At 73.2% G+C, this 55,126-nt stretch carries 50 protein-coding genes and 3 pseudogenes; 26 read left to right on the top strand and 27 right to left on the bottom strand.

Features of this window, described 5'->3' with window-relative positions:
• The first annotated feature begins 223 nt into the window (after positions 1–223).
• A complete protein-coding gene (locus ACZ4FV_RS37525; RefSeq protein ID WP_402231238.1) occupies positions 224–826 on the top strand; it encodes a TIGR03086 family metal-binding protein in 603 nt (200 codons plus the stop codon).
• 196 nt (positions 827–1,022) lie between these two features.
• Here the strand turns inward: ACZ4FV_RS37525 and ACZ4FV_RS37520 are convergent.
• Together ACZ4FV_RS37520 and ACZ4FV_RS37515 are read right to left on the bottom strand one after the other, a co-directional pair.
• Positions 1,023–1,163 (bottom strand): annotated as a pseudogene (locus ACZ4FV_RS37520) (SIP domain-containing protein); the annotation flags it as partial.
• Between the two features lie 100 nt (positions 1,164–1,263).
• Positions 1,264–1,386 (bottom strand): annotated as a pseudogene (locus tag ACZ4FV_RS37515) (SIP domain-containing protein); the annotation flags it as partial.
• A 149-nt stretch (positions 1,387–1,535) separates the two neighbouring features.
• Between ACZ4FV_RS37515 and ACZ4FV_RS37510 the strand changes: the two are divergent.
• From ACZ4FV_RS37510 to ACZ4FV_RS37500, 3 genes are all read left to right on the top strand, one after another.
• Positions 1,536–2,615, top strand: a complete 1,080-nt coding sequence (locus ACZ4FV_RS37510; protein WP_402231240.1) for an enoyl-CoA hydratase/isomerase family protein — start codon at positions 1,536–1,538, stop codon at positions 2,613–2,615.
• A 242-nt stretch (positions 2,616–2,857) separates the two neighbouring features.
• Positions 2,858–3,064 carry a hypothetical protein gene (locus ACZ4FV_RS37505; protein ID WP_465325044.1) on the top strand — a complete coding sequence of 69 codons (207 nt, stop codon included), beginning with the start codon at positions 2,858–2,860 and terminating at the stop codon, positions 3,062–3,064.
• A gap of 239 nt (positions 3,065–3,303) precedes the next feature.
• Positions 3,304–4,452, top strand: a complete 1,149-nt coding sequence (locus ACZ4FV_RS37500) for an aminoglycoside N(3)-acetyltransferase (RefSeq protein ID WP_395858860.1) — start codon at positions 3,304–3,306, stop codon at positions 4,450–4,452.
• Positions 4,453–4,486: 34 nt separating this feature from the next.
• Here the strand turns inward: ACZ4FV_RS37500 and ACZ4FV_RS37495 are convergent, their stop codons facing one another.
• The 5 genes from ACZ4FV_RS37495 to ACZ4FV_RS37475 all read right to left on the bottom strand — a co-directional run bounded on the left by ACZ4FV_RS37495 (position 4,487) and on the right by ACZ4FV_RS37475 (position 7,884).
• On the bottom strand, positions 4,487–5,269 hold the full coding sequence (locus tag ACZ4FV_RS37495) for an AAA family ATPase (RefSeq protein ID WP_395858861.1): 783 nt from the start codon (positions 5,267–5,269) through the stop codon (positions 4,487–4,489).
• A 201-nt stretch (positions 5,270–5,470) separates the two neighbouring features.
• Positions 5,471–5,803 carry a hypothetical protein gene (locus tag ACZ4FV_RS37490; protein WP_465325042.1) on the bottom strand — a complete coding sequence of 111 codons (333 nt, stop codon included), beginning with the start codon at positions 5,801–5,803 and terminating at the stop codon, positions 5,471–5,473.
• Between the two features lie 372 nt (positions 5,804–6,175).
• Positions 6,176–6,835 (bottom strand): pentapeptide repeat-containing protein, encoded by a 660-nt coding sequence (locus ACZ4FV_RS37485; protein WP_402231248.1) that lies wholly within the window; start codon positions 6,833–6,835, stop codon positions 6,176–6,178.
• Between the two features lie 423 nt (positions 6,836–7,258).
• On the bottom strand, positions 7,259–7,474 hold the full coding sequence (locus ACZ4FV_RS37480; RefSeq protein WP_402231249.1) for a hypothetical protein: 216 nt from the start codon (positions 7,472–7,474) through the stop codon (positions 7,259–7,261).
• On the bottom strand, positions 7,471–7,884 hold the full coding sequence (locus tag ACZ4FV_RS37475) for a hypothetical protein (protein ID WP_465325039.1): 414 nt from the start codon (positions 7,882–7,884) through the stop codon (positions 7,471–7,473). The genes ACZ4FV_RS37480 and ACZ4FV_RS37475 overlap by 4 nt, the downstream gene beginning before the upstream one ends.
• Positions 7,885–8,332: 448 nt before the next feature.
• Here ACZ4FV_RS37475 and ACZ4FV_RS37470 point away from each other — a divergent pair, with 448 nt between their 5' ends.
• The 3 genes from ACZ4FV_RS37470 (at position 8,333) to ACZ4FV_RS37460 (ending at position 9,541) form a co-directional block, all read left to right on the top strand.
• Positions 8,333–8,863: an MOSC domain-containing protein gene (locus tag ACZ4FV_RS37470; RefSeq protein WP_465325047.1), complete on the top strand. Its 531-nt coding sequence runs from the start codon at positions 8,333–8,335 to the stop codon at positions 8,861–8,863.
• A 95-nt stretch (positions 8,864–8,958) separates the two neighbouring features.
• Positions 8,959–9,162: a hypothetical protein gene (locus ACZ4FV_RS37465; protein WP_395858866.1), complete on the top strand. Its 204-nt coding sequence runs from the start codon at positions 8,959–8,961 to the stop codon at positions 9,160–9,162.
• Between the two features lies 1 nt (position 9,163).
• Complete coding sequence (locus tag ACZ4FV_RS37460) at positions 9,164–9,541, top strand: ABC transporter permease (protein ID WP_395858867.1); 378 nt, start codon at positions 9,164–9,166, stop codon at positions 9,539–9,541.
• Positions 9,542–9,761: 220 nt separating this feature from the next.
• Here the strand turns inward: ACZ4FV_RS37460 and ACZ4FV_RS37455 are convergent, their stop codons facing one another.
• The 8 genes from ACZ4FV_RS37455 to ACZ4FV_RS37420 all read right to left on the bottom strand — a co-directional run bounded on the left by ACZ4FV_RS37455 (position 9,762) and on the right by ACZ4FV_RS37420 (position 21,908).
• Positions 9,762–13,997 (bottom strand): molybdopterin-dependent oxidoreductase, encoded by a 4,236-nt coding sequence (locus tag ACZ4FV_RS37455; RefSeq protein WP_465325037.1) that lies wholly within the window; start codon positions 13,995–13,997, stop codon positions 9,762–9,764.
• Between the two features lie 977 nt (positions 13,998–14,974).
• A complete protein-coding gene (locus ACZ4FV_RS37450; protein WP_395858869.1) occupies positions 14,975–15,718 on the bottom strand; it encodes a Clp protease N-terminal domain-containing protein in 744 nt (247 codons plus the stop codon).
• Positions 15,719–15,785: 67 nt separating this feature from the next.
• The gene (locus ACZ4FV_RS37445; protein ID WP_402231257.1) at positions 15,786–17,858 is read right to left on the bottom strand and encodes an FUSC family protein; all 2,073 of its coding nucleotides are present in this window, start codon (positions 17,856–17,858) and stop codon (positions 15,786–15,788) included.
• 146 nt (positions 17,859–18,004) lie between these two features.
• The gene (locus tag ACZ4FV_RS37440; RefSeq protein ID WP_395858871.1) at positions 18,005–18,676 is read right to left on the bottom strand and encodes a class I SAM-dependent DNA methyltransferase; all 672 of its coding nucleotides are present in this window, start codon (positions 18,674–18,676) and stop codon (positions 18,005–18,007) included.
• Between the two features lie 136 nt (positions 18,677–18,812).
• Entirely contained in the window at positions 18,813–19,322 is a 510-nt protein-coding gene (locus ACZ4FV_RS37435) for a mycothiol transferase (protein WP_395858872.1), read from the bottom strand.
• Between the two features lie 131 nt (positions 19,323–19,453).
• Positions 19,454–19,789: a winged helix-turn-helix transcriptional regulator gene (locus ACZ4FV_RS37430; protein WP_395859313.1), complete on the bottom strand. Its 336-nt coding sequence runs from the start codon at positions 19,787–19,789 to the stop codon at positions 19,454–19,456.
• Between the two features lie 128 nt (positions 19,790–19,917).
• A complete protein-coding gene (locus tag ACZ4FV_RS37425; protein WP_395858873.1) occupies positions 19,918–20,895 on the bottom strand; it encodes a GlxA family transcriptional regulator in 978 nt (325 codons plus the stop codon).
• Between the two features lie 173 nt (positions 20,896–21,068).
• The gene (locus ACZ4FV_RS37420; protein ID WP_395858874.1) at positions 21,069–21,908 is read right to left on the bottom strand and encodes a S1 family peptidase; all 840 of its coding nucleotides are present in this window, start codon (positions 21,906–21,908) and stop codon (positions 21,069–21,071) included.
• Between the two features lie 141 nt (positions 21,909–22,049).
• Here ACZ4FV_RS37420 and ACZ4FV_RS37415 point away from each other — a divergent pair, with 141 nt between their 5' ends.
• Positions 22,050–23,048, top strand: coding sequence for a GlxA family transcriptional regulator (locus ACZ4FV_RS37415; protein WP_465325033.1), 999 nt, complete (start codon positions 22,050–22,052; stop codon positions 23,046–23,048).
• On the opposite strand, the gene ACZ4FV_RS37410 is transcribed toward ACZ4FV_RS37415, so the two are convergent.
• On the bottom strand, positions 23,049–23,936 hold the full coding sequence (locus ACZ4FV_RS37410; RefSeq protein WP_465325031.1) for a TIGR03620 family F420-dependent LLM class oxidoreductase: 888 nt from the start codon (positions 23,934–23,936) through the stop codon (positions 23,049–23,051).
• A 571-nt stretch (positions 23,937–24,507) separates the two neighbouring features.
• Complete coding sequence (locus tag ACZ4FV_RS37405; RefSeq protein ID WP_465325029.1) at positions 24,508–26,202, bottom strand: bifunctional 3'-5' exonuclease/DNA polymerase; 1,695 nt, start codon at positions 26,200–26,202, stop codon at positions 24,508–24,510.
• Between the two features lie 427 nt (positions 26,203–26,629).
• Here ACZ4FV_RS37405 and ACZ4FV_RS37400 point away from each other — a divergent pair, with 427 nt between their 5' ends.
• Positions 26,630–26,932 carry a hypothetical protein gene (locus ACZ4FV_RS37400; RefSeq protein ID WP_402231261.1) on the top strand — a complete coding sequence of 101 codons (303 nt, stop codon included), beginning with the start codon at positions 26,630–26,632 and terminating at the stop codon, positions 26,930–26,932.
• 111 nt (positions 26,933–27,043) lie between these two features.
• On the opposite strand, the gene ACZ4FV_RS37395 is transcribed toward ACZ4FV_RS37400, so the two are convergent.
• Together ACZ4FV_RS37395 and ACZ4FV_RS37390 are read right to left on the bottom strand one after the other, a co-directional pair.
• The gene (locus ACZ4FV_RS37395) at positions 27,044–27,637 is read right to left on the bottom strand and encodes a sigma-70 family RNA polymerase sigma factor (RefSeq protein WP_402231263.1); all 594 of its coding nucleotides are present in this window, start codon (positions 27,635–27,637) and stop codon (positions 27,044–27,046) included.
• Positions 27,638–28,312: 675 nt separating this feature from the next.
• Positions 28,313–29,110 (bottom strand): hypothetical protein, encoded by a 798-nt coding sequence (locus ACZ4FV_RS37390; RefSeq protein WP_395858881.1) that lies wholly within the window; start codon positions 29,108–29,110, stop codon positions 28,313–28,315.
• A 356-nt stretch (positions 29,111–29,466) separates the two neighbouring features.
• Between ACZ4FV_RS37390 and ACZ4FV_RS37385 the strand changes: the two genes are divergently transcribed.
• The 6 genes from ACZ4FV_RS37385 (at position 29,467) to ACZ4FV_RS37360 (ending at position 36,987) form a co-directional block, all read left to right on the top strand.
• A complete protein-coding gene (locus ACZ4FV_RS37385) occupies positions 29,467–29,811 on the top strand; it encodes a hypothetical protein (RefSeq protein WP_402231265.1) in 345 nt (114 codons plus the stop codon).
• 44 nt (positions 29,812–29,855) lie between these two features.
• Positions 29,856–32,093 (top strand): heavy metal translocating P-type ATPase, encoded by a 2,238-nt coding sequence (locus ACZ4FV_RS37380; RefSeq protein ID WP_402231554.1) that lies wholly within the window; start codon positions 29,856–29,858, stop codon positions 32,091–32,093.
• The gene (locus ACZ4FV_RS37375) at positions 32,090–32,581 is read left to right on the top strand and encodes a copper chaperone PCu(A)C (protein ID WP_395858883.1); all 492 of its coding nucleotides are present in this window, start codon (positions 32,090–32,092) and stop codon (positions 32,579–32,581) included. The genes ACZ4FV_RS37380 and ACZ4FV_RS37375 overlap by 4 nt, the downstream gene beginning before the upstream one ends.
• Before the next feature lie 211 nt (positions 32,582–32,792).
• Positions 32,793–33,518, top strand: coding sequence for a LysR substrate-binding domain-containing protein (locus ACZ4FV_RS37370; RefSeq protein WP_465325026.1), 726 nt, complete (start codon positions 32,793–32,795; stop codon positions 33,516–33,518).
• A 197-nt stretch (positions 33,519–33,715) separates the two neighbouring features.
• Positions 33,716–35,932, top strand: coding sequence for a UvrD-helicase domain-containing protein (locus tag ACZ4FV_RS37365; RefSeq protein ID WP_465325024.1), 2,217 nt, complete (start codon positions 33,716–33,718; stop codon positions 35,930–35,932).
• Positions 35,933–36,123: 191 nt separating this feature from the next.
• Positions 36,124–36,987 (top strand): pentapeptide repeat-containing protein, encoded by an 864-nt coding sequence (locus tag ACZ4FV_RS37360; RefSeq protein WP_465325022.1) that lies wholly within the window; start codon positions 36,124–36,126, stop codon positions 36,985–36,987.
• A 165-nt stretch (positions 36,988–37,152) separates the two neighbouring features.
• On the opposite strand, the gene ACZ4FV_RS37355 is transcribed toward ACZ4FV_RS37360, so the two are convergent.
• Both ACZ4FV_RS37355 and ACZ4FV_RS37350 read right to left on the bottom strand, forming a co-directional pair.
• Positions 37,153–37,950, bottom strand: a complete 798-nt coding sequence (locus ACZ4FV_RS37355) for a hypothetical protein (protein WP_465325020.1) — start codon at positions 37,948–37,950, stop codon at positions 37,153–37,155.
• A 1,034-nt stretch (positions 37,951–38,984) separates the two neighbouring features.
• On the bottom strand, positions 38,985–40,379 hold the full coding sequence (locus ACZ4FV_RS37350; RefSeq protein WP_402231274.1) for an oxygenase MpaB family protein: 1,395 nt from the start codon (positions 40,377–40,379) through the stop codon (positions 38,985–38,987).
• Between the two features lie 298 nt (positions 40,380–40,677).
• Here ACZ4FV_RS37350 and ACZ4FV_RS37345 point away from each other — a divergent pair, with 298 nt between their 5' ends.
• Complete coding sequence (locus ACZ4FV_RS37345) at positions 40,678–41,280, top strand: dihydrofolate reductase family protein (protein ID WP_395858889.1); 603 nt, start codon at positions 40,678–40,680, stop codon at positions 41,278–41,280.
• 49 nt (positions 41,281–41,329) lie between these two features.
• Here ACZ4FV_RS37345 and pdxR read toward each other — a convergent pair whose 3' ends face one another.
• The gene (gene pdxR / locus ACZ4FV_RS37340; protein ID WP_465325018.1) at positions 41,330–42,748 is read right to left on the bottom strand and encodes a MocR-like pyridoxine biosynthesis transcription factor PdxR; all 1,419 of its coding nucleotides are present in this window, start codon (positions 42,746–42,748) and stop codon (positions 41,330–41,332) included.
• 102 nt (positions 42,749–42,850) lie between these two features.
• Here pdxR and ACZ4FV_RS37335 point away from each other — a divergent pair, with 102 nt between their 5' ends.
• From ACZ4FV_RS37335 to ACZ4FV_RS37320, 4 genes are all read left to right on the top strand, one after another.
• Positions 42,851–43,606, top strand: coding sequence for a metallophosphoesterase (locus ACZ4FV_RS37335; RefSeq protein ID WP_465325016.1), 756 nt, complete (start codon positions 42,851–42,853; stop codon positions 43,604–43,606).
• A gap of 51 nt (positions 43,607–43,657) precedes the next feature.
• Entirely contained in the window at positions 43,658–44,527 is an 870-nt protein-coding gene (locus ACZ4FV_RS37330; protein WP_465325014.1) for a PP2C family protein-serine/threonine phosphatase, read from the top strand.
• 169 nt (positions 44,528–44,696) lie between these two features.
• A complete protein-coding gene (locus ACZ4FV_RS37325; RefSeq protein WP_395858894.1) occupies positions 44,697–45,317 on the top strand; it encodes a cyclodeaminase/cyclohydrolase family protein in 621 nt (206 codons plus the stop codon).
• Positions 45,314–46,159: a bifunctional 5,10-methylenetetrahydrofolate dehydrogenase/5,10-methenyltetrahydrofolate cyclohydrolase gene (locus tag ACZ4FV_RS37320; RefSeq protein ID WP_395858895.1), complete on the top strand. Its 846-nt coding sequence runs from the start codon at positions 45,314–45,316 to the stop codon at positions 46,157–46,159. The genes ACZ4FV_RS37325 and ACZ4FV_RS37320 overlap by 4 nt, the downstream gene beginning before the upstream one ends.
• A 123-nt stretch (positions 46,160–46,282) precedes the next feature.
• Here ACZ4FV_RS37320 and ACZ4FV_RS37315 read toward each other — a convergent pair whose 3' ends face one another.
• Positions 46,283–46,657 (bottom strand): hypothetical protein, encoded by a 375-nt coding sequence (locus ACZ4FV_RS37315; RefSeq protein ID WP_395858896.1) that lies wholly within the window; start codon positions 46,655–46,657, stop codon positions 46,283–46,285.
• A 179-nt stretch (positions 46,658–46,836) separates the two neighbouring features.
• On the opposite strand from ACZ4FV_RS37315, the pseudogene ACZ4FV_RS37310 reads away from it, so the two are divergent.
• The 4 genes and pseudogenes from ACZ4FV_RS37310 to ACZ4FV_RS37295 form a co-directional block, all read left to right on the top strand.
• Positions 46,837–47,094 (top strand): annotated as a pseudogene (locus ACZ4FV_RS37310) (DUF3099 domain-containing protein); the annotation flags it as partial.
• Positions 47,095–47,271: 177 nt separating this feature from the next.
• Positions 47,272–47,544 (top strand): hypothetical protein, encoded by a 273-nt coding sequence (locus tag ACZ4FV_RS37305; RefSeq protein ID WP_465325011.1) that lies wholly within the window; start codon positions 47,272–47,274, stop codon positions 47,542–47,544.
• A gap of 151 nt (positions 47,545–47,695) precedes the next feature.
• Complete coding sequence (locus tag ACZ4FV_RS37300) at positions 47,696–48,565, top strand: NAD(P)H-binding protein (protein ID WP_402231280.1); 870 nt, start codon at positions 47,696–47,698, stop codon at positions 48,563–48,565.
• A 277-nt stretch (positions 48,566–48,842) separates the two neighbouring features.
• A complete protein-coding gene (locus ACZ4FV_RS37295) occupies positions 48,843–49,040 on the top strand; it encodes a hypothetical protein (RefSeq protein ID WP_395858899.1) in 198 nt (65 codons plus the stop codon).
• A 95-nt stretch (positions 49,041–49,135) separates the two neighbouring features.
• On the opposite strand, the gene ACZ4FV_RS37290 is transcribed toward ACZ4FV_RS37295, so the two are convergent.
• A complete protein-coding gene (locus tag ACZ4FV_RS37290; RefSeq protein ID WP_402231281.1) occupies positions 49,136–49,324 on the bottom strand; it encodes a hypothetical protein in 189 nt (62 codons plus the stop codon).
• A gap of 128 nt (positions 49,325–49,452) precedes the next feature.
• Here ACZ4FV_RS37290 and ACZ4FV_RS37285 point away from each other — a divergent pair, with 128 nt between their 5' ends.
• Positions 49,453–50,298, top strand: coding sequence for a hypothetical protein (locus ACZ4FV_RS37285; RefSeq protein WP_395858901.1), 846 nt, complete (start codon positions 49,453–49,455; stop codon positions 50,296–50,298).
• A 214-nt stretch (positions 50,299–50,512) separates the two neighbouring features.
• A complete protein-coding gene (locus ACZ4FV_RS37280) occupies positions 50,513–50,638 on the top strand; it encodes a hypothetical protein (protein ID WP_402231282.1) in 126 nt (41 codons plus the stop codon).
• Between the two features lie 55 nt (positions 50,639–50,693).
• Here ACZ4FV_RS37280 and ACZ4FV_RS37275 read toward each other — a convergent pair whose 3' ends face one another.
• The 3 genes from ACZ4FV_RS37275 to ACZ4FV_RS37265 form a co-directional block, all read right to left on the bottom strand.
• Entirely contained in the window at positions 50,694–52,547 is a 1,854-nt protein-coding gene (locus ACZ4FV_RS37275; RefSeq protein WP_465325006.1) for a SpoIIE family protein phosphatase, read from the bottom strand.
• A gap of 56 nt (positions 52,548–52,603) precedes the next feature.
• Positions 52,604–53,959 (bottom strand): pyridoxal phosphate-dependent decarboxylase family protein, encoded by a 1,356-nt coding sequence (locus ACZ4FV_RS37270; RefSeq protein WP_465325004.1) that lies wholly within the window; start codon positions 53,957–53,959, stop codon positions 52,604–52,606.
• Between the two features lie 197 nt (positions 53,960–54,156).
• Positions 54,157–54,624 (bottom strand): Lrp/AsnC family transcriptional regulator, encoded by a 468-nt coding sequence (locus ACZ4FV_RS37265; RefSeq protein WP_331770984.1) that lies wholly within the window; start codon positions 54,622–54,624, stop codon positions 54,157–54,159.
• Positions 54,625–55,126 lie beyond the last annotated feature (502 nt).

Genomic DNA, 55,126 nt, shown 5'->3' with positions numbered 1-55,126 from the left:
GGCCGGTACGGGAGTCCGGCCGGCGCGCCCGTCCCGGGCAACAGCGGCATGCGCGTCGTCGCGGTCGGGTAATCGCGATGAGTTTTCCCGACCGATCGCGATGAGTTCTTCCGACCATTCGAGTCCACCCCTCGAGGACCCGCTGGACTCGTAGTGGACCCGCGGTGGATTTCGGACCGGAATCGAACGACGACGCGCGGCACCGCCGCAGAGGAGTCACCCCATGACACTGGACCTGCAATCGCCGGCCGCGACCATCGCCCGGCTCGCGGACGGGATCGAGGACGAACGACTCGACGATCCGACGCCGTGTACGCACTACAGGATCCGGGATCTGCTTTCCCACCTGGTCGGGCTGACCGCCGCGTTCCGCGACGCGGCGCGCAAGGAGTTCGGCCCGTCGACGCAGACCGCACCCGGTGGCACGATGCCCGCCCTGGATCCGCGGTGGCGCGATCTGCTGTCTCGGCAGTTGCCCGAGATGGTGGACGCCTGGCGCAAGCCGGACGCGTGGGAGGGCGAGACCCAGGCCGGTGGCGTGACGTTGCCCGCCGAGATCATGGGCCTGGTCGCACACAACGAACTCGTCCTGCACGGCTGGGACCTGGCCCGCGCGCTGGGCCGGGACTACACGGTGGACACCGCGAACCTGGAGGCGTCCCTGGCCTTCCTCACCCCGCCGCCGGACGCCGACCACTCCGTCGACGCCCCCGTGGACGCCCAGGGCCTGTTCGCCCGCGCGGTGCCGCTGCCTGCCGACGCTCCGCTGCTCGACCGCGTGGTGGCCATGGCCGGACGAGCCCCGAACTGGCCTGCGGCGGAGTAGGCGCGGGCCGCGACGGGCGGGCGGATCGTACCGGCCGGATCGCTGCGGAGTCGCCCGCCCGCGCCGCGTCCGCCGAACGCTCGTGCGCCTCGGCCAGGTCCTCCTCCGTCGGCGCGTCGTCCTGGGTCAGCCGCGGTCGCCAGTAGCCCGCGAACTCGATCCGCCCCTTGGCCAGGCCGCGTTCGTCCACCAGGTGTCGGCGCGGCGCCCGCACCACACCGGCCTCGCCCGCGATCCAGGCCCGCACCGAGCCGCCGGGCAGCTCCGCACCGCGCACCACGCCCAACAGCACGTCGCGGTCCCCGGGCGGGACTTCGCCGCGATGCAGCCAGTGCACGGTGAGTTCGGCTCGGCTCGGCTCGGCTCGGCTCGGCTCGCGAAGTGTTGATTCTCGGCCGTGTCGGCACCTCGGCGTACACGATCGCGCGAGCGCCCGCCGGCAGCGATGCCAGAATCGAGCCGATCGCGGGCAGCGCGGTCTCGTCGCCGACGAGGAGGTACGTATCGGCGGCGCCGAGCGCGCGGGCGTAGCTCGCCGACGGGCCGCAGCGGCCCAGCATGTCGCCGGGCCGGGCCGTCCGGGCCCGAGAATCCAAGGGTTCGAGAGAGACCGAGAGCCCGCTACGAACCGCCGGGGCGGCGGCCGGGTAGCGTGCGAGGCGTACCGGATCTTCCGGGAGCACGGACCGCGAAGGGAACGAGCCGCACGATGACGCCGCAAGCGCAGAGCCCGCACGAGGACACGGTGCTGGTCGATCGGGTCGGCCCGGCGGGTCGACTCGGACGGATCACGCTGAACCGCCCGCGCGCGATCAACGCGCTCGACCACCCGATGGTGCGCCGGATGCACGCCGCGCTCGCGGAATGGGCGGGCTACGACGAGGTCGCCGCGGTGTTGGTGACCGGAGCCGGCGAGCGCGGGCTCTGCGCGGGTGGCGACATCCGGGCGATCCGTGCCGACGCACTCGTGGGCGGGCACGCGGCGCGCGAGTTCTGGCGGGACGAATACCTGCTCAACGCGCGGATCGCGGCCTACCCGAAGCCCTACGTGGCGATCATGGACGGCGTGGTGATGGGCGGCGGCGTCGGCGTCTCCGCACACGGCGACGTCCGGATCGTCACCGAACGCTCGACGGTTGCCATGCCGGAGACCGGGATCGGCTTCGTGCCCGACGTCGGCGGCACCTACCTGCTCTCCCGCGCGCCCGGCGAACTGGGCACGCATCTGGCGCTGACCGCCGGGCCGATCGGCGCCGCCGACGCGATCCTGTGCGGGCTCGCCGACCACTTCGTACCGGTCGACCGGTTGCCGGCGCTGCTCGACGCGCTCGCCGCCGAGGACCCGGCCGATGCCGCCGCACGCCACGCCGAGATCGCGCCGGCGGGCGAACTGGCCGAGCGGCGCGAGTGGATCGACGCGTGCTACGCGGCGGACAGCGTCGAGGAGATCATGGACCGGCTGCTCGGCAGCGGCGAGCCGGCCGCGAAGGAGGCCGCCGAATCGATCGCCGGGAAGTCGCCGACGTCGCTCAAGGTCACCCTGGCCGCGCTGCGCCGGGCCCGGGAGTTGGATTCGCTGGCTCTCGTGTTGGACCAGGAGTATCGGGTCTCGTGCGCGTCGCTGGCCACGGCGGACCTGGTCGAGGGCATCCGCGCGCAGGTGGTGGACAAGGACCGTGATCCGCGCTGGTCGCCCGCGACGTTGGCGCAGGTCGGTCCGGCCGAGGTCGCGGCGTTCTTCGCGCCGCTGGGTGAACGGGAGTTGGGGTTGGCGGCGACGACCCGCTGAGCGCTGCGTCGCCGGTCGGTTCGTCCGTCGCCGACCCGACGGGCCCATCCGGCCGCGGGCCGCGGTGCCACGTGGCCCCGGCGGGCGAGACCTGTCCCAGGGATGCCTGAGCCACCTTAGGCACCCGCCGGGCGGGAGTGGCCCGGCGGATGCGGCATCCGCCCGATGTCGGCGACCCGACTGGCCCGCGAGGCTGTGACCACGAGCCGGACGCACCGGGTCGGAGGGAACGGGAGCGGGTCATGGTCGAGTACGACATGTTCAAGGCACGTGAGCGCGAGATCCTCGCCGGCGCGGAGCAGTCACGAGTGCGGCAGGCGGCGTGGCGGGCGCGCCGGGCCGAGGCGAAGGCGCGCCGGGCCGAGCGTGTGGGGGCGGCGGCGCTGGCCACCCTCGCGGTGATCGAGGTAGGCGACGTGCACCGGCAGTTGCACCTCTTGGCTCGGTGAGCACCGGGAGCACCGGGAGCACCGGGAGCACCGGGAGCACCGGGAGCACCGGGAGCACCGGGAGCACCGGGAGCACGCCCAACGGCGCTTCGTGGCAGGTCTGTTCCCGTCGCGCGGCGGGTGTCCTCGGGCGCCGCCGAGCATGGCCCGTGGTCGGCTCTTCCCGCGCGACGACTCCCGTGGGAGAGTGATCGCCGCACGCGCCGAACCCCGGATGGGCACGATAGAGGTGTGGAACTGTGTCGGTCCTCGATCTCACTCCAGAGCGCATCGCCGAGGATACGCGGTACCTGCTTCGTGACATCCCGCCCGACCGCACGATTTTGCTGCATTCATCGCTCAGAGCCTTTCTGGAGCCCCTGTCGGCCCGGGAAGCGACCCGCGGTCGTGACGGTGCGGGTCCCGGTGTCGTACGGTCGGGCCCCGAGGCCGATATGGCGAAGGTCGTCGTGGACGGGGTCGTCGACGGCCTGGGACGCGACGCCACCCTTGCCGTACCGACCTTCACCTCCTGGAACTCGCTGACCTCGCACGCCTATCGGGCCGCGGTCGAGGGGAAGACCCCCGAGGAGCGCGCCCGCATCGAAGCCGCCCTGCCCGCTTTCGATCCCGCAACCACCCCGTCGGAGGAGGTCGGCTTCCTGACCGAGGTGATCCGGCGGCGCGGATTTCGCAGCAGACATCCACAGACGTCGTTTGCCGCCATCGGGAAACGTGGTCGCGAAATTGTCGACGGGCACGACCCGCGCAGTCACTTGGGCGAGGCTTCCCCGCTCGGCGCCCTGTACCGAACGCCGAACACCCACATTCTCATGGCGGGCACCGACTGGGACACGTGCACGGCCTTCCACCTGGCGGAGTACAAGCGGGAGAATCCACAGGAGCGGCACTACCAGACTCGGGTGTACAGCCCGCTCAACGGTCGCGGTGAATTCACCCAGTACCGCGACGTGGTCCTTGACGACAGTGACTTCATGGGCATCGGCAAAGCCTTCATGGAACACGGTGCCGGCCTCACGAAGGGTGGCTTCATCGGAGGCGCGAAATGCCTTTTGGTGCCCTTCAAACCGGCCGTCGACTTTGCGGTTCGGTACATGGAAGAGAATCGTGTACCGCTCGCGCCGGAGGACCTGAGGAAATTCACGATGCAGCGGGACCTGGTCGACGGGTATACCCAGACCAAAGAGTTCTCGCAGGAGCGGCAGAGCTTTCTGCTCCGCCCGGTGGGGGCGCGTATTTCGTCGAAGCAGCTCGGGTTGACCATGACGCCCGCGTCCGAGGCGCTGCGAACGCCCCGGAAGGACCTCAGTCACCGCGATCGGGTGACCGACCAGAGCCCGGCCTACCGAGCCGCGGTGTCGCGCCCCCGGGAAATCTCCTCGGAGTGAGTCCGGCCGCCCGGGTCCGCCGTGGGCTTCGCTTTCACGGCGTCGGTTCGGGTGTGCGCGGGCCCCGCCGGGTGATCACGCGGGTGGTTGTGGTGGTGGGCAGAATCGGGGGTGGTTCGGTGGGCTCCGGCACCGGCCCCGGCAGCGGGCGAGGGGTACGCCCCGGGCCGAACTCGAGCGCGATCACGTGTTCGCGCAGGGTGCGGTCGAGCAGGACGACGGAGGCCGCCTCGGGTACGACCGCGCCGCCCTGTACGGACAGCGCCAGCAACAACTGCGCCAGACCGCGCCGGTGTTTGTCGAAGACCCGCCCGGGGACCCAGCGCCCGCGCCGCTCTTGGCCGGCCAGCGCGTCGGCCGCGTCCACCGCGAGCAGTACCAGGTGAAGTTCGCGCCGCTGTCGGCCGGCGGATCGGGCCAGCCAGCGGCGCATCCAGGGTCTGCTGCCGCAGTCGTGCACCAGCACCGGTCCGCCGCCGCGCACCTGCGTGCGCAGCCGCCGCACGTGTTGCAGTCGCACCCACGGCCGATAGACCGCGTACGGCAGCCAGCCGGGCATCCGGGTCTGATATTCGACGTGCACCGTGCGCGGGTCGATCACCGTCGCCGATCGGGACCAGCGGTGCAGCAACGTGCTCTTGCCACTGCCGGGCAGCCCGGAGACCACCACCACCGAGTCGCTCGGGTAGCCCAATACGGCGGGCCCGCGCTCGCGTCCGCGCAGGTCCACCATCCCGCGCGGGCGCAGCGGCAGGCCGGGATCGGCCGGCGGTTTTTCCCGCGCGTCCGTCCGGTCCGGCCTGTGCGGCTCGCCCACTGTCGCCTCCCCCACAAGCGGACATCCTCACAGGTCGCGCCGCCTGCGGGGCAGCCGGGGCCGCCAACGATAATCATCGTCGACGGCCGCCGCCGCGTGGGAGTGGACGCGCCCGGCCACCGCCCGGTCACCCGGTCGGTGGCCGGCCCGGACTTCCGCACGTGCCCGCCGACCGGACCGGCGAGCGGGGCCCCAGGATGTTCAGCCCGTCTTCGCCTCCCGCGGCTCGTGCCGGTCCCCGTCCCGGATCAGCCACGTGCACAACACCGCCGCCACGAACGCCAGGACGGACATCAGCAGGCACACCTGTGCCAGGCCCGCCGTGAACGCCTCGCGGGCGCTGTCCAGCGCGGCCGGATGCTCGGACAGCGGCTCGAACCGCCCGGAGACCACGCCGTCCCGAGCCTGGTCGACGGCGCCTTCGGGCACCCCGCCGCGCGCCGGCACGTCGCCGCCCAGTTCGTCCCCCACCCGTGCGGTCAGCAGCGCGCCGCCGGCGGCGACCCCGATCGAAGTGCCCAGCGGGAAGAACATGTCGGTCGCACCGGAGGCCCGGGCGGCCGCGGCCGGGGACGCGGCCTGAACGTGGCTGCGGGGCGGAGTCGGGCGCGACGCGGAGCGGAAAGCGGGGCCGGGCGCGGAACCGGGTGGGCCGCCTCCGACGGATGGCGAGGCGGTGGCGCTGAGGGCGCGGCGCGCTTATGGCCGAGTCGGAGTGCGTGGCCGGGCCGTTCGTGGGCGCGGCTCATGCGGCGAAGCAGCACGGTCCACACGACGGCGGGCCGGTGCGCGGCGGCGTCGGGCATCGGCGCGGACCGGACCCGGTCTCAAGCGCAGTGCGGTGCGTGAGGGCGGGCGACTGCGGCGGTGGTGCCGGGGGCGGCGTGGTGGGTGGGAGTGGGGCCGTCAGTGGTCCTTGACGGTCAGGCCCAGGAGATGCGCGAAGGCGGGCGCCAGGGTGAGGAGTTGGGCGGTGTTGATGGTGGCGCCGCGTAGCGCTTCGAGGCCGGACGCGATGTCGAGGGCGCCGGCCTCGCGCAGGTCGACCCGGGTCATTCGGGCGCCGTCCAGGCGGGCCCGCTCCAGGGTCGAGCCGGGGAAGCCCACGTCGGTCAGGGTCGCGCCGGCGAAGTCGACGTCGCGGAGCAGGCAGTCCACGAAGGTGACCTCGCGCAGCTTGGTCTGCCGCAGGTTGACCGAGTCGAACTTGCACTGATGAAAGACCACGCGCCGCATCGTGGCGCCGAAGACCTCGGTCCCGGCCAGTACGCACGCGGTGAACTCGGCGTCCATCCACGCGGTCTCCGCGAAGTCGACCCCCACGACGCGCGCGCCGTGCAGCCACACGTCGTCGAACCGGGCCCGCCGGTACCGGCCGCCGGTGAACGTGACCGCCGAGAACGCCGACGACGTGAACGCGGAGCCGCCGCCCTCCACCTCCACGAAGGCATTGCCGTCGAAGTGCGCGAGTTCGTGGTCGCCGTCCCGGTCGAGTTCGCCCTCGAACGCCACGAGGCGGTGTGCGTAGGGCAGTTGCGCGAGTTCACGCGGGGTGCGGGCACGCATCGGAATCCTCCATGGACGCATCGTCGGGACCGGGTCCCACTGGCGACTCCCACCCGCGACAGTGCATCGTTCGGCCGGGGCGGGAGTGCCCCATGCCTATCGTGCGACGCGCCGTTTCACCGAATCGTCGAGGCGCGCACGAGGGTCGATCGGATAGCGCCGTACCGATGCGAAGGCAGTCGTAAATCACCCCATTTCAGCGCCGAAGGGCACCTGTAATTCTTGTCACTCCCCGCCATCGGCTGCCCGGCCGGCCGCCCTCCGAGCCCTCGCCACAACCCGACCGAGCGTCCCACCAGGGCTGTTGCCGCACGGTCGAGCGCACGGCGGCCGCGAACGTGCCCTCCGCGCCGAGTTCGCTGAAAACGATTCTGCGGCCGAGGTGCCGTTGCCGGTCCGGCTCGCTTCACGGTCATCCGTGTGTCAGGAGGGGAACGGGGCCAGTGGTGGTTCTGCGCCGGCGGCCAGGGCCTCGATGCGCGCGGCGATGCCGTCCAGGGATCGATCGGGGGTCTGGGTGTAGATGTGCAGGGCGTACGCCTCGCGTTCGTCGGGGCCCTGGCGCAGGTGGGCCGGCGTCGCGGCGAAGGCCCGCAGACCCTGGCCGCCGGCGGCCGGTTGCTCGCAGAGTTCGCTCATGTCCACCGCGGACACACCCCCGCCGCGGAACGGTCGTCCTCGATCGCGATCGGCGACATCGCCCCAGCGAACAGCACGTGGCAAGCCGCCATCGCCTCGACGCCCAGGCCGCTGCGGGCCGGCAGCGCGACACCGTGGTCGATGATCGGCAGCGCGGCCGGCACGTTCGGCCCACGCAGCGCGAGCCGCCGCGCGACCCCGGGATAGGCGCGCAGGATCGGCCGGGCGGCCAACAACAACTCGCGGAACCATTCCCGCCACGGCAGATCGGGATCGAGCACCGGGAAGCGGGCCACGACCTCCTCGCCCACCGCGTGTGCCACCGCGTCCCGATCACCCACGTGGTGCTGGAGCACCTGCGGCCACGAGTCGAGCGCGGTGGCCCGACTCCGGATCGTCCAGCCCTCCACCCCACCTCGGCGGTCAACGCGGTGGCCACACGCACGACCCGATCCCGCGTCACCGGCTGGTTCGAGCGCACCGGCGTAAGCCTGGCCTTGGGCACGACAACCACACCCTGACCACTCGGATCGACACCCACGACCCACCCAAACCACGGGACGCCCACACCCACCCCGGGCGGCCGGGCCGACACCCACGATGGAGCGTCACGGATCCCGCGCCGCCCCCACCGGCCACTTCCCGCTCGCGCCCACGCGAACCGGACCCACGCCGACCCACGACCCACACGTCTCCGAACCACGCCGACGCGGCCACGCCCACCGACACCCGACGGCCCGCACCCTACGCACCGACGTACCGCCCCGACGCCCTCTCGTGTCCCGTGGGCGCCCGGGCCCTAGGGTCGTGGGTATCGAATCGAGACTCGGGAGAGTGGGTGTGGGCGTGGGCGCGCGTGTGGTGGCGGTGAGCCGGGAAGCGGAGCATCGGTTCACGAAGGCGAATGTGGAGAGCATTCGGCTGTTGGCCGGACTCGGAGTCGAGGGCGATGCCCATCTCGGGGTCACCGTGCAACATCGTTCCCGGGTCGCGGCCGACCCCACGCAGCCCAATCTGCGTCAGGTCCACCTGATCCACGCCGAGTTGTTCGAGGAACTGGCCGAGGCCGGCTTCACCGTCGCGGCGGGCGAGTTGGGCGAGAACGTCACCACCCGCGGGGTCGACCTGCTCGGTCTGCCCACCGGGACGCTGCTGCGCCTGGGCGCCGAAGCCGTGGTCGAGGTGACCGGGCTGCGCAACCCGTGTCCGCAGATCAACGCCTTCCAGGACGGCCTGCTCAAGGCCGTCGTCGGCCGCGACGAGGCGGGCGGCATCGTCCGCAAGGCGGGCATCATGGCCATCGTGCGCACCGGTGGCGACATCCGGCCCGGCGACGCGATCGCCGTCGAGTTGCCCGCGCCACCCCACCGCGCACTCGAACGCGTCTGAGCGACCCACTCGCCCGGCACCGAGTTCCGGAACGCCGCCAGGGCGATCAAGGTCGCGGCCATCCACCCCACGGCCCACCCCACCGGCCCGCGCCGGTGGTGGTGTTCTCCACGCTGCTCGGCGCCGCCGTCGGTGTCGCCGCCGGATGGCGCGGCGGCCTGCTCGACTCGCTGCTCTCGCGCGGGTCGGAACTCACCCTCGCCTTTCCCGGGTTGCTCCTGGCGATCCTGATCGTGTCGGTGAACGGCGAGGGATTGATGGCACCGGTCGTCGCGCTGGCGATCGCGTACTTCCCGTAACGTGAGTCGGCTGACCCGCTCGCTCGTGCTCGCCGAACGCGAACGCCCCTACATCGCCGCGTACAAGGTGCAGGGCCACTCCGGGGCGCAGATCTGCCTGCGGCACGTGATCCCCAACATCGCGCCGGTGGTGCCGGCGCAGTCCACCGTCAACTTCGGGTACGCCTTGATCGACCTGGCCGGCCTGTCCTTCCTCGGCCTCGGCGTGCCCGCCCTCACCCCCGACTGGGGACGCATGGTCTTCGACGGCAAATCCGCCATCCAGAGCGGTTGTCCGCTCTCGGCAATCGTCCCGTGTGTGGTGATCGTCCTGACCGTTGTCGCCTTCAACGTCGTCGGCGAGCGCTGGGCCGACCGAGTAGCCGGGAGGCGGCGGTGAGCACACTCGACATCCGCGGGCTGCGGCTGCGGCTCCCGCACACCGCCCGCCCGGTCCTGGACGGCGTCGACCTGAGCGTCGGGGCGTCCGACACGGTCGCGCTGGTTTGGTGCCGCGTCCCGGCTGGGACCCTCGGGCGATCGGCGTGGCCCGGCGCGCACTGGCGGCGCAGGACGCCCGACCCGACGAGGCCGCCTGACCGCGGCAGGTGGAGGTCGCCTCAGTACACGTCTCGGACGTACCTTCGTTCGCCCGCGAGTTGCCGCACGTACGCCTCGGCGTCGTCCTCGGACAGGCCACCGTGCGCCGTGGCGATCTCGCGCAGCGCGCGGTCGACGTCCTTGGCCATCCGGCCCGCGTCGCCGCAGACGTAGAAGTGCGCTCCGCGTTGGAGCCAGTCCCACAGTCTGGGTCCGTGCTCGCGCATCCGGTCCTGGACGTAGATCTTGGCCCGTTGGTCGCGGGAGAACGCCAGGTCGAGGCGTTCCAGTCGGCCGGTGCGCCGGAACTCGGCGAGCTCGTCGCGGTAGTAGAAGTCGGTCGCCCGGCGCTGCTCGCCGAAGAACAGCCAGTTCGGGCCCGGGTGGCCGCGTGCCTCGCGGTCGGCCAGGAAGCCGAGGAATGGCGCCACCCCGGTGCCCGGGCCGACCATGATGGCCGGTGCCAGCGGGTCGGCCGGCGGCCGGAAGTGCGGCGCGCGTCGGACGAAGATCGACACCGGACCGCCGGCCGCGGCGGCCTCGGCCAGATAGGTCGAGCACACCCCCTTGCGCACGGCGCCGGCCTCGTTGCGGTAGCGCACCACCGACACCGTGATCCGAATCTCGTGGGGGTGGGCCAGTGGGCTGGACGAGATCGAGTACATCCGCGGCTCCAACCGGCGAAGCACACCGGCCCATTCGTCCGCCGCGGCACGGATCGGGAAGGCTTCCAGGACATCGACCGCCTGTCGACCCCAGCTCCACTTGGCCAGTTCGCCCCGGTTGTCCGCGCGGAGCAACCGCGCCAGGTCCCGGTCGCGGGTGCGATCGGCGACGAACCGCAACAGTTCCGGGGTGATCCGGGTGATCTCCAACCGCGTCCGCAACGCCTCGCCGAGCGGTAGTTCGCCCAGGTCGGGCAGGGTGATCGGCGCCGTCGGGTCCAGACCGGTCGCGGCCAGCCACTCGGCCACGGTCTCGGGGTGGTTGACCGGCCATATCCCGAGCGCGTCCCCCGGCGCGTATTCCAGGGCGGCCTGCTCGCCGCCTCCGCGCGCGTCGAAGACGAACTCCCGCACCTCCTTGGCGGATCCGGGCAGCCCGAGCAGCCGATCGCCGATCAGTGGAGCGGGAAAGGGCGTCGCCTTCGAGTAGCCGAGGCCGGCGGGCGGCGCGGTGGGAGGTGCACTCGCTGGCGCGGGCGGCACGGCGGTGGTCGAGAGTGGGCCGGCCGCGTCCGCGGCCGGCGAGCCCGGTGCGCCATCGCCGGTCAGGGCCGCGACCACTCGCTCCAGCCACTGCGCGGCGGTCCGCTCGTAGTCGGGTTCGCAATCGGCGCGCGGGGTGATCCGGGTGCCGCCGAGTTCGGCGAACCGCTCGTCGAGCCGCCGCCCGTGCGCACAGAAGTCGCTGTAGCCGGAGTCGCCGAGGGCGAGCACGCCGTAGCGCAACCCGTCCAGCCGGGGCCGCCCGTCCACGGCGAGCGCGGCCCAGAACCCGGCCCCGCCGTCCGGTGCCTCACCGTCGCCGAAGGTGCTGGTGATCATCAGTACGGGCACGCCGATCGGCAGCGAATCGGGGGTGCGGTCGGCCATCTCCACCACGCTCGGCCGCAGGCCCGCCTCGGTCAGCCGGCGCGCGGTCGCGCCGGCGACGTCCTCGGCGTTGCCGGTCTGCGAGGCCCACAACACCAGCACGTCGTGGTCGTCATCCGCCGCCGGCCTCGCCGGCCCGGGTTCGGTCGCCGGCTCCGGTCGGTGGGCGGGCTCGGGTCGGAGCGCCGGCTCGGCGTCCGCTCCGGAGAACATCCCGGCCAGATACCCGTTGACCCAGGTCACCCGCTCCGGCGCGATCGGGGAGCGCGCCGGCAGCACCGGGACGCGGGCGGCTCCGACCGTCGCCAGGGAGCGCGTCGCGCCGGCCATGAACCCGGCCAGGTAACGTCGTTCCTCGTCGGTGAACACGGGCGGCGCGAGGTCCACGAAATCGCCGAACCCGGCCGGTTCGCCGCCGCCGGGCGACGCCGCGGGCTGTTGCTCCGGTACCGGGTGCGCCTTTCCGGACTCGGTTCGGGACGGCCCGGCCACCTTGGTCAACGCCACCGCGCAGGCCTTGAATTCGGGCTGGAAGGAGATCGGGTCGACCGCGTCGTTGGTGACCGCGTTGATGCCGAGGTACTCGCCGAACCGGTCGTTCCAGTGGAACGGCGCGAAACAATCGCCGGGCCGGACGCGGTCGCTCACCTGAGCGGGCAGTACCGCGCGCCCGCGCCGGGAGGCCACCTCGACCCGATCGCCCGCCGCGACGCCCAGCGCGCGTGCGTCCTCCGGGTGGATCTCGACGAACGGACCGGGGTTGAGCCGATTGAGGGTGGCGATCGTGCCGGTCTTGGTCATGGTGTGCCACTGGTGCGGTAGTCGTCCGGTATTGAGCACCATCGGGTAGTCGTCGTCCGGCAGTTCGGCCGGCGGCAGGTGCGGCCGGGCGAAGAACGCCGCCCGACCGCCGGGCCTCGGAAAGCGCAACCGCGGCCGGCCGCCCGCCGTCGGTGTGTCGTCTTGGACCAGGTAGCGGATCGGGTTCCGGTCCGGGCCGTCGGGAGCCGAACTCGGCCACTGCACGGGCGTATCGCGCAGTCGCCGGTAACCGACCCCGCGCAGGTCGTAGCCGGTGGTCGGGTTCCACGCCCGCTTCAGCTCCTCGAACACCTCCTCGGCGCTGTCGTAGTCGAAGGCGTCGGCGAACCCCATCTCGCTCGCCACCCGGGCGATGATCCGCCAGTCCGGCAGCGCCTCGCCGACCGGATCGGCGGCCTGCCGGGAAAGGGTGAGGTTGCGCTCGGAGTTGACCATGACACCCTCGGTCTCCGCCCACATCGCGGCCGGCAACACCACGTCGGCGTAGGCGTTGGTCTCGGTGTCCGCGAACACGTCCTGGACGACCACGAATTCGGCCGCCTCCAGACCCGCGATCACGGTCGCGCGGTTCGCCACCGAGGCGACCGGGTTGGTGCAGATGATCCAGCACGCCTTGATCTCGCCGGCGGCCATCCGGGTGAACATGTCCACCGTGCCCAGACCCGGTTCCGGCCGCAGCGTGCCCGGCGGCACACCCCACAGGTCCTCGACGAACTCCCGCTCCTCGGCCACCATGACCGAGCGCTGGCCGGGCAGTCCCGGCCCCATGTAGCCCATCTCCCGCCCGCCCATCGCGTTCGGCTGACCGGTCAGCGAGAGCGGGCCGCTGCCCGGTCGGCAGATCGCGCCGGTGGCAAGGTGCAGGTTGCACAGCGCGTTGGTGTTCCAGGTGCCGTGCGTGCTCTGGTTGAGCCCCATCGTCCAACAGCTCGTCCACTCCCCCGCCGCGCCGATCCAGCGCGCGGCCTGCCGGATGTCCGCCTCCGGGATGCCGGTGATCTCGGCGACCCGGGCGGGCGGATAGTCCCGCAGGAAGTCGGGCATCACCTCCCAGCCCTCGGTGAACTCGGCGATGAACGCGGGATCGGTGTCGCCGTTTTCCACCAGCAGGTGCAACAGACCGTTCAACAGCGCGAGGTCGGTGCCGGGCTTGATCCGCAGGAACAGATCGGCCTTGTCGGCGGTGGCGGTGCGGCGCGGGTCCACCACGATCAGCTTGGCGCCGGCCCGGACCCGATCCATCATCCGCAGGAACAGGATCGGGTGGCAGTCGGCCATGTTCGCGCCGATCACGAAGAACACGTCGGCGTGCTCGAAGTCCTGGTACGAGCCGGGCGGTCCGTCGGCGCCGAGGGAGAGCTTGTAGCCGCTGCCCGCGCTGGCCATGCACAGCCGGGAGTTCGACTCGATCAGGTTGGTCCCGACGAAGCCCTTGGCCAGCTTGTTGGCCAAGTATTGGGCCTCCAGGGTGAGTTGGCCGGAGACGTAGAAGGACAGCGCGTCCGGCCCGTGTGCGTCCAGGATCTCCCGCAGTCGCCGTGCGGTCGCGCCGATCGCGGCGTCCACGCCGGTCGGCACGGGCGGCGCGCCGCGGTCGTCCCGGACCAGGGCAGTGCCCAGTCGGCCCGGCGCGGCGAGCAGATCGGCGCTGGTGGCACCCTTCGTACACAACCGACCGCGGTTGGTCGGATGCTTGCTGTCACCACGGGCCTTGACCACGGTGCGGCGTCCGGTCGCGGTGTCGATGGTGACGTCGAGCAGCATGCCGCAGCCCACGCCGCAGTAGGAGCAGACGGTCCGCACGGTGGTGTCGGCTGCCCGGGGAACCGTTGCCGACACGGGCGTTCCTCCTCGTCGTTCGGGTTGTTCGGGTCGTTCGGGCCGTTCGGGCTGTTCGGGCCGTTCGGGCTGTTCAGGCTGTTCAGGCTGTTCGGGCCGTTCGGGCCGTTCGGGCCGTTCGGGCGGTTCACGCGGTTCGGGCCTCAGAGGCTCGATATGCCGTTACGCGGAGCGCGCACGTGGTCTCGGCCCATGGCGGGGTGAAGCCCACGTTCCGGACGCTAGAGAGCGGTGGTTTCGGCGGCGTGACACACCTCGGCGTCGGGGGTTACGTCGATCGCACGGGCGCGATGGCCGGACGGTGAGGCGCGCCGCGTACCCGGTGTGGCGATCCGCCGCGCGGGGGCGCTCCGTAACGCGTCGAGGACTCTCGGTCGATTCACGAGTTGTCGTGACGATACGGCGCATCGCCCGCGCCGGGAGCATGGCGCCGCAAACGCCGGCCCGGTTCGGTCGGCGGTGGGGACGGTGGGATGGGCTCGAAGGACGGGGCGCGGGATCCGGATCCGTCCGCGGCGGGCGCCGTACGGATCGGCCGCGGACGATACCGCTTCCCGTCCTCCGCCGCGATTGCCCGCGCGAGACGCCGGCGGACCGGACGAGGAATCGGCCCACGAGGACCCGCCGGACGGCGAGTACGCCGGCGCGCCGCGCCCTCCTCGCCGGCGGGTCGGCACGGTGTCCTCGACGCGGCGCCGGCGTTCGTCGACGGGTGCGACCGCGAGCGCGCCGGCCCGGCAGCCCCGCCACGTCCGGGCGCACGAGCGCCTTCGCGAACCGCGATTCGTGGGTGATCGGCCACGGCGCCGGCCATTGCCGATCCGTCTCGGCCGCGTACGCACCGGCGAACTCGGCCCTTGTTCGCGCGTGTTCGATCCGGATGGACGCCCCGCTCCCCGGGCCGCGCCGGGGAGTTGGGGGCGATGCCTCGGCGGATCAACTCCGCGCGGGTCGAGACGCCGAGCTTGCGGCGAGCGTCAGGACTCCTGCCCCTGCTGCCCGGCGAGCAGCGCGGCGAGCGCCGCGACGATGTGCGCGTCGGTGGTGGCCTTGTCCACGCCCAGGCCGGCGAGCACGCCCGTGCCGTCCTCGAACTCCAGCAGGGCGAGCAGGAGGTGCTCGGTGCCGACGTAGTTGTGCCCGAGCCGCAGCGCCTCGCGGAAGGTCAACTCCAGTACCTTGCGGGCCGACGCGTCGTACGGAATCAGGTCCGGTACCCGCTCGGCGGTCGGCGGCAGCACGGCGACGACCGCCTCCCGAAGGGCCTCCGGGGTCACGCCCTGGGCGACCAGGGCCCGCCCGGCCAGGCCCGCCGGCTCGGCGAGCAGTCCCAGCACCAGGTGTGCCGGACCGATCTCGGAGTTGCCCGCCGCCCGGGCCTCGTTCTGCGCCGCCACCACCACGTTGCGGGCCCGGTCGGTGAACCGGCCGAAGCCCTGGCTCGGATCGAGGTCGGCCTCGCCGGACGCCTTCGCGACGAAGCGCTTCTGTGCCGCCTGCTTGGTGACGCCCATGCTCGTACCGATGTCCTTCCAGGACGCGCCCGATCGACGCGCCTGGTCCACGAAGTGCCCGATCAGATGGTCGGCCAACTCCCCGAGGTGGTCCGAGACGAGTACCGCGTCGGACAACTGCCGGAGGGCGTCGGGATGGGTCTGCTTGATGCTCTCGATGAGGTCGTCGAGCCGCACCGGATTCGTCATGCGCACAGGATTCTCCATGCGTCAACCATAGGTTGACGATCATGGTTCGTCAACCAACAGTTGACGGCTGATCCCATCCGCTCTCCTACCCGCTCTCCTCCCCCGATTCCGCCCCGCCCTTCCGCTCGCCCGCGCCCGTCCCGCCTCCCGCGTCCTTCCCGTCCCCCGCGCCTGCCGGCCCGTCCAGCATCGAGCGTGCCGAGCGGACCTCCCGGCGCACGTCGGTGAGCGCGTCGCGCGGGTCCTCGGCGGCCGGCCGCGCCGCCCGATCGGGCGCGTCACCGCTGCGCATCGAGGCGGCCAGCGCGCGCAGTTCGGCGGCCATGTGCGCGGCCGCCTCGGGCGAGGGCGGCGGCGCGCCGTGCGCGGTGTGTACCGCCGCCGCCGTGCCGGTGTCGATCACCCGCTCGACCGCGACGATCAGCGGCCACCACGCCGCGGCCCGCGCGCCGGCCGGCGGCGGCTCGCCCAGCGCACGCTGGAACTCGGTACGCACGTCGGACAGATCGCGGTAGATCCGCCGCCGGGTCCGCGCCCGCGCGGCCTGATCGGTCTTCTCGTCGAACGCGCACTCGATGTACCGCGCGGTATCCTCGACCGCCGTGGCCAGTCGGGCGCCGACCCGGGTGTGCCAGCTCTCCGGCCACAACGCGTAGCCCGCCACCAACACGATCGCGCAGCCGATCAGACTGTCCACCAGGCGCGGCGCGAGCAGCCCGACGCCCTGATGCCCGAGCAGGTCGGACAGGATCAGGATCAGCGGGGTGATCACCGCGGTCTGATAGCCGTAGCCGCGTCGGGAGAGGATCGGCAACGCCGCCGCGAGCACGACCACGACCGGCACCTCCCACCAGCCACGCGGCACGAACTCCAGGATCACGCCCGCCACCACCAGCCCCGCCGCCGTGCCCAGCGCGCGCAGCAGGGCGCGGGAGAAGACCGAACCGAAATCCGGCTTGAGCACGAAGGTGACGGTCAGCGGCACCCAGTACGAGCGCGGTACGTCCACCACGGACACCAGCACCTGGGCCACCCCGATGCACAGGGTCAGCCGCAGGCCGTAGCGCCAGGACTCCGCCGACACCAGCAGGTTCCGCGCGCCGGCGGCCACCCGTTCGGGCAGAGTTCCGGGCCGGCCGACCCGGTCGGGGGTGCGGTACGCGCCGGACAACGTCTCGTGCGCGTGCTCGATGGCGGCGGCGACCGCACGGTCCGCGGGGTCGGTCGCGGCGCTGCGCGGAGCCGCGCCGGTGGGCACCGTGCCGCCGCGGACCGCCGCCGCGATCTCCCGTACCGTGTCCACGTCCGCCTCGCCCACCCGCCGGTCGTCGGCGTGTACCGCAGTGGCCGCCTCGACCAGCAGGCCGACCGAGTTCAGCAGCGCGACCAGGCGCGACATGCCGCGGCTGCGGCCGGGCGCCACCGCGCGGCGGCCGAGCAGCAGGTCGTACGCGTGGTTGAGGGTCGCCGTCACCTCGGCCCGGGCCGTCTCCCACTCGGCGGTACCCGCCGCGGCGAGCAGATTCGCGGTCGCGTCGTACGCGTCGGCGACGGCGGCCCGTTCGGGAACGCGCGAGCGCGCGGGCCAGGCGAGCAGCGCCATCACCAGGACCAGCCCGGCCCCGACCAGCGTCAACATCGGCGCCCGCCACCACGGCGAGGGCATCGGCAGGCCCGCCCCGATCACCGCCATCAACAGCAGGTTCAGCCCGGACGCGGAGGCCACCGCGCCGATCGTGCTGATCATCCCGGCGACCAGGGCGAGCACGGTCAGCATCGCGACGGCCGACCAGCCGTGGCCGAACTGCGCGCTGCCGAGCGCGAGTCCGATCGCGCCCACGATCTGCGGCACCGCGATGTTGAGGACGCGCAGCCGGTAGGCGTCCGCGGTGTCCCCGAACACCGCGCCGAGCGCGCCGATGGACACCAACGCGCCGGACGCGCTGTCGCCGACGGCCACCCCGACCGCGAGCGGCGCCGCGATGCCGATCGCGGCCCGTACCGCGGCGGCCTTGGGCATCGGACCGGGGGTGGCGCGCAGTGTCAGGGTGAGCCACTCGGGCGGCGCGAGCCGACCCGGGCGGGCCGCGCCGTCGGCGCTCTCCGTACCCTCGGCGCGCCGGTCACCGCTCGGATCCTCACGTTCGGTCATGGTCATCACAGGATCCCGAACGAGACGAGGCAAACGGACAAGGCGCGCGGCGCCGGACGAGTGCGGCATTCCGCTACGCGGACCACGGTACCGATCGCCTGCCGCGCGCCGACGACCGCCCCGCCCCGCCCGCGCGTCGCCCGGCCAAGCGCTCAGCCCGACGCGGACTTGCGCGCGTGAACGAAGAGTTGTTCCTCGGGCCCGGCCTCGGGGTGGTTCGGCCGGAAGACGGTGACCGCGTGGTGGACGATCTCCAGGCCGGTCGCGCGCAGCCGTACGAGCAGTTCGTCGGTGCCGTGGCTGGTCACCCGCGCCCGGTGACCCAGCCACAGGATCTCCACGCCGTCCGCCTCGGCCGGTACCGTCGCGAACGCGAGCAGCCCGCCGGGGGCCAGCCGCGCGCCGAGGCGGTCCAGTTGGGCGTCCAGATCGGCCCTGGGGAGTTGAAGGAACGGGAAGAACGCGCACACCGCGTCCCACGCGCCGTCGTCGTCGACCAGATCGCGCGCGTCCAGTTGCTCGAACGTCGCGCTCTCGACCTGGGTCCGGGCCAGGTCGACCATCGTCGCCGAGACATCGATCCCGGTCACCCGATGACCGGCCGCGGCCAGCCGTTCGGCGGTCGGCCGCCCGGTTCCGGAACCGATGTCGAGCACCTTCGAGCCGGGCGGGAGTTCGGCGATCAGCCAGTCCAGCGCGGCCAGTTGCTCGGGCAACCCGGCGAAGGCGGTCTCGTACGCGGCCCCGACGGCGTCGAACAGGGCGGCGGCCGGGGACTCGGCGCCGTGGGCCAGCGGCGAGTGCGAAGCAGGTTCGGGGCTCATGGGAGAGGGCGTCCTAATCCTTGAGTAAGTGGTCCCGATCTTCTCGCGCGAAACACGAGTCGATGATGCGGATACCGGGTCGGCGAGCGTCCGACCGCGCCGGCGCGGCTCCCGGGTCCGGCCGCGGGAGCACGGGCTATCGGCGCAGCAGGATGCCCCGGATGAACGCCGCCTGCCCCGCGTGCTGAAGGTCGTCGGCGATCACGCTGACCAGCCGCACGCCCAGGGTGACCGCCGGGGTCCACGCCTCGTCGACCACACGATCCAGGTCCGCGGCCGACAGACCGCGCACGAACCCGATGGTCTGCTCGTGCACCGCGTCGTAGTAGCCGGTGAGCAGTTCCGCCGAGTCGACCCGGACCGCGGCCACCGCCTCGGTGTCGTGGCCGTAGCCGATCGCCCGGACCGGGAAGGGCAGTTCGAATCGACCGTGCCAGTCCTTCGCCGTCCACACCTGTTCCAGGCCCGCGACGTCCGAGACGTGGTCGTCCTGGACCCGGGCCAGATGCCAGATCAGCCACGCGATCGAGTTGGCGTCGGCGTCCAGCCGCTCGGTCAACTGCTTCGCGGTCAGCCCGTCGACCGCCTCGTGCACCACCTCGCGCACCCGACCGAACCCGTCGACCAGTAGCTCCGCGCTGTTCATCGAACTCCTCGCTCCGTCCGTCCCACCCGATCCACCCGACCCGATCGATCCGATCCGACCCGGTCCGACCCGATCGGCCCATCGAGCCCCGCCGCCGCGCTCCGGCGCGGTGCTCGACCCCGTCGACCCTGCTACTCCTGCCCAGCCTGCTCCCGGTCGTACACCTGCCGGGCCGCCTCGATGCTCGGCCCGTGCCGATCGGCCCAACGCACCAGGCCGCTGAGCGACACGGTCAGCTCGCGCGCCACGTCGGTGAGCGTGTACTCGACCCTCGGCGGCACGGTCGGATACACGGTGCGGATCAGCAGTCCGTCGCGCTCCAGCCGGCGCAGATTCAAGGTGAGGACCCGTCTGCTGATGCCCTCCAGCATGCGCTCGAGCTCGGTGAAGCGGATCGGGCCCTCGGCGACGGACACGAGAATGCCGATACTCCACTTGCCCGCGACGTGGTCGAGCGTGCCCACCACCCGACACGCGTTCGCCCAGGTGACCCGATCCGGGTCGGTGTCCGGGAGATCCCGGTCCTCCCGTCCCGGGCTTCGGGCCGCGGGACACTCGGTGACCTGGACGGGTTCGTCGATGTTGCTCCGGGACGTCAAAGTACCTCCTCGCACGAACCGCCATGGTCACACTCGCGGTGGGCCCGGCGGTAATCGCGGGGGGCGGTGCCGGTGAGGGCGCGGAAGTGTCGACGCAGGGCGGCGGGCGAGCCGAATCCGGTTCGGGCCGCGATGCGCTCGACGGGGACGTCCGTTTCGGTCAGCAGTCGCCGAGCCTCGTTCAGGCGGGCGCGGAGCAGGTATCGGAGCGGACTGAGACCGGTGTGGGCGTGAAAGCGGCGGGTGAGGCTGCTGACGCTGGTGCGCGCGTGGGCGGCGAGGTCGGGGACGGTCAGCGGGCGGTGCAGGTTGGCTTCCATCCAGCGCAGGGTGGGTTCCAGACCGACGCTTTCGGTGACCTCGCGGTCGATGGTGTCCCGGACGTCGTCGGCGTAGGTGTGCAGCGGTGTGATGAGTTCGCGGCTCGTCTCGACCGCCACCCGCCGGCCGTGGTCCCGGCGCAGTACGGACAGGCAGACGTCCAGGCCCCCGAAGATGCCCGCCGTCGTCAGGAACGGCCCGTCCTCGACCACGGTGCCCAGTGGGTCGACCTCGATCCGCGGATGCAGATCCGCCAGTTCCTCGGTGTGTCGCCACGCGGTCGTGGCGCGGCGGCCGTCGAGGAGGCCGGTCGCGGCGAGGGTGAACGTGCCGGTGCCGACGGCGGCGATCCGGCTGCCGCGCGCCGCCGCCGCGCGGAGCGCGGCCGTGACGCGGGCGGGTGGCTCGTCGCGATGGCCGTCGTGTCCGAGGACCAGTACGACGTCCGCGTCGGCGAGGCCGTCGAGGCCGAACGGCGTGTCGATCCGGAGCGAGCCCGGGGCGCCGGTGGTGCGCAGTCCGGGGGCCGCACAGAGCCGGACCTCGTACGCCACACCGGGATGTTCACGGCAGGCGGTCCCGAACACCAGTCCGGGAGTGGTGAGTTGAGACCCCGGAACCCCCTCCGAGGCCAGGACGGCGATCACTGACATACCTGGAATCTAGTCCGCGACCGGACGATTTCTCCTGTTCTCGGCCTCGACATCGGTCCCATCCGCATCCGCGCCGTTCGCGGGGACGGCGCGGATGCGGACGGGACCGGGTCGGCCCGCGCCGATGGCCCGGAACGGGGGCCACCGGCGCGGGCCGGGTCACGTCTTCGGGATCAGTGGTTGTGCCGGATCGTCTTGTTGATCCAGTCCTTGTAGACGGTCACGTTGGTGTACAGACCCGGGCCGGTCGCGCAGCCCTCCTTGCCGTCACCGTCGCCCGATGTGGTCCCGATCAGCTCCCAGCGGCCACCCTTGCCGCGCTGGATCTGCGGGCCGCCGGAGTCCCCGAAGCACGCCATGGCCCCGGGCTTTTGGCTGACCGTGCACAACCGGGTCGCATCGGCGCGGCCGAAGCACTCCGCCTCGGAGCCGCGGCGGGTGTCCAACTGCTGGAGCCGGTCGGGGAACACCGCGTGCTCGATGTCCTTGTCGACGGTGGTGCCGAAGCCGAGGATCCGGGTGGGCGTACCGACCGGTCCCGCCTTCTTGGCGATCTTGATCGGCTGCTGGGAGACCGGGCGGTCCAGCCGGATCAGCGCGAGGTCGTCCTTGTTGGGGTCGTCCAGTTTGTAGCCCGGGTGGGTCACGATCTTGTCGATGTTGCGGACCGTGCCTCCGGTGGCGCGGTCCGGGCTGCCGATTCGCACCTTCCCCTCCAGCACGATCGGCAGTTCGGGATCGACACAGTGCGCCGCGGTGAGGACCCACTGCCGGTCGATCAACGTCGCCCCGCACTGGGCGTCGATGCCTGCCGCGACCTCCGGGACCATCGCCATGAACGGGTAGCGCTGCGTCGAGTCCTGCCCGTTGACGATGGCGCCCGCGCTGCCGGCCATCGCCGTCGCGCCGAGCACGACCGCGGCGCCGACCGCCGCCATCGATTTCGCGAACAGGCCGCGCCGCCGGCGCTCGGGGCGGGCGTCGAGCGTGGGCCGAGAGTTCGAAGAGGGCATGTGGTGACCTTTCGAGAGGATGGTGGTGCTGCCGTACACGAGTCGGACGTCCCCCGCGTCCGTCCTCGTCCCACTCATCCTCCGTGGCGCGTCCCCGACGCAAACAGCCGTCTCGATGTCATCCTCGGCTAGATTCCGGACATGCCAGTGATCGCCGTCCTCGCTCTCGACGGGGTCCCCGGGCACCAGCTCACCGCGCCCGGACTCGCGTTCGGCACCGCCGCCCGGCATCACCCTCGGATCGGCTACGACCTGCGGATCTGCACCGCTCCGGGCTTCACGGCGACGGGCGGCCCCGCATCCTTCCACATCGAGACCCCCTGGGGTCTGGACACGTTGGCCGGGCTCGACGACGGCGACACCGTGCTGCTGCCGGGCCACGCGGGCTTTCGTGCCGCGCCCCCGGACGACGTCGTCGACGCCCTTCGTGCCGTCGCCGCGCGCGGCTGCCGCATCGGCGCGGTCGGCACCGGTACGTTCACGCTCGCGGCGACCGGTCTGCTCGACGGCCGGCGCGCCGCGACCAGCCGCCGTGACACCGCTGAACTCGCCCGCCGGTACCCGCTGGTCGAGGTCGACCCGGAGGGCTCGGTGGTCGCGGACGGCCCCTTCCACAGTGCCGCCGGGGTGCTGGGAGGCATCGACCTGTGCCTGGATCTGATCACCCTGGACCACGGTGTGCCGGTGGCCATCGAGACGGAGCGGCAGGTCTTCCTGCACCTCCACGACCCGGCCGACGACCTCGCCCGCGGCGCCGCCGACGCGGGGTACAGCGCCTACACACCACCCGGCAGCACCGTCGCGGCGACCACCCGCTGGATGGAGGCCAACCTCCGGCTCCCGCTCACCCTCGACGACATCGCCGCGCACGCGGGGCTGGGCGTGCGCAACCTGACCCGTCGTTTCCGCGCCGAGACCGGGCTCACCCCGCTCCAGTACCTGCTGCGCACCCGGATCCAGCGGGCCCAATGGTTGCTCGAACGCACCGAGGACCCGGTGGAGCGGATCGCGACGCAGACCGGCCTGGGTACCCCGGCCAATCTGCGCCGCCACTTCCAACGCCTGACGGGCACCACCCCGAGCACCTACCGCACGGTCTTTCGCACCTTCGTCGCCGACCTCACCGGGTCGGGTGGGTGATCAGAGCTCGCGCAGCGCCGGGGCCAGCCGGGCCCACTCCGCGCGCGGCAGACCGGTGTGGCCGGGCTCGGTGGTGAGCACCTGAATGCCCACGTGGTCCGCGCCCGCGGCGAGGTGCTCGCCGACCCGGGCGGCGATGGTCTCCTCGTCGCCCCACACCACCAGGGTGTCGATCAGCCGGTCGCTGCCACCGTCGGCCAGGTCGGCTTCGGTGAAGCCGAGCCGGAGGAAGCTGCGCCGGTAGTTGTCCAGGCCGAGGTACAGCGCCGAGGCATCCCGGATCACCGCCCGCGCGACCGTCGGGTCGGTGCTCAGCACCACCTTCTGCTCCGGCGCCAGGAACACCCCCTCGCCCAACGTCTCGCGCGCCTCGCGGGTGTGCGCGGGCGTGGTGAAGTACGGGTGCGCGCCCTGCGCACGATCGCGGGACAGACGCAACATGCGCGGGCCGAGCGCGGCCAGCACGCGCGGGACCTCCGGGCCGTCGGCGTCCAGGGCGTCCAGGTACGCGTTCATCGCGGCCAGCGGCGGGGTGTACTCGATGCCGAGATGGTCGGTCAACTCGACGTGACTCACCCCCAGTCCGAGCAGGAACCGGCCGGGATGGGCCTTCTCGACCGCGGACACCTCGGCGATCGTGTCCGGGTGGGGGAAGGTTCGGATGTTGAGGATCCCGGACGCGACGCCGAGCCGGCGGGAGCCGCCGAGTAGTCGGTTCGTCACCTCGAACAGCCCGTCCACCGGCGCGCCGCCGATCCAGGCACCGGTGAAGCCGAGTTCCTCCAACTCGGCCGCGGCGCCCGCCGCGTCCGCGTCGGCGGCGTACCGGTCGTGGTGTTGCCAGACGCCGATCCGGCCGACTCGCTCGATTGCCCGTTGCGCGTCCATGAGTTCGGTCCTTCCGTCGGTCTTGCGTCGGTCCTCGGTCGGTTTCCGGGAACGGTGGTCGGGACCGCGGCCGCTCCACCGCCGCGGTCCGGGGCCGGCCCTCCATCCGAAGTCCTCGGCGCGGCATTCTCTTCCCGATCCCGCAGGTCGAGCCGAATCACCACCCGACGGCCTCCGCGTACCGGGGCAAAACGGCCCGTTCGCACCCTATGCCGGTCGACCACGCGCATCGGGGAATGCCTGCAGCGTGGCGCATGCCTTCGGCGACATCTCGGCGTACTCGGCGACCGGTTCGGAGTCCGGCACGATCGCCCCGCCCGCGCCACGGTGGCCGTTCCGTCCCGGATCACGGCGGTGCGGATCACCACGCTCAGGTCGGCCGCGCCGGACGCGGAGAAGCAGCCGAGCGCGCCCGAGTACACGCCACGCGGTCCGGATGCGAGCGCGTCGATGCCGTGCCCATCCGGCCGCCCGGCACGAGCGACACCGCGGCCCGGGCCGGGCCCACCTGCGGTTACGGGCCCGGCGCCGGTCCGGCGAATCCCGGTCGCTCGCAGGCGCGGTCACGCTCCTACTTGGCCTCCGCGTACGTCCCCACCACCGCCGGCATCAGCGGCAACAACACCGGCGTGTCCCCGAACACCAGTGCCCGTGCCTCGGCGGCGGCCTCGGTGATCGCCGCGGCCACCGCCTCGGTGAGTTCGGCGGGGCTGTGCACGATGATCTCGTCGTGTTGGAAGAAGACCAGGTGCGGCCGCCCGGCCGGGGCCGAGTCGTAGCGGGCGAGTCGGCGGCGCAGCGCGGCAAGCAGGGACAGGGCCCAGTCGGCGGCGCTGGCCTGGATGACGAAGTTGCGGGTGAAGCGGCCACGGGCGCGGGCCGAGCGGGCGCCGGCGTCGTCGGTGCGGTCGGCGGCGGGCTCGCTCGTACCGCCCTCGGCGAGATCCAGCCATTCCGACGACGGCGGCGGGCAGGTCCGGCCCAGCCGGGAGCGCACGATGCCGCCCTCCTCGCCGGTGCGCGCGGCGGCCTCCACGTAGCCCATCGCGTCCGGGTACTGCCGGCGCAACGTGGCCAGGAGTGGCCCGATGTCGCCGCTGGTCTGGCCGTACATCGCGCCCAGCAGGCCGAGCTTGGCCTTGGCCCGGTCGCCCTGGAACGCGGCCTTGGCCAGCGCCTCGTACAGGTCGCCGGCGGCGGCGGACCGGGCCAGGCCCGCGTCCCGGGACATCGCGGCCAGGATGCGCGGTTCGAGCTGGGCCGCGTCGGCGACCACCAGCCGCCATCCCGGGTCGGCCACGACCGCGCCGCGCAGCACCCGCGGGATCTGCAGCGCGCCACCGCCGCGCCCGGCCCAGCGGCCGGTGACGACGCCGCCGACCACGTATTCGGGGCGGAACCGGCCGCCCCGGACCCAGGTGTCCTGCCAGGCCCATCCGTGCGCGGCATGCAGGCGGGCGAGTTCCTTGTACTTGATCAGCAGGTCGGCTGCGGGGTGGCCGATGTCGCGTAGGTACCACGTGCGGGTCGAGGTGAGCCGGATGCCCTGCTCGGCGAAGGCCTTGATCACCTGGGTGTGCGAGTCGGGGTTGAACACCCGCCCGCCGAGCGCCTCGCGCAACCGCTCGGCCAGGTCGGCCAGTCGTTGTGGCGGTGCGCCGGACACGCGCGGGCGCGTGCCGAGCAGTTCGGTGAGCAGCGCGTCGTGCACCTCGACCCGCCAGGGCAGACCGTCGGCGGCCATCTCGGCCGCGACCAGTCCGCCCGCCGACTCGGCGGCGGCCAGCAGCCGGAATCGCGAGCGGCGGGCGGCGTCCTCGATCGCGTCGATCCGGCGCACCTGGTCGGCGTGTACCGCGACCACCGCTTCCAGCGCGTCGGCGCCGGCGGGCAACCGCTGCCGGTCGGGGACGAACAGGCTGTCCTGCGCGTCGGCGGCACCGATCGGCAGGTCGTCCGGTACGGGCAGGCCCTTCAGGCGGGCCCAGGCCGCGCCCAGCGATCGCGGCTCGCCGAACCGGCCCTCGTGCGCGAGCAGCAACGACTCGACCAGCGCGAGGTCGTGGCAGCGCGCGACCTGGGTGGGCAGCAGCGGTGCGTACGCGCTCTCCGCCGACGCCCACACCCACCTGGGCGGCACCGGAGCGGCCTCGAGGTCGGTGATCGCCGCGACCAGGTCGCGGACCTGCTCGGCGGGCCCGATCGGCACACCGTCCTCGCGCAACGGCCGGAGCCGACCGCCGTGGCCGTACGCGTCGGGTGCCATCGCGACCCGAGGCGCGGCCGGCCTCACCACGCGCCCGGTCGCGGGCAGCCGACCGGCACGTCGCGCGTGCCGCATCCGACTCGCCGAAACCGTTCCAAGGCCGACCTCCTCCCGACGCATCCGATGCGGACGAATCACCCACAAGCGACAGACCCGCCGACCGCCGCACCCTACCCGCCCGCACCGACACCGATCTGCCCACCGGGCCCACGAAGGCGCGCATGGGGTGGGCGCGGGGTGGGCGCGGGGTCGCGGCAGCGCGCGGATTCGGGGGCGTTAGGTTCGTGAGGGCGCCGGTCGAGGCGCCCGGCGAGTGGCGTGTCGTACCGGAACCGATCGGGCGAGATCCGGTCGTCTCCGGTCGTCTCCGGTCGTCGCCCGTCGTCTCTCGTCGTCTCCCTTCGTCCATCCGAGGAGTGTGTTTCCCATGGCTCGTATCCCCACGGCCGCGGTCGCCGCCGGCGGGCTGGTCGGCGGCTATGCCGTCGCCCGCTATACGAAGAAGCGCCCGTTGGGTGGCGCGGTGCTCGCGGCGGCCGGGGCGTTCGCCGCCAAGGGGTGGCGGGAGCGGGCCGGGACGCCCACGGCCGCCGCGTTGACCGGGCTGTACACGGTCGCGTTCGGCGCCTCGCATCCCCTCGCGAAGAAGATCGGCGCGTGGCCCTCGGTGTTCGCGGTGGCCGGCACCGTCGCCGTCGCGTCGTACGCGCTCGCCGACCGCAAGGCGTAGGCCGCCGGCGCAACCCACCCGACGCCACCGAACCGCCGGCGGGGCCGGGTGGGATCGCGCGGGCGAGGGCACACCGGTCCCGCCGGCGGACCCTCGCCCCGAACAGCCGCGTCAGCAGGCTCGCCGATGGCTCACGGCATGGTCCTCCCCGGTCTCGAAGGCGACGCTCTCGGCCTCGCGCAGCAACGTGATCAGGTCGCTCCGCGCTCTGGCCACCCGGGATCGGACCGTGCCGATCGGGCAGCCCGCGATGGTCGCGGCCTCCGCGTAGCCGAAGTCCAGCACCTGGGTCAGCACGAACGCCTCCCGGCGGGCCGGGTGCAGCGCCCCGAACAGGTCGTCGAGGGCGAGGCCCTCCTCGAAGCCGGGCCGGGAGGTGTCCTGGCGGCGCTCGGCGACTTCGACCCAGTCCTCGACCGCGGCGGTCCTCGGCCGGGCGGCCGCCGCGCGGTAGCGGTCGACGACCGTGCGCCGGGCGATGGACAGCAGCCAGGTGCGCACCGAGGACGCCCCGGTGAATCGGGGAAGTGCCGTCCAGGCGCGCAGGTAGGTCTCCTGGGTGAGGTCGTCCGCGCTCTGTACGTCGGTCAGGTACGCGACGAAGCGCCATACGTCGCGATGCGTGCCCCGGACGAAGTCGTCCACGGCGTCCGGGTCTCCGGCGGCGCCCGCCAGGGCCCGCTCGGTCAGGTCGAGGTCATGCATCGCACACCCCGCCGACGCACGCGCGATGGCCGCGACGTCGATCGAGGGTCGGAGGTCGGCCGGCTCCGGGTCCGGGACGGCCGGGAGGGTGCAGGGAAGTCACGTTCCACGTCCTCGTCATGCGGGCGGCGATCGATCGGCCGGAAGCGGATCGACGCCGAGTTGGTGGGAGGCACGCCCGCCGGAGCCGAGTGCGGCGCGGGAGCCACGGGCCCGGTCTCGACGGCGGTGCGCGAAGCACCCGATGGCGCCCGGGCACACGGCCGGCCCGCTCGGCGCGCGGTGTCGGGTTCGGACACGGCGACCGGCGAGTCGGCGCGGCGGGCGCTACTCGGGTGGCGGGTACGCCCGGGTCCACCGACGGCGACGCAAACGCGTTCTCGGTCGGCGTCGCGGCCCGCGGTGTGGGTGGGTGCGTGCGATCACCGCGAACGTGCGCCGGTGCATGGGCAGCACGATCGCGGGCGCGTACTCGCCCTCACGGACGCCACGCGCCGACGCGGGCGCGGCGCCCCGTCGGGGCGCGGCCCCGCGACACGCGGCGACCACGGACGAATACGCGCGAACAGGCACTCACGAACACGCACTCGCCGAACGGCGTCGGAGGTGGTCGCCGCGCCGAAGCGGGGCGAACACGGCCGGGTCGTACGGACACACGCGGGTCGGGTGGACGGCTCAGGCGAAGAGCGCTGCGGGCGGCCCTCGGCCCGGCAGCGGGCGGCAGACCCACTTGGGTACGGCGCGTTCGCGACGGTGACCCGCGCGCGGCATGCCCGGCAGGCGGGTGGTGACCGGCGACGTCCAGGCGCCCACCAGTGCGAGAACCACGGTGCCCGCCATCGTCGCGAGCACGCGCAGCAGCCGGAAGACGGCCTTCTCACCGTGGCGCAGCCACACACCACAGCCGAGCGCGGCCAGCACGTGCGCGGCGACCATGCCGGTCCCGCCGTGGCCCAGGACGGCGCTCAACGCGCCGTCGTGGTTCATCCCGCCGCCCCCGGCGCCTGCCATGTGGTGTCCGCCGGAGGGCGGGCGACCGAAACCGGCAGCCTCCGGGGACTGCCCGGCCAGGTTGGGGTCCAGCCGCATCCGGACCAGGAGTTCGGTGACCGACCGGGTCGGCGCGTCGCCGGGTCGGTCGTCGTTGCACAGCAGCACCTGGAGCCACTGGTCGCGGAAGCGGGCCGCGCCGGTCGGTTCGGGGGCCGGTTGGCGGGCGAGCGTGAACAACGTGTGCAGGCCGGCCTGGGCGGCCAGTACCGCGCCCGTGATCGCCCCGAGGCCGCGCTCGCGATCGGCCACGGCCCACGCCAGTACGGCGATCCCGACGCCGGCGCCGACCGGCGCGGCCCAGTGGACCGGCGCGTCGGACATCAACGTGTGCCCGAACAACGCGAGCAGCACGCAGATCACCGCGAACATCGCGGCGCGAACGGCTCGAAGCACGGACCGGGCAGGCATGGTGACGCTCATGCTCCCACCTGCCGGGTACGCGGGAGCCCTCGGGTGCCCGGCCGATTCCCGAACTTCTCCCGAACCCTGCTCGAACCGGACTCGAACGCTCTCGTACAGTGATCTCCCAAACCATGCCCAACCGCCTCGAACTCGACCTCGCGCGCGGTCGCACCTCTCACTCAGGAATCCGCACCCTCGGGGAACCACCGATCACCGCCGGCCGACTACCCGGATGCCCGTCCCCGGTGCCCGTGTCCGATGCCCCTCCTCGAAGGTTGTCCTCGATGTCCGTCCCCGGTGCCGCCGTTGTCGACCGCGGCGCCGCCCGCGCGCCGGAGCCGACCTCCCGCCGTTCGATCCCTGGAGCCCGATTCATGCCCGTGTTCGCCGGCGGACCCGACTCTCCTCGCCGCCGCCTCCGGCGCCTGCCCTTCCTCGCGAGGGCCGCGCGTCCCGCCGCGGGTTCGTCCCCGGGGGCGACCCGGTCGACCTCGGCCGCCCGTACGGTGCTCGGCTTCGTCGGCCTCCTGTTGATCCTGTTCGTCGCCGCCTTCGCGGTCGGGCGCCAGGCCGGCCCGGTGGCCCCCGACCTGCGCAAGCCCGGTCCGCCCGGTGCCCCGGTGCCGATGGGTGACGAGGGCGGCGGGCACGGCCGGATGGGACTGGGCGAACCGGCCGGTGCGGTGCCCGCCTTCCGGGCCGTCGGCGGTGCGCTGTGACCACCTCGCCCGAACTGGTCACCACCGACGTCACCGTGTCCGGGATGACCTGCGGGGCGTGCGTACATCGCGTCGAACGGCGGCTGGCCCGGTTGGACGGGGTCAGCGCGACGGTCAACCTGGCCACGGGGCGGGCGCGGGTGGTACACCCCGCGTCGGTGCCCGTGGTGAGCCTGCTGGCGGCGGTCACCGAAGCGGGCTACTCGGCGACCCTGACCGCCCCGACGCCCGACCCGACGCGGGCCCGACCGGCCGGCGCCGAGGAGCACGATCGCGGTCGGCGGGATCTGCTGCTGACCGCCGCGCTCGCACTTCCGGTCCTGGTCCTGTCGATGGTGCCCGCGTGGCAGTTCACCAACTGGCAGTGGTTGTGCCTGATGCTGGCCGCGCCGGTGACGACCTGGGGCGCATGGCCCTTCCATCGACGGGCCCTGCATGGGCTGCGCTACGCGGGCGCGACCATGGACACCCTGGTCAGTCTGGGAGTGCTCGCCGCGTTCGGGTGGTCCCTGTGGGCGCTGTTCGTGGGCGACGCGGGTGAACCCGGGATGCGGATGACGGTCGACCTGCTCCCATCCGCGGCCGGCGCCGAGGCCCACACCTACCTCGAAGTCGCGGTGGCCGTACCCCTGTTCGTCCTGTTCGGCCGCCGACTGGAGGAGCGGGCCCGGGTCCGCACCGGGTCGGCCGTACGGGAGTTGGCGGCGCTGGTCCCGGACGAGGCCGCCGTACTGCACCCGGGCCGGGGCGGCCGGGAGGTCGAGGTCACCGTGCCCACCGCGTCCTTGACGGTCGGTCAGGTGTTCGTGGTACGCCCGGGCGACCGGGTCCCGGCCGACGGGGTCGTGGTCGAGGGTCGATCCGCGCTCGACGTGTCCCACCTGACCGGGGAGAGCCGGCCGATGGAGGTCGGGCCGGACGACCCGGTGCCCGGCGGAAGTGTCAACGAGGGCGGCCGGTTCACCGCGCGTGCCACGGCGGTGGGCGCGGACACCCGGCTCGCCCGGATCGCCGCGTCGGTGGAGGAGGCCCAGGCCGGCAAGACCGACGCGCAACGCCTGGCCGACCGGATCGCGGGCGTGTTCGTGCCGTCCGTGCTCGCGACGGCGGTGACCGTGTTGGGCTTCTGGCTCGGCGCGGGCGGTGACCCGCAGGCCGCGGCCGGCGCGACGATGGCGGTCCTGGTGGTCGCCTGCCCGTGCGCACTGGGCCTGGCCACCCCCACCGCGATCCTGGCCGCAACCGGGCGCGGCGCCCGGATGGGTGTATTGATCCGCGAACCTGCCGGGCTGGAACGGCTGCGCCGGGTCGGTGCCGTCGTGGTGGACAAGACCGGCACGCTGACCACGGGCGGCATGAGCCTGCTGCGGTACGAGCCCGCCCCGGGGGTCGATCCGGGCGAACTGCTGTCCCTGGTCGGCGCGGTCGAGGCCGCGTCCGGGCATCCGATCGGTCGGGCCGTGGCCCGGGCCGCGACCGAGCGGCTCGGACCGCTGCCGGCCGTCGCCGACTTCGCGGCCGAACCCGGCACGGGCGTCCGCGGGTTGGTCCAGGGGGCGCGGGTGGCGGTGCTGCGGCCGGGAGCCGAAGACGTGACGTCGTTGCCGGCGAACCTGCGCGCGGCGTTGTCCGCGGCGGACGCGGCCGGGGACACCGCCGTGCTCGCGACGGTGAACGGCGTGCCGTCCGGGGTGCTGGTGCTGGGCGACTCGGTACGCCCCGAGGCGGCCGGCGCGATCCGGGCGCTCGACCGGCTCGGCGTCACGGTGATCCTGGCCACCGGGGACCGTCCCGGGCCGGCGCGTGCGGTCGCCGACGCGGTGGGGATCGACGAGGTGCTGAGCGAGTTGGACCCGCACGACAAGGCCGAACTGGTCCGGGGCCTGCGGCAGGACCAGCCCGGACGGGCGATCGCGGTGGTCGGCGACGGCATCAACGACACCATCGCGCTGGGCGAGGCGGACCTGGGCATCGGCATGGGCGGTGGTACGGCCGCCGCGATCGGCGCCGCCGACGTCACGCTGGTCGGCGACGACCTGGCCGCGGTCGCCGACGCGATCCGGCTCTCCCGGCGGACGACCGGCACCATCCGGGCCAACCTCGGTTGGGCCTTCGGCTACAACGTGGTGCTGATCCCGGTCGCGGCGACCGGGCTGCTCAATCCGATGTTGGCCGCCGCGGCGATGTCGGTCAGTTCCCTGGCGGTGGTGAGCAACAGCCTGCGGCTGACCCGATTCCGCGCCGACCGCCGCCTCGACGACCCGAAACGGGATCCGAAGTGAAGCCTCTCGCCCTGCTCAAGACGGTCGCGGGCCCGCTCGTGGCGGCGGCCCTCGCACTGACCCTGCTCACCGCCTGGACGGCCGCGGGACAGGCGGGCACCGCACCGAGGTTGTCGATCAGCGACGGCCGCGTGCATCTGGCCACCAACGCCGACGCCACCTCCGCGTACTTCACCATCCGCAACTCCGGCGCCGCCAACGACGAACTCGTCGGCGTGAGCACACCGATCACCACCGACGTGGGCTTCAGCTTCCACACCTACACCGGCTACGCGGGCCGGATGTGGATGACCAAGTCCCTCCCGATCCCGGCCAAGGGCCTCCTCGGCATGACCGCGAGCGGCGCCAACATCATGCTCGGCACACCCCCCGAGCTGACCCCCGGCCAAACCATCCCCTTCACCCTCCACTTCCGCCACAGCCCGCCCATCCACACCACAGCCACGGTAATCCGCCCCGGCACCTGGACACCGGCAAAAACCACCTGACCAACACGGAACCCCGCGATCCGCGGAGACCTGCGGCGGGGCCGCAGCCAACCGGCGGAGGGGACGGCGGGGGCGTGGCGCGAAGCCGGCAACAGGCAGCGCCGAGCCTGTGGCAACATCGCTTGGCGCACGGCGAGTACGGCCGACGGCGGGCTGTGCGTTGGCGGCGGGGCGGGTGCGTGACGTGGGGCGTGGCGGGGTTGGATTCGCGGTGGGTGGCGAGGCTGGGCGTCTGCTCACCGAGTACGCGACGCTGATCGGCGCCCACGTCGCCGCCGCCGAGACCGCCCTGGCCGACCTTCGCGCCGGGCGCACCGGTCGGATCACCATCCACTACTTCGCCACCGTCGGAGCCGTGCTGGTGGCTCCCGCGCCGGCCGCGCTGCGCCGCGAACACCCCGGCGTGCAGGTCCGGTTGAAGCTGTCCGATCCGAGGCATCCGCTGTCCGAGGTCCGGGACGGCCAGGCCGACATCGCGCTCGTGGTCCGCCCGGACGACCGCCCGTCCGTCGACGGGCTGCGCTTGGTACACCTGCTCTACGTCCGCTATCGCGCGGTGCTCCCGAAGGGTCACCGGCTGGCCGCGAAGCCCGTGCTGGAACTGTCCGACCTGGCCGAGGAACAGTGGGTCGCGAGCGAGTCGCCGGGCCCGTGCCTGGACGTCCTGCTCGACGCGTGCGGCGCGGCCGGCTTCAGCCCCGAGTTCGTGGTGGAGAGTCAGGACTACGCCACCGCCCAGGGCTTCGCCGCCGCCGGCCCGGGTATCGCGCTGGTCCCCGAATCAGCTCTGGAAACCCGTCGATCCGCGACCGTCGTCCGCCGGATCCGCAACCCCGAACCGATCCGCAGGATCTACGCGGCGGTCCGCGAGTCCGCGCCTCCGCAGCCCGCCCTGCGCGCCTTCCTCGCCGCATTGCACGACGCCGCGTCCCGCTGAGCCGACACCACGCCCGTCGACCAGACACCACGTCCACGGATCGACGCGCCGCCCCACCCCGCGCGCACGCGGGACAGCCCCGCGTGCTGCCCACAAATCCATGGGAATTCACCGCCGGAGCCGCCTATGACCACACGTCCCGATGGGGATGCTCATGGGTGGGCGCGACGGTGGGGGGCGCGATGCAATCTGCAAACGTGGGCACGAACAGCGAAACGGGCACCGCCGCCCGCACCGCCCCCGGCGGGTCCCTCGCCCGGCTGGCGCGCGACGCGCGGGCGCGAGAACGGGAGTTGCGTCGCGAATGGGACCAGGCCCGCCGCGTGGCGATGCGATACGAGGCCGCGTCGCAGGCGGAACAGCGAGTCGTGGCACACCTGTTGATGCTGACCGGCTACGGCTGGCGGCCCGCCGTCGACCGCCGATGGCCGGGAACCCGCACGGCCAACGTGGACCTGCTGCTGGTCGGGCCCGCCGGGGTGTACGTCGTCGACGTCAAGAACTGGCGCGCCGCGCCGAACATCCGAAACGGCACCCTGTACGCGGGAGATCGGCCGCGGGCCGGCGAGACCGCGAAGCTGCTCGCGATCACCGCGATCGCCGAGGAGGCGATCGCCACGCTCGGCGTCTCGCCGGTGGCCGTCGTGCCGATGATGGTGTTCGCCGGCCATCGCGTCGACGCCGGCCTGGGCCGGATCCGACTGCTCGGCGAGACGCAGGCCGCGCCCGATCTGTTGGGGCGACCGGCCCGCCTGGACCCGGAATCGGTGACGGCGATCGCGCGGCACCTGGAGCGGGTGTTCCCGGCCTACGAGGACCCCACCGAACCCTCGACCACACCCGTGACCACGACCCCGCCCCCGTCGACGACGGCGGTCACGCGTACGTCCCCACCCGGACCACTCGACGCGTCCTTCGATCCGAGGGAGTTCGCCGCCGCCACGCTGCGGGCCGCACGGCTCGGGCCGATCGAACGCTGGATGACCTACCTCGATCCCGGCCAGTGCGCGCTGGTTCGGGCCGACTGGCCCGGACCGGCCCGGATCACCGGCCCCGCGGGCACCGGGAAGACCGTGGTCGGCCTGCATCGCGCCGCCTACCTGGCCCAACACGGCACCGGCCGGGTGCTGTACGCGACCTTCACCGCCAACCTGCCCCGCGTACAACGCACGTTTCTGGCCACGATGGCGCCGGTCGCGGTGGACCGGGTGGACTTCAGCGGCATCCACGCCTGGGCGCTCGCGTTCCTGAACGGACGTGGCGGCCCGCCGCGTGAACTCGACCCGACCCGGGCCGCCGCCGCCTTCGACCGGGCCTGGGCGGAGGTCGGTCGGGGTGGACGCCTGTCCACGCTCGCGGCCTCGGCGGGCTACTGGCGCGACGAGATCGATCACGTGATCAAGGGCCGTGGGATCACCACGTTCGACCGGTACCGGCGGCTGCCCCGACCCGGGCGGCGGACCCGGTTGACCCGCGCGGGCGACCGCGAGGCGGTATGGCGGTTGTACGAGCGCTACGAACGGCTGCTGCGCACGGAGCAGGTGTGCGACTTCAACGACGTACTCGCCGCCGCGCTCCGCGAGGTGCTGCGGCGCGGGCGGCAGCCGGCCTACGCCTCGGTCATCGTGGACGAGGTGCAGGACCTCTCGCTGGTGGGCGTACGCCTGCTGCACGCGCTCGTCGGCGACGCCGCCAACGGCCTGTTGCTCATCGGGGACGGCCAACAGGCCGTGTATCCGGGCGGTTTCCGGCTCGCCGAGGCCGGTGTCACGATCCCCGAGGAGCGCACCCACGTCCTACGCCGCAATTATCGCAACGCGCCCGGCATCGTCCGCGCCGCACTCGCGGTGGTCGGCGCGGATGGCTTCGAGGACCTCGAACACGGCCGCGTCACCGGCCCCCGTCCCCTGGAACTCGACGGCGGGGCGGGCAACGCAGACGGGCCGGGCGAACCGGCGCGCGAGGTGGTCCGGGTGCATCGCGCGACGGTGGCCGCGCACGACGCCGCTCTTCTCGCCGCGTTACGGGCCGACCCCCGCGCGTGGCCGGACACCGCGGTGCTGTGCCGCTCCCGCGCCGAGGTCGGCCACTACACGGACCTGATCGAGCGGGCCGGGATCCCGGTATGTCTTCTGGCGCAGTACGAGGGTCGGCCGACGGCGGGAGTCAAGATCGGCGGCTACGTCCGCGCCAAGGGGTTGGACTTCAAGCACGTACTGCTGCCGAGGTACGACCCGGCGCGGCCCGGCGGCGCCCGGGGCGGCACCCGCGGCGGTGGCGACGCGGCCCGCGAGCGGGCGGAACTGGCCCGGCGCAGGGTGTTCGTCGCGATGGTCCGGGCCCGGGACACGCTGTGGCTCGGCCAGGTCGGCGCACCCGCGCCGCGGACCCGCCCGGCGACGCCCGGCCGCTGAGGTCCGACGCACCGAACGGCGGGACGTGCCGAAGCGGGCCACCCCCGCATCCCGCGCCACCCGGACCCGCCCCCGCGAAGGACCCGCCCTGCGATGAACTCTCACCCGATCGGGGACAATGAACGGATCATCCCGAGCGCGCGACGGAGCGGCGGCTCGCGGCAGCCCGATCCGGCAGGAGTCCCCACACCGTGTCCGACCAGCGCGAACCCGCCGTACCCGGCCGAGACCCGGGCCTCGTCGAGGAACGGGCCGACAGCCTCCGCGCGGACTGCGCGAACTGCTTCGCGCTGTGCTGCGTCGCGCCCGCCTTCGCCGCCTCCGCGGACTTCGCCATCGACAAGCCCGCCGGTCGGGCCTGCCCCAATCTCCGGGCGGGCGACTTCGGCTGCGGCGTGCACACGCGCCTGCGCGACATCGGCTTCTCGGGCTGCACCGTCTACGACTGCTTCGGCGCGGGACAAAAGGTCGCCCAGGTCACCTACGCGGGACGGGACTGGCGCCGGGCGCCGCACACCGCGCAGCAGATGTTCCGGGTGTTCCCGATCATGCGGGACCTGCACGAGTTGCTCCGATACCTGCACGAGGCGCGCTCGCTCCCGGCCGCGCGCCCGATCCACGGCGAGTTGCGCAGCGCGTACCAGGACACCGAGCGCCTCACCCTGGGCGAGCCCGCCGAACTGCTCCACATCGATATCGGGGCGCTGCGGCAGCGCCTGAACCCGCTGCTCCTGCGGGCGAGCGAGTTGACCCGCGCGGGCGTCCCGGGCAAGAAGAAGGAGCGCCGCGGCGCCGACCTGATCGGTGCCAGGCTGCGCGGCGCGAACCTGCGCGGCGCGAACCTGCGTGGGGCGTACCTGATCGGCGCCGACCTGCGCGGTGCGGACCTGCGCCTCGCCGACCTGATCGGCGCCGATTTCCGCGACGCGGACCTGCGCGGCGCGGACCTCACGGACGCCCTGTACCTCGTCCAATCCCAACTCGACGCCGCCAAGGGCGACCCACACACCAAGCTCCCCGCAACCCTCACCCACCCCACCCACTGGACCCCGTAACCTTTGCGCCGCCCTTGCCGTGGATCGTGTCCGCGTCGAGTTTCCCGGGCGTGCCGGTGTGCCGGTGTGTCAGTTGTACGGGGCCAGGTCGTGGGCCGTGCCCGACCGGCCACGAGCCGTCGGCGGTGGGCGGGGGCGGTGGGCCGTCGCCGGTGGATCCGCCCCTCAGCCGCCGTACGTCCGCCGCACCTGATACACCCCGGCCGCCACCCGATGGGAACGAGCCCGGAGCATCGGCGCGATGCGGGCCGGCCACACGGTCGTCCGGGACCACACCACGCCCGCGAGCGGGCCCGTGTCTACCAGGTCCAGTCGGGACAGATCCGCCCCTGACGCGTCGACCGCCTCGGCCCGGACCTCTTCCTCCATGGCGATCGCGAGCCGTACCGCCGCCGCGACGGCCTCCGGTACGGCGAGCGGATCACATCTCGCCGGACCGTCCGACCCGGGTATCTCGCGCAATCCGCCCTGGATCGCCTGCAACGCGCGCCCGCTCTCCGCCAGGGCCGTCCCGAGCGCGTCGACCAGCGCGATCACGCGTGGGGACACGGGAGGGGGCAGGTGGGTGAGCCGCCTGCTCAAGCAGCGTGCCTGCCCGGCGGCCAGGGACAGGGCGATCAACACCTCGAGCCGGCGCGCTCCCAACCGGTTCCGAGGCGACGCGTCGAGGATCCGGAAGGCGCGCCGCGCGGCCTCCCGGTGTGCCAGTGCCCGCTCGCGGATGTCCCGCGTTCGCGCGCGCAGCACGATCGCGGTCTCGACCGGGCCGCGACGGGGCACGACTTGCGGTTCCGGACCTGCCGAGACACCGCGTTCGAACTCGTACAGCGCGCGGCTCATCGCGTCGCCGAGCCGGATCCAGGCCCGCCCCTCGGTCCGCGGATCGACGGCATCGTCGGCACCCGACAGCGTCCACAAGTCGCGCTCGGTGAACGTGCGTCGTTCCTCGTCGGAAATGCTCATCGAGCCGCCTCCTGCTGTCGCATGTCTCGAACCGCAAGCCGAACCGCGCGTCGAACCAGAGGGCCGAACAGAAAGAGGCCGCGCACAAGTCGAGCATGAACCGAACACGAATGCATACATCGAGCACGAAGAACGGCCAGGAGGCACCGGACGCTCGGCGCGAAGTCGCGGAACGACCGGCCCGGCCGGCGTGAAAGCGGGGATGACAAAGGCACTTTATGAGCAAAGCTGCATGCTTGGCCTCGTAGTTCACGGTATCAGCCGGTGGATGGTTTCCTCCATGCATACGACACCCACAGTTACCCGGCGAATCTCCCGCGTGACCTTTGCCCGCCGGGCGCACGCAGGGCGTACGTCGAGCGCGCTTCGAGCGCGAACCGCACAGCTGGGTCGTGAGGCGCTGGTCCCGGCTGCCTCGCGCCCGCACTACGGGCGCTGAACGTGCAGGCGCACCATCGGGGCCACCGGGCGCACGCGCTCGATCCGGCCGAGGCCGAGCGCGCGACCTCGACCGGCTACCCGCCGGGCAACGCGCCTTCGGGGTAGGCCAGTCGGCGGTCGCGGCGGCGGGCTGCGGGACCGTCAGGCCGCCCTGGTACACCTGCGCGAGGTCGCCCGGGCGCCGGCTCGCTCGGCGGGCGACGCGGCGGGCATCGGGCTCTACCACCACGCGACGCCGGCCCACCAGGAAGCCGATGCGCTCGCGGCGGTGGGCGATCGTACCGGAGCGATCCGGGCGCTCGTCCTGTCCCTGCGCCACCGCCCCTGCGGCGAGCGCCGAGCCCGCGCGGTCACCACCGCCCGGCCGGCCGAACTGCACCTGGATCAGGGTCAACGTGGAGCGCGGTTGCGCGACCTGGCAGGCGTTCGTGGACGACTATCCGCTGCTGCGCTCGGGCCGCACGAACGCCGCGCTGCGCCACACCTGGCGCCGTACCGGGGCAACACGATCACCCGCACCCTGTTGGAGCGGGCCGGCAGCGGGCCGGCAGCGCGCCGATCCGCCCCCGCCCGGCTTCACCGACCGGAGCCCCTCAGGCCCGGCCGAGCACGTAGTCCAGCGTGTCCGATCGGGCCCGCCCGAGCACGCTCTCCCGCAGCGCCTCGGCGAACTCCTCCACGGTGACCATCCCGTCGCCGTCCGTGTCCACCGCGTGCAACCAGCCGATCCGGCGCGTCGGCGCGAGGTCCGAGCCGATCAGACGCGCGTAGTCGGCCTGATCGATCCGACCGTCCCCGTCGCGGTCCACCGCGGTGGCCACCCGCACCATCAGCGCGGCCATCGCGGCCCCCGGCGCGGCCTCGGCGAGCACTCGATACTCGTCGGCGTCGACCACACCGTCGTGGTTCGCGTCCGCCGTCGCGCGCAGTTCGTCCCACCAGGCGTGGAAGGCCGCGTACATGACCTCCTCGTCCACCGCCGCCAGGTCGAGTCGATCGCTGAACACCCGTGCGAGGGCGGCCAGATCGGGCCAGGACAACACCCCGTCGCCGGTCTGGTCGAGAATGCGCACGAAGGCGTCCGCGAGCTGCGCCGCCGGGTCGGCCGAACGATCGCGCGCCCCGAACCGGCGCAACCCGCGCCCGGCTTCCCGCTTGGCCGCGATATAGGTCGCCGCGAGTGGCATGTACACCCACCTCGTCGGCAGCAGGTCGCCGGCCACCGCGGCCGTCCGGCAGGCGAGCGACAAGACGGCCTCGGTACCGAACGGCACCTTTCCCCGCTCGCCCAATCGCTCCCGATAGCTCGGCGGCAGCGTGGCGGCCACGAGCGCGCGGATCCCGGTGCCCAGCACGGAGCATGCGGCCGACCACACCGCGTCCGGTACGAAGGACAGTTGCGCGGGCGCGGGCAACCGCCCGAGCGCATCCAGGAGTTGCTCGACCCCGTGCCCGGCCGTCAGCCGCTCGCGCACGGTCTCGTCGAAGTAGACGCGGTATTCCTCCAGCGTGGCCGGCATCTCGCTCGCCGGCACCCCCGACTGCCGTCCCACCAACAGCCATTCCGCGTACAACTCGGCCTGTCGCTCGTCGTCGAGCGGATCGCCGCCGAGCTCGCACATCAGTACCATCGCGTCGAACACGGTCAGGTGCACCCACGCCTGCGCCTGCGGGTCGAGCCCCGAGAACGCCTGGCCCTGCGCGTCGACCCCCTTGATGTGCCCGTGCAGTCGGCGCAGCCGGGCCGCCTCGCGCTCGCGGTCCGCCTCGTCCTGATAAAGCAGCCGTTGCAGACTGAGCAGGGTCTGCTCGATCCGACGCCACGGGTGCCGGCGGTACGTGGAGAACTCCACCACCCCGGCGCCGACGACCGGGTGCGCCGTCTCCAGCACGATCGCCCGACCGATGGTGGTCAGCAGCCGCCACTGTCCGCAGTAGCGCCAGGAGAGGGAGCCCGCGCCGGGGAAACGCTCGGTGTGATCCGACATCCGGGGTGCGTCCGACATGAGTGGCCTCTCTCGCGGATCGACATGGTAATCGTGACGATACAATCCGTCACCGTTTGTCGTGGGCGATCCGGAAAACCACAGGTTCCCCCGCGAAAAGCCGCCGATTGCGCCTGTGCGAGGCCCCCGGCTCCGCCGGCGAAAGCCCGGCTCCCGCCGCCGGAAGCCCGTGGGCACGGGTTTCGCAAGCGCTCGCGGTCCGCCTCACCGAGACTGGAAGGACCGACCCGGCCCGCGCCGTGGGCGCCGGCCGGGGCCTACGGCCGAGGAGGGCAGCCGGATGGCGATTGTGGTGGCGGAGAAGACGATGTCGCTGGACGGGTTCATCGCCGACCCGTCGGACGGCGTGGCGGAGCTGTTCGGTTGGTACTCGAACGGGAACGTGGAAACGCCCGCACCGGGTGGGGCGATGACGTTCCGCACCTCCGAGGCGAGTGCCCGGCATCTGCGCGAGCTGCTGGTCAACGCGGGGGCGGTGGTGACCGGGCGCCGCCTGTTCGACCACACCGACGGGTGGGACGGCAGCCACCCGCTCGGTGTGCCGGTCTTCGTGGTGACCCACCACGTGCCCGGGGACTGGGTCACCGCGCACCCCCGGGCGCCGTTCACCTTCGTCACCGCCGGCGTGGAGAGCGCCGTCGCGCAGGCCCGGGCGGTCGCGGGCGACCTGACGGTGGGTGTCGGCGGCGCGGACATCGTGCGCCAGTGCCTGGACGCGGGCCTGATCGACGAGATCGTGGTCGACCTGGTCCCGGTCCTGCTCGGCGCGGGCATCCGGTTCTTCGACCAGCTCGCGAACACCCCGATCGAGTTGGAGGCGACCCGGGTGATCGAGGGCCGGCGGGTCACACATCTGTACTTCCGGGTGCTCCGGACGCCCTGAGCGCACGTGCAAGGAAGGATCCGGCCCCATCCGGCCGGCCACACCCGACTCACCGCTCGCGCAGCACCGCCGCGAGCGCCTCGATCGTGCCCGTCCACGCGTGCGCCGCCGGTGCCGCGAAGCCCACCAGGATCCCCTGCTCCGGGGCCTCCCGGTGCCACAGCTCGCCCAGCCCGCGCAGCGCCATCCCGCGCTCGGCGGCGCGCGCGAGCACCCGCTCCTCGGTCGGTCCCTCCTTCGGCAGCGTCATCAGCACGTGCAACCCGGCCGGGACGCCCCACAACCGCAGTGCGCCGGCCCGCCGTTCCGCCTCGAACCGGCGTACCAGATACGCCCGCCGCCGCCGATAGCTCAGCCGCGCGGCCCGTACGTGCCGGTCGTAGTCGTGCCGGGCGAGCAGATCCGCGAGGACGAGTTGGCTCAGCCCCTGGGTGTGCCAATCGGCCCGGTACTTGGCCCGCACCACCGGTTCGACCAGGTGGGCGGGCAGCGCCATCCAGGCCAGGCGCAGGCCGGGCCCCAGCGTCTTGGACACCGATCCGCAGTACGCGACGTGTTCGGGCGCCATCCTCTGGAGTGCGCCGACCGGCTGCCGGTCGTAGCGGAACTCGCCGTCGTAGTCGTCCTCCACGATCAGCCCGCCGCTCGCACGCGCCCACACGCACACCTCGTGCCGCCGCCCCGGTCGCAGCGGCACGCCCGTCGGGTATTGGTGCGCCGGTGTCAACACCACCGCGCCCAGCGCCGGATCGACCGGCCGGTCCAGGCGCGCGCCGTCGGCATCCACCGGCAGCGGCAGCACCACCCGTCCGGCGTGCCGGAACACGTCGCGGTAGACGTGGTGTCCGGGGTCCTCCATCCCCACCGCCGCCACCCCGGCCTCGGCCAGCACGCTCGCGAGCAGGCCGGCCGACTGGTAGAAGCCCGAGGTGATCACGATGCGATCGGGTGTGGTCGACACGCCGCGGGTGCGCCCGAGGTGCTCGGCCAGCACGGTGCGCAGTTCGATGCGGCCCTGCGGGTCGCCCGGGCCGTGCACGTCGGCGGGCGGCGCGGTGGTCAGCACCCGGCGGGTGGAGCGCAGCCACGCGGCGGTGGGGAACGCGGACACGTCCGGCATGCCCGGTCGCAGGTCGAAGCGCGGTGCCTGTGGTGTCGATCCGGTGTCCGCCGCGTCCCGCGCGGGTGGGCGGGGCAGGTCCGCGACCCGGGTGGCGGCGCCTTGACGGGCGATCAGGTACCCCTCGGCGACCAGTTGGTCGTATGCCGCGGTCACCGTCCCGCGTGCGAACCCCAACTCGGCGGCCAGGCCGCGGGTGGACGGCAGCGGCGTGCCCGGTGCCAGCCGCCCGGCCCGCACCGCCGCGCGCAGCGCGCGCTCCAAACCGACGCGGCGACCGGCGGCGCTGTCGACCTCGACGTGCAGATCGAGCGCGTCGATCGGGGAACTGGTCCAATCCTCGAACATTTCACTGGATCTTAACCCTGGTCCGGTCATCCCCGTAGCGTCGGCGTCATCGCGGCCGACTACACCGGAACCACCGCTTCCCCTCCCCTCAAGGACGCCCGCATGATCGTGTTCGCGCACCTCAGTGACACCCACCTCGACGGCGGTCCGCGCGCGGCCGAGCGCACCCGGGCAACGATGGCCCATCTCGACGCGTTCCCGTACGACCTGGACGTGGTGCTGGTCACCGGCGACATCGTGGACAACGGCACGCCCGCCGAGTACGACCAGGCGCGTGCGCTGCTCGCGTCCCGGCACCCGGTGCTGATCCTGCCGGGCAACCACGACGTGCGCGGGCCCTTTCGTGCGGGACTGTTCGGCGAACCCGCCGGCGACGAGCCGATCAACCGGGTGCACCACACGGCCGGCGGCGCGGTGTTCGCGCTGTGCGACTCGTCCGTCCCGGGCCGCGCGGACGGCCTGCTCGCCGACGAGACGCTCGCCTGGTTGACCGACGTGCTGGACGAAGTGCCCTCCTCCGCGCCGGTGTTCGTCGCCTTCCACCACCCGCCGGTGGAACTGGGCAGCCCGGAAATCGACCGGATCCGCCAGTTCGGCGCGGACCGCCTCGCCGCCGTGGTCGCGGACCGGCCCAACGTGATGGGTCTGCTGTGCGGGCACGCGCACACCCCGGCGGCCACCACGTTCGCGGGCAAGCCGCTGATCGTCGCCCCCGGGGTGGTGTCCACCATCAACCTGCCGTGGGAACGCGTCGACGACGACGCCCCGTTCGTGAACCCGGACATCCCCCCGGCGCTCGCGTTCCACCGGCTCGACGACGAGGGTCGATTGACCACACATTTCCGCACGGTGGCCTGATCCCCCGATAGCGTTCCGCTGGTACGCCCAACGGAGCGAAGGGGGCCGCGGATGTTCGGACGACGCCGGGAGAAGACGGGGACGACGGCCGGGGCGGGCTTCGCGGTGGGTCCGGTGCGCGTACGCGCGGCCGCGGGCACGGTGGTGGGCAACAAGTACCGGGCCAACTTCGACGTGCCGGCCCTGGAGCCGGACCTGCGGCTCGCCGCCGTCGCCGACGGCATGGGCGACGGGCCCGGCAGCACGGCGGCCGGGCGGATCACGATGACCGAGTTCACCGCCTCGATCCGCCGATCCGCGTCCGCCGGGCACGGGACCGGCCCGGCCGACCTGCGAGCGAGCGTCGCCCGGATCCAGGACCTGGTGCTGGCGGAGGCCGCGGGCCTGCCCGGCTTCACCGGCTGCACACTCACCGCACTGGTCGCCGAGCCGGATCCGGACCCGAACCAGGCACCGCCACCGCCACCGGTCCGGACCGCCGAGGCGACGGCCTGGCTGGTCCAGATCGGCGACTCGCGCGCGTACCGGCTGCGGGCCGGTCGGTTGGACCTGCTGACGGTCGATCACACCGAGGCGTGGCTGGGCGCGCTGTACGGCTGGTACCCGAGCGAGTCGCCACAGGCCGCCGCCGCGCGCTACCGGCTCAGCCGCTACGTGGGACATCCCGATCGCCCCGAGCCGGACGTGCTCAACGTGAGCCTGCGGCCGGGCGACGTGTACCTGCTGTGCACCGACGGCGTCGCCGAGCAGATCGCCTACCACCCGCTGGCGGCGCTGCTGGCCGCACCCGACGCGCCGACCGAGATCGTCGCCCGGTTGCTGAAGGCGACCCTGGACGCGGGCGGCCACGACAACGCGACCGCGGTCGTGTGGTGCGTGGACCACCGCGAGGATCGGCCCGCCCAGGACGCGCCGGGCTGAGTCGTCGACGCCCGGGTCGGGCCTCCCACCTCCCGCTTTCCGGGCTTCGGCCGCGTCGTGCGAGGATTTCCGGACGTGCGCCGAGGCGTGTGTGCTCGATGCCCCGTCGTGGTGCCGGTCGGGGGATCCAGGACCGGTCTCGGCCCCACCGACCGAAGGACGGGCGCGCATGCGCGACGAGAAGATCAGCGAATACCTGAAGCACCTCGCCGACCGGGTGCCGGCGCCGGGTGGTGGTGCGGCCGCCGCGCTGCACGCCGCCCAGGCCGCGGCGCTGCTGGGGATGGTCGCGCGCTACACCACCGGTGACAAGTACGCCGAGCACGCCTCCTCGATCGCCCAGGTGATCGCGCTCACCGACGAACTGCGGAACGTGGCACTGCGGTTGGCCGGGGAGGACGCGGCCGCTTTCACCGCGGTGACGGAGGCCTACCGGCTGCCCGCGGACACCGACGAGGCCGTCGCCGAGCGCGCGGCGACGATCGCCGCCGCGCTGGTAGGCGCGGCCAAGCCGCCGGCGGAGGTGGTCGTGGTGGCCGCCGCGTGCGTCGAACTGGCCGAGAAACTCCTGCCGATCGGCAACCCCAACGTGGTCACCGACGTGGCCGCGGCGGCCGAGGCGGCCCGTGCGGCGGCCACCACGGCGCGGGTGAACATCGAGATCAACCTCCGCGGGATCAAGGACGAGACGGCCCGCGCCGAACTGCGCACGCAGGCCGGCCGGGTGGACGACATCGCGGTGCGCGCCGACCAGGTCACCGCGGCCGTCCGCAAGGAGGTCAACCGATGACCGCGAGCGTGCTCTCCGGCCGGGAACTGGCCGCCGCGATCCGCGCCGAGACCGCGACCCGCGCCGCGCTGCTCGCCGAGGCCGGCACCCCGGTCACGCTCGCGGTCGTGGTGGCCACGGCCGACGAGGCCGGCGCGTGGTACGTACGCTCGATCGCCGCGGCCGCGGCGAAGGTCGGCATCACCTGCGACGTGGTCGACCTCGGTCCGGACGCTGCCCCCGAGACGATTCGGGGCACGCTGGCGGCGCTGAGCGCGGACGACGCGGTGCACGGGATCATCCTGCAGACCCCCCTGCCGGACGGCGCGGTACCGGCGGACCTGGCCGGCGCGATCGCGTTCGGCAAGGACGTGGACGGCGCGAACCCGCTCTCGCTCGGCCGGCTCGCCGCCGGTCTGCCCGCCTTCGCGCCCGCCACGGCCGAGGCGGTGGTGGCGATCCTGGACCACCACGGCATCGAACTCCGCGGCCGGCGCGTCGCGGTGATCGGCCGCTCGACGGTGGTCGGCAAGCCCGCCGCGCACCTGTTGCTCGACCGCGACGCGACGGTGACCGTCTGCCATTCGCGAACCAAGGACCTGGCCGGGTCGACCTCGACCGCCGATGTGCTGGTCGCCGCCGTCGGTCGAGCCGGGCTGATCACCGCCGAACACGTCGCGCCCGGCGCGGTCGTGGTGGACGTGGGCACCAACCCCACCGCCGACGGCGGTCTGGTCGGCGACGTGGACGCGGCGTCCGTGGCGCCGGTGGCCGGCGCGCTCACCCCGGTACCGGGTGGTGTGGGGCCGGTGACGACGGCTCTGCTCCTGAACCACACGGTGCGCGCGGCGGCCTCCAGCTGACCGCGCGCGATCGCCCGGCTCCCGGGCCGCTCGGGATCACTCGGCCCGGGATCGCCCGCCCCCTGGTCGCGCGCAATCGCCCCGTCCGGGGAAGGAATCACCACCCGGCCACACGGCGGGAGGTCACCACCGGGCCACGCGGCGGCCGTCACGCTGGTGCCAGCGGCCCGGAAGGTCGATGATCTCGGCGCCGGCGGCGCGGAACCGGTCGGCGGTGGCCCGGGCTCGCTCCGGGTCCAGGGCGAACACCCACAGGCCCGGTATCAGCACGGTGCGCACCGCGCCCGCGGCCACCTGGGCCAGCAGGTTCTCCAGTTCCGGCGCCTGTTCGCGCGAGGACACGCCGTTGTCCAGGCACACCACGGGCTGGTTCAGGCCGAGCCCCTGCGCGTACGCGGTCAGCGCGTTGCGATGCGCGGCCATCTCCCACGGGTCGCGTGGATAGCACCTGAGATAGGCGACGGGCGCGCCGGCGTACGGAGGGGAGACGGTCGTCATGGCGACTGATTCCTTTCCGGCGATCGGCACGGACCCACGGCCCCGCCTCGACGCCAGTCAACACCGTCCGACCCGAAAGGTCTATACCAATATTGTCATCCGGGCGTGACTCCCCGGGATGGCGAGATCGCGCGTGCGGCGCGAGCCCGTCCGGCGGTGCGAAGTCGTACCGTGAACACATGAGCTCCAACGATCCGGGCGGTCCCGGTCGAGGGGGTGCCACTCCATCCGGGCCGGTCCCGTCCCAGCGGCGGCGCCGCAAGCGCTACTTCGTGATGATGGGCGTCTGCCTGCTGCTGTTCCTGCTGGCCGGTACGGTGGTCTACCGCTGGTCGGTGGCCGCGGCCGCGGGCATGACCGTCGTCGCGATGGCGATCCCGCCCTTCGCCGCGATCGTGGCCAACCGTCGCGAGCAGGGCGACCGCTGGTGGGACGAGTAGCCCCATCCGGTCGCGAAGTCGTCCGCGCGCCGCGCCCGCCGGCCCGGATCCGCCGCCGTCACGGATTGGTTCCGACGCGGTGACAGCCCCGCATACGGCGAACCACGGCGACCACCCGGCCCGTCCCCACCGATGACCCGCGACCGCGCGGGCAGGGGGGAAGGGGGCCCGGATATGCCCATCGATCCGGGAATGCAGGCGGCACGGCGGGCACAGGCGTTCCAGGAGGGCGTCAACCGGCGCGTCTTCGCCGACCAGGCGGCAGCCGCCGACCGTCGGCGGCGCCGGCGCGGCGGCCGTTCGAGCGGTTCCGGTCTGCTTGTGCTGTTGTTGGTGATCGGCGCGGTGGTCCTGGCCGCGAAGTACCCCGACCAGGCCCACGATGTGGTCGACCGGACGCGTCCGCTGGTGGACCGGGTGCTCGGCACGATCGACGACCCCCGCTGACTCGCGCGAGCACCGGCCGGCGCACCCGGTCCGGGCGGCAAGGGCACGCCGTGCGGGCGTGGTTCGGGGGATGTCGGACAACCGGGCAGTAGGGTCGGTGGCCGAGCGGCCGGGTGCTGTCGGGCCGTCCCCGTCGGGAGAGGACGTCGTCATGGGTCCAGTCATCGCGGTCACCGGAGCGAGCGGGCAGGTCGGCGGCCGGGTCGCCCGGCGGCTCGCCGAGGCCGGCGTAACGCAGCGCCTGCTGGGGCGGGACCCGTCCCGGTTGCCGGAGTTCGAGGGCGCGGTCAAGGCGCCGCCGGCGTCCTACGGCGACGACGCGGCGATGCGACGGGCCCTGGCGGGGGCGGACACGCTTTTCCTGGTGTCCGCGCGAGAGAGCGCCGATCGGGTCCGCGAGCACATCACCGCCGTGGACGCGGCGGTGGCGGCCGGTGTCGGGCGGATCGTGTACGTGTCCTTCCTGGGCGCGGCGCCGGACGCGACCTTCACATTCGCGCGCGACCACTGGCACACCGAGCAGCACATCCGGGCCACCGGGGTGCGGTACACGTTCCTGCGCGACAGTCTCTACCTGGCCGGGCTGCCGGCCATGGTCGGCGCGGACGGGGTCATCCGCGGTCCGGGCGGGGACGGGCGGGTCTCGGCGGTGGCCCACGACGACGTCGCCGACTCGGCGGCGGCCGTCCTGCTCGGCGGCGACGCGCACGACGGCCTCCGCTACGACCTGACCGGCCCCGACGCGCTCACGCTCGCCGAGGCGGCGGCCGAGCTGACCCGCTTCGCCGGGCGACCGATCCGCTACGTCGCGGAGACCCGGGATCAGGCGTACGCCTCGCGCGCGCACTACAACGCGCCGGCGTGGGAGATGGCCGGCTGGGTGACCTCGTACGAGGCGATCGCGACCGGCGAGATGAGCGAGGTGTCCACCGCGGTCCCGAACCTGACCGGCCGGCCGGCGCAGAACCTGGCCGGCTACCTGACCACCCACCCGCGAGCGTGGGAGCACCTGAAGGCATAGGCCCTGTCCGGCGGATCTTGGTGAATCGGGCCGCGTCGTGAGCGCAGCGAGGAGCCCGAAGGGCGGATGCCGTGCATCGGCGTGCCGGAGAAGCAGCCGCAAGGGGTTCCATTCGGCTGTTTCTCCGGTGCGGCGAGGCGCGGTGCCAGGCGGCGCGGACCCACCAGGATCCGCCGGACAGGACCCAGCCGGCGTCCCACGCACGGCCGGCTCGGTCGCTCCCCCGACCGGCCGTGCCCCGGGTGCGGCCGGGCCCGTCGGCGGGTCTGCTGGGGCTATGCACCCCAAACACCCGATCATCGAGCTGACCGAGCTGCTGATGCGCGAGACCGACCTGCCGCAGGATCGGGCAAGCGCCCTCGTGCAACGGATCTGGGACGCGGGGGTGGCCGAGGGCACCCGCCGGATGACGGACGACCTCGCCGCCGCCAACCGCGAGACCCAGGAGCTGCGCCGAGCCCTCGACGACGAGTGACCCGGGCTCGGGGTCCGCGCGGGTGCGGTGCCCAAGACGTGGTGTCCCCGTTCGGGGCCGGACCGGGACACCACGCCCGTCTGTGGTGCGGAGCCCTACAGCGGCAGGGTGTCCGCGACCTGCCTGACGTGGTGCAGGCTGTTGAGCCCGTCCGGATAGACCGCGGACGGGACACCGGCAACCTTGCCGGTGTTCGGCGTCGGCTCCTGCGCGTGGGCGGCGGACGCGGCGAAGGCCGCGAGTGCGGTGCCGGCCAGGGCGGCGGCTGCGATGCGCTTCATCATGTCCCGCCCAACGAGACCACGACCGCTTGGTCACCGCGGCATCCCAGGACACGGCCCGGTTCACCTGTTCGGCGTTCGTGCGCCGCCCCCGACCGGGAACACGAGCACGAACGCGGAAAGGGGTACCGATGGCGCCGGAGCACCTGGACTCGGCCGACTGGTGGCACGACACGATGATCCACGACGGCCGGTTGCCGATGACCCTGGCGTTCGCGTCGCTGCTGATCACCTTCCTGGTGACGCGGACGATCACCCGGCTGATCCGGGCCGGCCGGGGGCCGTTCCACAACATCGGCGGCGGCGGTGTGCACATCCACCACGTGGTGCCCGGCATCGTGCTCGCCCTGCTCGGCGGCTTCCTCGCGGTCGGCGCCGGCGAGTACCTGGTCGCCCGGTCGGTCGCGGGGGTGTTGCTCGGGATCGGCGCGGGGCTGGTGCTGGACGAGTTCGGGATGGTCGTACATCTGGCCGACGTGTACTGGACCGAGCAGGGCCGGATCTCGATCGAGGCCACCGTGCTGGCCACCGCCGCGGCCGGCCTGGCGGCGAGTGGGTTCGTGCCCTTCGAAGCGACCCCCGAGGGGGACACCGTCGACGATCGGGTGGCGTGGGTGATCGTGCTGCTGCTCGACGTGGCGATGGCGGCGATCACGTTCGCCAAGGGCAAGGTCGGCACCGGGGTGATCGGCATCTTCGTCCCGTTCGTCAACGTTGTCGCGGCGATCCGGCTGGCCCGGCCGGGGTCGCCGTGGGCCAGGCGGCGCTACCACGACAAGCCGCACAAGCTGCGTCGCGCCACCGCCCGCGCCGCACGCCACGACGCCCGCTGGCGCCCGATCCGCCGCCGCCTCGAGGACACCATCGCCGGCACTCTGGTCTCGGCGCCGCCGGCACCGGCACCGCCCCCACACCCGCGTCCCCGAGTCGTCGGCACCCGCCACACCCTGAGCCGGCCGACCCCGCACACCGACTGACGAAACCGCACCGAGCGCCCGCCGACGCGCCCGACCGGCAGGTTTCACGTCCCGCGCCGTCTGGCGACGCCCGCTCGCGCCCCCCGATCCGGGAACGGTGAGCCGATGACGTACCGCGTCGAATCCCTGTCCCAGCCGTAGAGTTGGCTGCGCGGCGCGGGCCCCACGTGCAGAGCGCCTACTCCGACACGGTGAACCGATTGCGCGCCGATCCGTGGCGAGTCGGCGAGCCGCGCACAAGGCGCCGGACACCCGCAGCTACGCGTTCTGCGTCGAGGGCATCGCAACCTTCGTGATCGAGGACCGCTGCGCCACGGTGACCATCGTCGAGATCCGCTGAGCCTCCGTCACCCGACCCTGGCGCCCCTCGTGCCGCGCCGAATCGAGCGCCCGGGTCACCGGCCCGCGACCGTTCCCGCCGCTTCGCCGGGCGGGTGTTGGCGGGCGGCCAGGACCGCGATGTCGTCCTCCGGCTTGTCGGTGATCATCCGCGCGATCAGCGTGTCCACCAGGCGCACCAGCGGTGTCTCGGCGTTCAGTCCCACGTGGGTCAGCCGCTGGAGCGATTCGCCGATGTCCTCGCCCCGCCGCTCGACCAGGCCGTCGGTGTACATCACCAGGACCCGCTCCGGCTGGCTGCGCCGGCGCACCGAGGTGTAACCGCCGAACCCGGTGCCCAGCGGTGGTCCGACCGGGACGTCCACGAGTTCGGCCGCGTCGCCGGGCCCGACCAGGAGCGGCGGCAGGTGGCCGGCGCTGGCGAAGGTGACCGTGCCCGCGTCCGGGTCCACCAGGACCAGCAGGCAACTGGCCACCCGCTCGATGCCCGCCTTGGTGCTGGTGCGGTCCACCGCCGCCAGGATCTCGTGCGGCTCCAGGTCGGAGCGTGCCTGCACCCGCAGCAGGGCCCGGAACTGGCTCATCTCCACGGCGGCCTGCACGCCGTGGCCCATCACGTCGCCGACCGCGAGCAGGGTGCGTCCGCCGCTGAGCGCGACCGCGTCGTACCAGTCGCCGCCCACCTCCACGCTGCTGCCCGCCGGGCGATAGCGCGAGGCCAGTTCGATGTCCGGGTGCGGTGCGTCCGGCGCGGCCAGCAGCGCGTGCTGGAGGGCCAGCGCGATGTCGTGCTCGTGCGCGTAGCGGCGCGCGTTGTCCACGCTGATCGCCCCGCGCCGGGCCAGGTCCCGGGCCAGCACCACGTCCTCGGTGGAGAAGGCCGGTACGGCGCCGTGCCGGGCCAGGGTGACCATGCCGATCGCGCTGCCCCGGGCGACCAGGGGCAGCGCGACCACCGAGTGCAGGCCGACCGAGCGGAACACCGCGAGCCGGTCCGGGCTGGAGACCTCGCGGGCCAGTTCCTCGTCGCTCGCCCGATTGACCACCACGGGGCTGCGCTCGCTCAGTGCGCGCGGCACCATCGAGCCCTGTTGGTAGTCCACGTTCTCGCCGGGCCGGCGCAGGATCGCGGCCTGTTCGGCCATCCCCGGCCGGTGCGACAGCGCGGCCCGCCACATCCGAACCATGTCCTCCGGCGCGTGCGGTGTGCCGTTGGCACCCTCGACCGCGAACACGTCCACCGCGGCCACGTCGCCCAGTTCGGCGACGAACAGTTCGGCCAGTTCCTCGCAGGTTTCCACCAGGTCCAGGGTGGTGCCGACCCGGGTCGCGGCGGCGTCCAGGAACGCCAGCCGGCGGCGGGCCGCGTCCAGTTCCATCTGGGTGCGGCGGGACTCGGAGACCTCGAGTATCACGCCGGCCAGGCCGACCACCACGCCCTCGTGCTCCAGGCGGTGGTAGGCGCCGTGCCACCAGCGGCGCCCGGGCGGGCCCGCGTGCGTGATCCCGGTGGAGGTGGCCTCGCGGGCCACGCCGTCGCTGAGCACCGCCCGCAGGATGTCGTCCTTGGCGTCCACCTCCGGAAGCACCTCGCCGATGCTCCGGCCCAGGTGCTCCTCGGCCGAGACGCCGTTCATCCGGGCCAGCGCCGGATTGACGTACAGATAGCGAAGGCTCGGGCTCATCACCGCGACCGCGGCGGGCGTGCCGTCGAGCAGACCCTGCAAAACCGCGTACGCGCCGGCCTCGCGCACGTCGTCGCCCTCGACCCCGACCAGGCGCGCGACAGCGCCGGTCACGGCGTCGACCTCCGGCACCATCATCGGCGGGTCCGCGTACTCGTCCAGCGCCACGCCTGTCCTCTCCAGCCCCGGGTCCCGTGAGGCGCCCGGCCCCCGGAAGCCGTCCATCGGGTTCCAGTTTGGGCCACGGCGACCCGAACGCGCGAGCGGCAGGCCGTAGGGCGTTACACCATCGTGGCCATGATCTCCTCGACCATCGCCATCGTCGTACCCGGATGCAGGAAGGCGAAGCGGGCCACAGTCTCACCCTCCCAACCGGTCGGTGTGACGAAACCCACCTGGCCGGCCAGCAGCCGGTGCGACCACTCCAGGTAGTCGGCCGCACTCCAGCCGACCCGCCGGAAGAGCACCGCGGACAGCTCGGGGTCGCGGATCAGTTCCAGGTGCGGGGTGGCCCGGATCAGCTCGGCGGTGTCCCGGGCCAGCGTGAGCGCGGTCTCGATCGCCTCGGTGTAGGCGTCGGTCCCGTGCACGGCGAGCGAGAACCACAGCGGCAGGCCGCGGGCACGGCGGGTGAGGTGGTACGCGTAGTCGGTCGGGTTCCACTCCTCGGGCGCGTCGGTGTGCAGGACGTCCAGGTAGGACGCGTCCTGGGTGTGCACACCGCGGGCCAGGGCCGGGTCGCGGTACACCAGCGCGGCGCAGTCGAACGGCGCGAACAGCCACTTGTGCGGGTCGACCACGAACGAGTCGGCCAGCTCGATCCCGTCGTAGCGGGCGCGCACGCTGGGCGCGAGCAGGCCGGCGCCGCCGTAGGCGCCGTCCACGTGGAACCACAGGTCGCGCTCGCGGGCGACCGCGCCGATCCCGGCCAGGTCGTCGATGATCCCCGCGTTGGTGGTGCCGGCGGTGGCGACCACGCCCACCACGTCCGCCACGTCCGGGTCGGCGTCCAGCGCGGCGCGCAGCGCCTCGCCGGTCAGGCGGTGGTCGGTGGTCTTCACCACGAGCGCGTCCATGCCGATGATGCGCAGCGTGTTGCCGATCGAGGAGTGCACCTGGTCGCTGACCGCGATCCGCAGGCGGTCCCGGGCGGTGGCGCCGGTACGCAGCCGGCCCATGTCCCGGGCGACCACGAGCGCGGACAGGTTGCCGGCCGAGCCGCCGCTGACGAAGCAACCGCCGGCGCTCGCGGGCAGCCCGGCCAGGTCCGCGATCAACCGCAGCACCTGGTTCTCGGCGGCCACCGCACCCGCCGCCTCCAGCCACGAGATGCCCTGGAGGGACGCGCACGAGACGACCATGTCGAACAGCAGCGCGGCCTTGGTCGGCGCGGCCGGAATGAAGGAGAGGAAGCGCGGGCTGTCGCAGGAGATGACCGCCGGCGCGAGCTGGTCGGCGTAGATCGCCAGCACGTCGCCCGGGTCGTTGCCCTGCGCGCCGATCAGGCCGTCGAGCGCGCGGTCGAGCTTGTCCTTGCGCCCGGGGTTGTCCAGCGGGACCGGATCCAGTGCGAGCCGCTCGCGCATGTAGTCGAAGACCAGGTCGGCGAGGGCGGGATCGTACCGGTGCATGCGCATGGCGGGGCTCGACAATCTCTCGGCGCGTTCGGGCGGCGTTTCCCGCGCAGGGTGGGTTTCCCGCGGTGGCGTATCCCGCGCGGGTCGGTGTTCCGGCGAAAACCGTGGGGCGCCGGGTTGGTCCGCACCGGCACCTCAAACCCTACGTACGGGTGTGCGATCGGGCCAAGAGGTCGATCTTGCGCGTCGACGCCGATCTATTGCGTCTCCACTCCCTGCCAACTCGTTCCATTGCGCCTGACCAGCCGGGAAAGCACGACAGAGCTCTTGGTGCGGACCACGAACGGCTCCGCGTTGATGCGCTCCAGGATGCGTTCGAAGTGCTGTACGTCCTCGGCGAGCAGGTGGATCACCGCGTCCGCGTCGCCGGTGACGGTGCTCGCCGAGACCACCTCGGGGAACTTCGCCAGCGCCCGTCCGATCGCGCTCGGCGAGGTGCGCCCGACGCAGTACAACTCGACGAACGCCTCGGTGCTCCACCCCAGCGCGGCCGGCTCCACGGACGCGGAGAACCCGGTGATCACACCGGCGGCCAGCAGCCGGTCCACCCGACGTTTGACGGCGGACGCGGACAGACCGACCCGGGCGCCGATCTCGGCGTAGGTCGAACGCGCGTCGTCGATGAGCGCGGTGATGATCCGGCTGTCCAGCGGGTCCAGCGCCATCGGTCGGGTCTCCTGGGTACGGGTCGGGCGGGGTGGCGACGGGGGCGGGGGCTTGGGGCGAGGCGGTTCGGGCGGGCGGCTCGGGTGGGCGGTTCCGGTGGGCGGTTCCGGTGAGCGGGGCACAGTGACGGTAGCCCACCGGGGCTTCGGTACCCGATTCACGCGCGCTCGCCTCGGGCGCCGAGGTCACGTCCGGCGGTGGCGGGCGAATGTGTCGGTGTCCGGGCGACGCGGTTGTCCGACGGTAAGTACCTTCCGTTCCCCGGAAGTTCACTTCGAGGACGCGCCGGTGCGCATTAATCGAGGCCGGACTCGGGACCGGCGACCGGTCACACGGGAAACGGCCGATTCGGGGTCGTCCGGGCGGTTGTGCCGCGTTCCCGCGGGGTGCGGCGCGTGGGTGCGGCCACCGCCCCGCGCGGGGGGGGTGGGAGACCGAATGGCCGGCCGAGAAACCCGGTTTGCGCCGGGATGGCGCTCCCCCCACACACCCTCCGCAACC

The sequence above is a fragment of the Embleya sp. NPDC025285 genome (genome assembly GCF_055558835.1).
The sequence above is the reverse complement of the archived record's forward strand: the minus strand, read 5'-3'. Positions and strand labels throughout refer to the sequence as shown.

Bases quoted from the DNA above. Each gene is read 5' to 3' on its own strand.
- ACZ4FV_RS37525 (WP_402231238.1), top strand. From the start codon at position 224: ATGACACTGGACCTGCAATCGCCGGCCGCGACCATCGCCCGGCTCGCG.
- ACZ4FV_RS37510 (WP_402231240.1), top strand. From the start codon at position 1,536: ATGACGCCGCAAGCGCAGAGCCCGCACGAGGACACGGTGCTGGTCGAT.
- ACZ4FV_RS37505 (WP_465325044.1), top strand. From the start codon at position 2,858: ATGGTCGAGTACGACATGTTCAAGGCACGTGAGCGCGAGATCCTCGCC.
- ACZ4FV_RS37490 (WP_465325042.1), bottom strand. From the start codon at position 5,803: ATGTTCTTCCCGCTGGGCACTTCGATCGGGGTCGCCGCCGGCGGCGCG.
- ACZ4FV_RS37485 (WP_402231248.1), bottom strand. From the start codon at position 6,835: ATGCGTGCCCGCACCCCGCGTGAACTCGCGCAACTGCCCTACGCACAC.
- ACZ4FV_RS37480 (WP_402231249.1), bottom strand. From the start codon at position 7,474: ATGAGCGAACTCTGCGAGCAACCGGCCGCCGGCGGCCAGGGTCTGCGG.
- ACZ4FV_RS37450 (WP_395858869.1), bottom strand. From the start codon at position 15,718: ATGGAGAATCCTGTGCGCATGACGAATCCGGTGCGGCTCGACGACCTC.
- ACZ4FV_RS37445 (WP_402231257.1), bottom strand. From the start codon at position 17,858: ATGACCATGACCGAACGTGAGGATCCGAGCGGTGACCGGCGCGCCGAG.
- ACZ4FV_RS37440 (WP_395858871.1), bottom strand. From the start codon at position 18,676: ATGAGCCCCGAACCTGCTTCGCACTCGCCGCTGGCCCACGGCGCCGAG.
- ACZ4FV_RS37435 (WP_395858872.1), bottom strand. From the start codon at position 19,322: ATGAACAGCGCGGAGCTACTGGTCGACGGGTTCGGTCGGGTGCGCGAG.
- ACZ4FV_RS37425 (WP_395858873.1), bottom strand. From the start codon at position 20,895: ATGTCAGTGATCGCCGTCCTGGCCTCGGAGGGGGTTCCGGGGTCTCAA.
- ACZ4FV_RS37420 (WP_395858874.1), bottom strand. From the start codon at position 21,908: ATGCCCTCTTCGAACTCTCGGCCCACGCTCGACGCCCGCCCCGAGCGC.
- ACZ4FV_RS37415 (WP_465325033.1), top strand. From the start codon at position 22,050: ATGCCAGTGATCGCCGTCCTCGCTCTCGACGGGGTCCCCGGGCACCAG.
- ACZ4FV_RS37410 (WP_465325031.1), bottom strand. From the start codon at position 23,936: ATGGACGCGCAACGGGCAATCGAGCGAGTCGGCCGGATCGGCGTCTGG.
- ACZ4FV_RS37405 (WP_465325029.1), bottom strand. From the start codon at position 26,202: ATGGCACCCGACGCGTACGGCCACGGCGGTCGGCTCCGGCCGTTGCGC.
- ACZ4FV_RS37400 (WP_402231261.1), top strand. From the start codon at position 26,630: ATGGCTCGTATCCCCACGGCCGCGGTCGCCGCCGGCGGGCTGGTCGGC.
- ACZ4FV_RS37395 (WP_402231263.1), bottom strand. From the start codon at position 27,637: ATGCATGACCTCGACCTGACCGAGCGGGCCCTGGCGGGCGCCGCCGGA.
- ACZ4FV_RS37390 (WP_395858881.1), bottom strand. From the start codon at position 29,110: ATGAGCGTCACCATGCCTGCCCGGTCCGTGCTTCGAGCCGTTCGCGCC.
- ACZ4FV_RS37385 (WP_402231265.1), top strand. From the start codon at position 29,467: ATGCCCGTGTTCGCCGGCGGACCCGACTCTCCTCGCCGCCGCCTCCGG.
- ACZ4FV_RS37380 (WP_402231554.1), top strand. From the start codon at position 29,856: ATGACCTGCGGGGCGTGCGTACATCGCGTCGAACGGCGGCTGGCCCGG.
- ACZ4FV_RS37355 (WP_465325020.1), bottom strand. From the start codon at position 37,950: ATGAGCATTTCCGACGAGGAACGACGCACGTTCACCGAGCGCGACTTG.
- ACZ4FV_RS37350 (WP_402231274.1), bottom strand. From the start codon at position 40,379: ATGTCGGATCACACCGAGCGTTTCCCCGGCGCGGGCTCCCTCTCCTGG.
- ACZ4FV_RS37345 (WP_395858889.1), top strand. From the start codon at position 40,678: ATGGCGATTGTGGTGGCGGAGAAGACGATGTCGCTGGACGGGTTCATC.
- pdxR (WP_465325018.1), bottom strand. From the start codon at position 42,748: ATGTTCGAGGATTGGACCAGTTCCCCGATCGACGCGCTCGATCTGCAC.
- ACZ4FV_RS37335 (WP_465325016.1), top strand. From the start codon at position 42,851: ATGATCGTGTTCGCGCACCTCAGTGACACCCACCTCGACGGCGGTCCG.
- ACZ4FV_RS37330 (WP_465325014.1), top strand. From the start codon at position 43,658: ATGTTCGGACGACGCCGGGAGAAGACGGGGACGACGGCCGGGGCGGGC.
- ACZ4FV_RS37325 (WP_395858894.1), top strand. From the start codon at position 44,697: ATGCGCGACGAGAAGATCAGCGAATACCTGAAGCACCTCGCCGACCGG.
- ACZ4FV_RS37320 (WP_395858895.1), top strand. From the start codon at position 45,314: ATGACCGCGAGCGTGCTCTCCGGCCGGGAACTGGCCGCCGCGATCCGC.
- ACZ4FV_RS37315 (WP_395858896.1), bottom strand. From the start codon at position 46,657: ATGACGACCGTCTCCCCTCCGTACGCCGGCGCGCCCGTCGCCTATCTC.
- ACZ4FV_RS37305 (WP_465325011.1), top strand. From the start codon at position 47,272: ATGCCCATCGATCCGGGAATGCAGGCGGCACGGCGGGCACAGGCGTTC.
- ACZ4FV_RS37300 (WP_402231280.1), top strand. From the start codon at position 47,696: ATGGGTCCAGTCATCGCGGTCACCGGAGCGAGCGGGCAGGTCGGCGGC.
- ACZ4FV_RS37295 (WP_395858899.1), top strand. From the start codon at position 48,843: ATGCACCCCAAACACCCGATCATCGAGCTGACCGAGCTGCTGATGCGC.
- ACZ4FV_RS37290 (WP_402231281.1), bottom strand. From the start codon at position 49,324: ATGATGAAGCGCATCGCAGCCGCCGCCCTGGCCGGCACCGCACTCGCG.
- ACZ4FV_RS37285 (WP_395858901.1), top strand. From the start codon at position 49,453: ATGGCGCCGGAGCACCTGGACTCGGCCGACTGGTGGCACGACACGATG.
- ACZ4FV_RS37275 (WP_465325006.1), bottom strand. From the start codon at position 52,547: ATGGACGGCTTCCGGGGGCCGGGCGCCTCACGGGACCCGGGGCTGGAG.
- ACZ4FV_RS37270 (WP_465325004.1), bottom strand. From the start codon at position 53,959: ATGCGCATGCACCGGTACGATCCCGCCCTCGCCGACCTGGTCTTCGAC.
- ACZ4FV_RS37265 (WP_331770984.1), bottom strand. From the start codon at position 54,624: ATGGCGCTGGACCCGCTGGACAGCCGGATCATCACCGCGCTCATCGAC.